A 57,671-nucleotide genomic window follows, 5' to 3' on the forward strand; every position below is an offset into this window, starting at 1 on the left:
GGCGCGCGGCGCGCGCCGCGCCAGCCGGCACGACACGCGGCACGCGTGCGCCGCGCGGGCGGAACCAGCCGCTCGCCCACACAGAACGGGACGGATTTCGCCCGCTCGGGCACCGCGCGCCCCCGCGCGAGCAGGCACGACACGCCACTCGCGTCCGCCGAGCGGGCGGAACCTGCCGCTGTCCCGCGTCGAACGGGACGTATTTCGCCCGCTCGGGCCGACGCGTCCGGTGAGCAACGGACGCCGGACTGGAGGCGAAGGGCGGGCTCGCGCCGTGCCTCCCGTCCGGCCGCGCCTGCCAGCTGAGCGGGCACGACATGCCGCTCGCGTCCGCCGAGCGGGCGGGACCTGCCGCTTGCCCGCGTCGAACGGGACGTATTTCGCCCGCTCGCGGAGGCGGGGGCGGGGCGGGGGCGGGGGCGGGGGCGCGGGGCGCGGGCGCGGGCACGGCGCGGGCGCGTCAGCGGTAGTTGCCGTCCTCGAGTCCGGCCTCGATCTCGAACCGGTTCCGCAGGGGGTCCCGCCCCGCCAGCGCGTACACGAGGGGCATGAGCATCCCGTAGCGCCGCCACTGGTCGACGTGCACCCGCTCGTGCCGGAGGACCCGTTCGCCGTCGTTGTCCCGCGTCAGGTACACCGACCCCACGCAGGTGCCACCACGGCGGAAGACCCACCGCGGCAGCCCGGTGCAGACGATCAGCCCGTCGACGACCCGCACCTCCCCGGTGGACAGCGGGACGCCGACGGCGAGGCCGACCGCGGTCGCGAACGCCCACCCCGCCCGGGACACGGGGGAGTCGAGCAGGGGGTTCCGCACCGCTACTCTGGGCGGCCGTAGGTCTCGAGCAGCCGCAGCCAGATCTCGTTCATGGTCGGGTAGGCGGGGACGGCGTGCCAGAGGCGGTCGACCGGGACCTCGCCCACGACGGCGATCGTCGCGGCGTGGAGCATCTCGGCGACGTCCTGTCCGACGAAGGTCACACCGACCACGACGCCACGGTCCTCGTCGACGACCATCTTCGCGCGCCCGGTGTACCCGTCGGCCTGCAGCGAGGCGCCCGCCACGTTGCCGAGCTCGTACTCGACCGCCCGGACGTTCAGGCCCTGCTCGCGGGCCTTCGCCTCGGTCAGGCCGACGCTCGCGACCTCCGGGTCGGTGAAGGTGACCTGGGGTACCGCCGCGTGGTCGGCGGTGGCGACGTGTGCGCCCCACGGCTCGGTGTGCAGCGGGGTGCCCTGGTGCCGGGCGGCGATCGCCTCGCCGGCGGCGCGGGCCTGGTACTTGCCCTGGTGGGTGAGGAGTGCCCGGTGGTTGGCGTCGCCGACCGCGTACAGCCAGTCGGTGCCCTGCACGAGCATGGTGTCGTCGACCTGCAGCCAGTCACCGGGGGTGAGGCCGACGGTCTCCAGCCCGAGGTCCTTCGTGTGGGCCGAACGACCGGTCGCGGCGAGCACCTCGCTCGTGACGACCGTCGTCCCGTCGTCGAGCGTGGTCGTCACGAGGCCGTGCTCGTCGCGGTCGACACGCGTGGGGTTCACACCGGTGCGGACGTCGACGCCGAGCTCGCGCAGGGCGTCGGTGACGAGCTCACCCGCGAACGGCTCCATCCCGCCGAGCAGTCCGTGCCGGGCGACGAGGGTGACCTTCGACCCGAGGGAGGCCCAGGCGGTCGCGAGCTCGGAGCCGGCCACACCGCCGCCGATGACGAGCAGGCTCTCCGGGACCTCCTTCGCGCTGGTGCCCTCGCGCGTGCCCCACGGCTTCGCGTCGGCGAGACCCGGCACGTCGGGGAGCGCGTGCAGCGAGCCCGTCACGAGCGCGATGGCCGCCGCTGCCGTGTAGGTCGTGCCGTCGACCTCGAGCGTCTTCTCGCCGGTGATCCGGGCGTGGCCGCGGATCAGGTCGATGCCCGCGGACTCGAGCCACGAGACCTGGCCGTCGTCCTTCCAGTCCGAGGTGAACGAGTTCCGTCGGGCGAGCACGTGCGCGGCGTCGAGATCGCCCGTGACCGCCTGCGCGGCACCGTCGAGTCGCTTCGCCGCAGCCAGGGCGTGCCCGCTCCGCAGGAGCGCCTTCGAGGGCATGCACGCCCAGTAGGAGCACTCACCGCCGACAAGCTCGGCCTCCACCACGGCGACGCTCAGGCCGCGCTTCTTGGCGTAGTCCGCCACGTTCTCGCCGACTGCGCCGGCGCCGATCACGATGAGGTCGTAGTCCGTCATGGGGCCGAGCGTACGCGCGACGGCATGGGTCACGCCGAGCGACGTGTGCCCCGGTGGCGTCCGTCAGGCCGTCCGGGAAGCGCTCGTCAGCGCGCCCACCGCACGGAGGATCACGCCGAGGTCGTCGACCGCGCGGTCGGGGTCCACCGGCGCGAACCCGGTGAGTGCCGCGCCCGCGAGTCGTCGCCCGCGCGTGGCGGCCTGGATCCGCTCGACGAGCCCGGCGCCGTCGAGGCCGAACGGCACGGGTTCGAGCAGTCCGTCGACCTCGGACGGGTCGAGCACGTCGAGGTCGACGTGCACGAAGACCGCCCCGGCGCCGGTTGCGTCGACCGCCGCCGCGATCGCGTCCGGCGTGGCGGCGTCGACGTCGAGGTGCACGATGCCGGCGCGGTCGAGGGCGTTCGTCTCGGCGTCCTCGACACCGCGGACCCCGGCGACGACGACGGACGTCGGTGCGAGGGTGGGCAGCGCGGGGAAGAGGTCGTCCGGACGGTCGACCAGGATCCGGAGCACCGCGGTCTCGGCGGCGAGCGGCTGGGCGCGGTTCAGGGCGCGGAACCCGCTCGACCCCGCGATGCGCACGAAGGCGGTGTCGGCGCCGAGGCCGACCGTCGCGCCGAGGACGCTCGCACCGTCACCGCCGACGACGAGGACCGGTTCGCTCGCGACGGTGGTCTCCTCGGCCACCCGCTCCGCGACCGCGAGCACCGAGGTGTACCGGGCGACGGCGGTCTCGAGCCGGTCGCCGGCTCCGGCGGGGACGTCGACCACGGTGGTGGATGCGCGGGGGAGGTCGGCCGCGATCGCGGCGGCACCGTCCCCGAGGCGCATCGCACGGGACGACGCCGAACCCTGCCACTGACCGACCACGAGGAAGTGCATCGTGCCAGTCTGTCAGGCGGGGTCCGGCGTCGTTCCGAACGGTGTGTCAGAGGCTCGACGAACCGCCGGACTTCAGGGCGGCGAGGCGCGCTTCGACCTCGGCGTCCTTGCCCACGTCCTCGAGGCTCTCGAACTGGGCGTCGAGGCTCGACGACTGCAGCTCCTGCTGGCCGAGGACCTTCGCCTCTTCGCGGCGGACCTTCTCCTCGAAGCGACCGAGGTCGCTCGTCGGGTCGAGGACGTCGATGTTCCCGAGCGCGTCGTTGACCTTGGACTGCGCCTCGGCCGTCTTCGAGCGTGCGACGAGGTTGTCGCGCTTCGAGCGGAGCTCCTCGAGCTTCTGCTCCATGCCGGCGAGCCCGGCCTTGAGCTTCTCCACCGCCTCGTTCTGCGACGCGAGGTTCGGCTCGGCGTCCTTGACCTCCTGCTCGGCGGCGATCTGCTTGCCGATCGCGATCTTGGCGAGGTTGTCGAACTTGTCCGCCTCGGCCGTCTTGCCCTCGGCGCGGTACTTGTCGGCCGCGGTGGAGGCGTTGGCGGCCTTCTGCCCCCACTCGACCGCGGCCTTCTTGTCCTCTTCGTGGTCCTGCTCGAGCAGTCGGACGTTGCCGATCGTCTGCGCGATCGCCGTCTTGGCGTCGGCGATGTTGTTCGTGTAGTCCCGCACGAGCTGGTCGAGCATCTTCTGCGGATCCTCGGCGTTGTCGATGAGCTGGTTGATGTTCGCCCGGACGAGGGTCGAGATGCGACCGAAGATCGTCTGCTTTGCCATTGCTGTTCCCTTTCCTGGAATGACTGGTGTGGTGCTGTTGGTCTGTGGGTGTCCGCTCTAGAAGCGACCGCCGCCGGAGAAGCCCCCGCCGCCTCCGCCGCCCCCGCCACCGCCGAAGCCGCCGCCGCCCCCGAAGCCGCCGCCGCCCCCGAAGCCGCCCCCGCCGCCGAAGCCCCCGCCCCCGAACGAACCGCCGCCGTAGCTGCCACCGCGACCGCCGAGGAGTCCGCCGAGCACGATGCCGGTGACGAGCCCGCCGAGCTGGGCGCCGTTGCCGCCGCCACCGCCGAAGCCGCCGCCACCGCCCCAGCCGCCCATGTCGTCGTTCGCGGCGTCCATCGCCGCTGCCGCGTACTGCTCGGCCGCGCGTGCCGCCTGGAGTGCCTGTCCGGGGTCGGTCGTCGCGAGGTCGACCGCGTCGTCGAGCGCGCGTTGCGCCTCGGACAGCCGGGTCCGCGCGGTCGTCCCGACGGCGCCGCGGTGCAGCGAGATGAACTCGCGCGCCTGGCTGATCCGGTTGCGGGCGTCGCGGAGGGCGTCGTCGAGGGCACGCGCGGCACGGCGCTGCTGTTCCTCGGCTCCGCGTGCGGCGGCGATGGCCTGGTCGATGTCGGTGTTCGCCTTGGTGAGGGCGTCGACCGCGGCGATCGGGTCCTTCGGGTCGAGGCCCTGCCGCAGCACGGTCTCGGCACGGGTGACGGCGGCAGCGAGCTCCGGCCCGCCGGCCGTGAGCGTCCGAGCCGCTGCGACGTCGCCCTCGATGTCGACCCGCATCGCTTCGGCGCGTGCGGTGGCCTCGGCGAAGGTGGACTCGGCCGCGCTCGCGCTCTGTGTCAGTTGCTGCACTTGCGCGAGGGCGTGCTGGGCGTCCCTGACGGCGACCACGGCCTCGCCCTTGTCGCCCGCGGCGATCGCGGCGGTGGCGGCCTCGGAGCGTTCGGTCGCGTACGCGAGGACCTGCTGCGCCTGATCGACGCTGTCGGACACGGTCGCGAGGGTCCGGCCGGTGTACGCCCGGCGGACGCGGTCGAGCGCCGCGCCGGCCTGCTGCACCGATGCCGGGGCAGCGGCGACGTCCTGCGCCAGCTGCGCGGCGGCGTCCTCGACGCCGTCCTCGAGCGAGCGGAGCCGGTCGAACGCCTCGGTCTGTTCCTCGATCGAGGCGTGCGCCTGCTCGCAGATCGCGATGATCTGGTTCGCCCAGTCGGCGCGCTGCTGCGGGGTGTCCGGCACCTCGTCGTCGAGCTGCTGCTGGAACGTGAACGCTGTGCGGACCGCGCGCTGCGCCTGGGCGACGGCCTCGGCGAAGGGCTTCGCGGCGTCGGCGCCGAACTGGGCGGTCGCGAACCCGACCTCTTGTTCGGCGGTGCGCAGCTCGTCGTCGATCGTCACGAGTGCGCCGCCGGCGGTGCGTTCGAGGCCGGCGAGCGAGGCTTCCTGCGCCTTCGTCGCGGCGGCGGTGCGGCGCTTGTTGCGCGTCCGGATGACGAGGACCGTGACGACACCCGCGACGACCACCACGGCGAGGAGGATCCACAGCCAGGTGAGGTCCGGCGGCGCCTGTGTCGCGGCGAGGCCGTTCGCGAACGCCACGGCCGCGCCCGACCAGTCGCTCTGCTTCAGGGCCGGCACCAGGTCGTCGTCCACCGCGCTCTCGACGTCGGACTCCGAGATGCTCGTCTCGTTGGTCTGCTGGACGTCGTAGTTCCGCTCGTCCACGGCGACGGACAGCAGGATCCCGTCCGAGTCGATCTGGTTCGCGGACAGCGTCGCGGTGCCCCACGCGGTGTGGTCGGAGGGGTCGGTGAACTCCGGCACGAACACGACGTAGAGCTGGGTCTTCGTGTCCGCGTAGAGCTTCTGGACGGCGTCCTCGACCTGCGACTGCTGTGAGGAGCTGAGCACGTCGGCCTCGTCGAGCACGTACGCGCCACCCAGGTCGACCGGTGCGGTCGCGTGTGCCGTGGCTGCCGGCGCGAGCACGAGGAACCCTGCCAGGAGCGCTGCGGCGATGCGTCCGATCCGTCCCGGCGTCCCCCTGTCGGTCCTCGTCCTGCCCGTGGCCGATCCGCCCTGGACCGCTCGCATCCGTCCTCCGTCCGTCGCCGTGGTCGCCGTCCGAGCAGCCCCGGAACCGCGCCCCGGAGCGCTGTTGCCCGGAGTCTATCCACGCGGCGCAGCCCTCGGACAGACTCCGGGCGAACCCTCGTGGAACGTCTGGTCTGTGGAAGTGTTGTACCCCGAGCCGGGGTATGCTCGTGGAGCGTTCGACGACGAACGAGACAGGGGAACTGCGATGGAGCGAACAACCAGCACCGAGGTCGTCCCACTCGAGGACGGCTACCACCGCGTGTCGACCCCCGCGAGCGGGGTCATCGGCTTCGTGCGGGAGCACGACGGCCGGTACGAGGTGCTCCGCGGACGCGTGCGACAGGCGACGCGGTCCGAGGGCCTCTACAGCACCATGAACGTCGCGCTCATCGCGCTCACCCACGCCTGAACCACCCACGTAGGCTCACCTGCGTGGGTCTGCCGCTCCTCCAGTCGGTCGTCGTGACGCTCCGTGCGTCCGGTCCGCACCGTGCTGCCGACCGGGAGGCGCTGCTCGCCGCCGTCGCGTCGGCAACGGGTGTCGACGTCGCGGCCGCGCGCGCGGGGCGCGTCTGCCCGCACTGCGCCGCGACGGACCACGGCCGTCCCTGGGCCGAGGTCGACGGCTCCGCCGTCGGCGTGAGCCTCGCGCGGACCACCGGCCTCGTCGCGCTGGCTGTCGGACCACCGGGGATCGGCGTCGACCTCGAGCGCGTGTCGCGGGTCGCGGCAGCCCCGCTCGACGCGTTCACGCCCGGGGAGCTCGCGCGGTCCGGCGACGCCACCGCGCGGGCTGCCTGCTGGGCGGTGAAGGAGGCGGTCCTCAAGCGCGACGGCCGCGGACTCCGGGTCGATCCGTCGCGTGTCGAGGTCGACCTCGTCCGGGGTGCGGCGACGCTCGACGGCGCCGAGCAGTCGGTCACGGTCGTGTTCCCCGGCGAGGACCTCGTGCTCGCCGTCGCGGCGGGCGGATGCCCGGTCAGCGTGCGCGGGTGAGGACCTCGGCGCCGTCCTCGGTGATCGCCACCGTGTGCTCGGTGTGCGCGGTGCGGGCCCCGGTGGCGCTGCGGAGCGTCCAGCCGTCCGGGTCGGTCACGAGCACGTCGGTGTCCGCCATCACCCACGGCTCGAGGGCGAGGAGCAGCCCCGGGCGGAGGGTGTAGCCGCGCCCGGGTCGCCCGGTGTTCGACACGTGCGGGTCCTGGTGCATCGTCGAGCCGATGCCGTGGCCGCCGAACTCGACGTTGACCGGGTAGCCGGCGCCTTCGAGCACCGTGCCGATGGCGTGCGACAGGTCGCCCGTCCGCACTCCGGGGCCGGCGATCGCGATCGCTGCCGCGAGGGCGCGTTCCGTCGCGTCGATCAGGGCGAGGTCGGCGGGGTCCGCGGTGCCCACGACGAAGCTGATCGCCGCGTCGGCCGCGATGCCGTCGAGCGACACGGCCAGGTCGAGCGTCAGCAGGTCGCCGTCCTCGAGCGTCCGGTCGTGCGGGAGTCCGTGCAGGACGGCGTCGTTGACCGCGGTGCAGACGTGGTGGCCGAAGTGCCCGCGGCCGAACGACGGGGCGTAGTCGACGTAGCAGGACCGGGCGCCGGCGTCCTCGATCATCGCCTTCGTCCACCGGTCGATCTCGAGCAGGTTCGTGCCCACGCGCGTGCGGTCGCGCAGGGTCTGCAGGATCGTGCCGACGAGGGCTCCGGTGGCGCGGGCACGGTCGACCTCGGCCGGGGTGAGGATCTCGATCACGGGATGATCATACCGGTACTCTCTGGCCGGTATTAGAGTAGGGGGATGGTCCGTCTCCCGCTCAGCCCCGACGAGGTCGCCCGTGGTCGGCGGCTCGGAGCCCTGCTCCGCCGTGCACGCGGGGAGCGCTCGATGCTCGAGACCGCGCTGCGGGCCGGGATCTCGCCGGAGACGCTGCGGAAGATCGAGACCGGCCGCATCGCGACGCCGGCGTTCTCGACGATCGCGTCCGTCGCCGGGGTCGTCGGGCTGTCCCTCGACGCGGTGTGGGCCGAGGCGAACCGTACCCCGGGGACGGCCGACGTCGGCGGCGCTCCGGACCTGGTCGAGACCGCGAGCTGACGCACGCGATGTCGCCGACCGATCCCTAGAGCGCGGGGACGGTGGGCTCCTCGAGCCAGGGTGCCGTCACGTCCCGGACCGCGTCGACGTCGGTCCCGGCCGCGTCGGCGAACGCGGCGTGCACGTCCGCCGGGGTGACCGAGCCGTGCCGGTGTCGCTCGGTGATCGTCCGGAGCCCGGCGAAGAAGGCGTCGTCGCCGACCGATCGCCGCACGGCGTGCAGGGCCAGCGCCCCGCGCTTGTAGACCCGGTCGTCGAACATGTCCTTCGGGCCCGGGTCGGCCACGACGAGGTCCTCGGGCTGCTCGAGGAGCCCGTCACGGTACGTCGACGCCAGGGTGTCCGCCGTCGCGCCGCCGCGGTGCTCCGACCAGAGCCACTCGGCGTAGCAGGCGAAGCCCTCGTGCAGCCAGATGTCCTGCCAGCGGGTGACCGTGACGGAGTTGCCGAACCACTGGTGCGCGAGCTCGTGCGCGATCAAGCGGTCGGTGCCGTGCTCGCCGTCGACGTGGTTCCGGCCGAAGACCGCCAGGCCGTGCGCCTCGAGCGGGATCTCGAGCTCGTCGTCGGTCACCACGACGCCGTACGACGCGAACGGGTACGGCCCGAACCGGTCGGTGTACAGGGCGAGCATGTCCGGCACCCGTCCGAAGTCGGTCTTCGCGGCAGTGGCGAGGTCGGCGGGGTGGTGCAGCGTGACGGGGGTGTCCGAGCCACGGAGCCTCGTCGTGCGGTAGCGCCCGATCTGCACCGTCGCCAGGTACGTCGCCATCGGCTCGGTCGTGGCGTACGTCCACGTCGTGCCGGCGCGGGCGCGCTCCTTGCCGAGCAGCTCCCCGTTCGCGACGACGTCGTAGGCGGCCTCGGCGGTGATCTCGAACCGGTAGGTGGCCTTGTCGTCCGGGCGGTCGTTGCACGGGAACCACGACGGGGCACCGGTCGGCTGCGCGGCGACGATGACGCCGTCGGTCAGCTCCTCCCAACCGATCTGGCCCCACGGGCTGCGGAGCGGGTGCGGTGTGCCGCGGTACCGCACGTGGACGGTGAACTCCGTGCCGGCGGCGGCGGGCTCGGCCGGGGTCACGGTGAGCTTGTGCGTCGCGGTCGTGTGCTTCTTCGCCCGTTTGCCGTCGACGTCCACCCGGTCGACCGTCATGCCGTGCAGGTCGAGGACGATGCGGTCGAGGTCCTCGTGCGCACGGCCGGTGATCGTCGCGGTGGCGTCGAGGCGGTTCGTCGCGACGCGGTACTCCAGTCGGAGCTCGTAGTGGTGGGCGCTCCACCGTCGGTCGCCGCTGTGCGGGGTGTACGGGTCGGCGTCTGGGTTCGTCGAGGCGGGCTTCACGGTGCCGTCGAGTCTGCCACGGCGACGTGCTCGACGGACGACCGCGCCGGCACCCGCGGCGCCGATGTCCACGGAGCGATCGGGTTCCCCGACCAGTGGGTCCCACCGGGCACCTGCTCCCCGCGCATCACGAGCGAGGCCGGCCCCACGGTCGCCCCCGGCCCGATGCCCGCCGCCGGCAGCACCACGCTGTGCGGACCGAGCGTCGCGCCCGGGTCGAGGCGGACCTCGTCGAGCTGCATCACCCGGTCGTGGAACAGGTGCGTCTGCACGACCGTGCCCCGCGCGACGGCCGCACCGGACCCGATCGTCACGAGGTCGGCCTCCGGCAACCAGTACGTCTCGATCCAGGTGCCGCGGCCGATGGTCGCTCCGAGACTGCGGAGCCACGCCGCGAGGGCCGGCGTCCCCGTGGCCTGCTCGGCGAACCACGGACGCGCCACCGTCTCGACGAACGTGTCCTGCACCTCGTTCCGCCACACGAACGACGACCACAGCGGGTGCTCGCGGGCGGCGATCCGGCCGACGAAGGACCACTTCGCGATCGTCGACACCACCGCCGCGACGGCACCGGCGACGATGAGCACCGGCCCGGCGAGCAGCACCGTCCACCCGATGCCCACGGCCGTCCAGAGCGCGAGGAGCGTGCCGACGACCCCGAGCGCGATCCCCGCGGACACCATCGGGGCGACCAGACGCAGGAGTTCCCAGCAGCCGCGCGCGACCTTGAGGGACCGCGGCGGCCGGAACGTGCGCTCCTCGTCGAACTCCGCCGTGGCGCGCCGGAGCCGCACCGGGGGAGAGCCGAGCCACGACGATCCGCGCTTCGCCTTCTTCGGGACGGCGGACAGCACCGCCACCAGCGCCTCGCGAGGCACCGACCGACCGGCACCCGTCATCCCGCTGTTGCCGAGGAACGCCCGACGCCCCACCTTCGACCGGCCGATCCGCACCCGACCACCACCGAGCTCGTACGTCGCCACCATCGTGTCGTCGGCGAGGAACGCCCCGGACGCGATCTGCGTGAGCGCCGGGATGAGCAGGACCGTCGAGATCTCGGTGTTCCGCCCCACCCGGGCCCCGAGCAGTCGGAGCCACAGCGGGGTCACGAGCGACGCGTACACCGGGAACAGCAGCGTCCGCGCGCCGTCGAGGATCCGTTCGGTCGTCCACACCTGCCACCCGATCCGGGAACGGACCGGGTGCCGACCCTCGTGCAGACCGATGCCGAGCAACCGCACCGCGGCCACCACCAGGCCCGCGTACACGACACCCGCGACCACGGTCCCGAGCGGCACCCACGCCAGCGCGCGCAGCACGGCGTCCCCGAGCGAGTCCGCGCGACCGACGAGCAGCCACACCAGCACCACCCCCGCGGCCGCACCGACCACCGGCAACCCGGCCACGGCCAGGGACCCGGCCCCGTACGCCAGCAGCCACCGGCGTCGCGACGGCGGCCGCGCCTCCCGGTCGTGCCGAGCCGACCCGACGCGCTCCGCCGGCGACCCCGCCCACCGTTCCCCGTCCGGCACCCGGTCCGCGACCGCGGACCCCGCCTCGACCTCGGCACCCACCCCGACGTGCGCACCCGGCAGCAGCGTCGTCCGGCTGTGCACCACCGCGTCCGCGTCGATCCGGACCCGGCCCAGCCGGAACACGTCTCCGTCGACCCAGTGCCCGGCCAGGTCCACCTCCGGCTCCACCGACGCACGCTTGCCGATCGTCAACATGCCGGTGACCGGCGGCAACGCGTGCAGGTCGACGTCCCGACCGATCGACGCACCCAGCGCCCGCGCGTAGTAACTGATCCACGGCGCACCCGCGGTCGACGGGCCGTCCACCGCCTCGGCGATCCGCTCCGCCAACCACACCCGCACGTGCACCTGACCACCCCGGGGATGGTCACCCGGTCGGACCCCCGCGAGCACCAGCCGGACCAGGACGACCGTCACGGCCATCTTCCCCGCCGGCGTCACGAACAGCACCAGGGCCACGACGAGCACCGGCCACGGCACCACCGGGACGAACGGCAGGGTCGTCGCGTGCAGCACCGCCGCGACCAACGCCGTCCACGTCAGCACCCGCAGCCCGCGGAGCACCTGCAGCGGCACCCCCAGCAGCGTCATCGCGAACCCCGTCACCGGAGGGACCGGTCGGACGTCACGCGGGACGGAGACCACCGGACCCGAATCGTCCAGCGCATCCGCCAACGCCCCGATCCTCGGGTGGTCGTACACGTCCGCCACCGTCGTCGTCGGGAAGCGCTCACGGATCGCCGACACCAGCTGCGCCGCCGTCAGGGACCCGCCGCCGTGCGCGAAGAAGTCGTCGTCGACGCTCCCCACCGGCACCCCCAGGATCGCCGACCACCGCTCGGCGATCCACGCCACCGTGTCCGGCAGCAGCGCCGCGTCCGACGACCCCGGCAACGGCCACGGGAGCGCAGCCCGGTCCACCTTGCCCGAGGTCCGCGTCGGCAACGAGTCCACCACCGCCAGCAGGGGGACCAGCGCCGCCGGGAGCTCCGCCCGCAACCGCGCGTTCGCCGCCGCCACGTCCACCGGGACACCCGCCGCCGGCGCCACGTACCCGACCAGCACCTGGTTGCCCGCGGGCGTCCGCTGCACCACCGCGGCACCACCGGCCACGTCCGGGAGCGCCTGCAACGCCGCATCGATCTCGCCCAGCTCGATCCGACGACCACCGAGCTTCACCTGGTCGTCCGCACGACCCTGGAACACCAGCCCCTCGGGCTCGTACCGCACCAGGTCACCGCTCCGGTACGCCCGCTCCCACCCGAGCTCCGGGAACGGCGCGTACTTCTCGGCGTCCTTCGCCGGGTCCAGGTACCGCCCCAACCCGACACCGCCGATCACGAGCTCCCCGACCTCGCCGGGCGCGACACGGGCCCCCGCCGCGTCCACCACCGCCAGGTCCCAGCCGTCGAGCGGCAACCCGATCCGGACCGGCGTGCTCCCGTCCAGCAACGACCCGCACGCCACCACCGTCGCCTCGGTCGGCCCGTACGTGTTCCAGACCTCCCGGTGGCGGCTCGCGATCCGCGCCGCGAGCTCCGGCGGACACGCCTCACCCCCGAAGATCACCAGCCGCACCTGCTCCAGCGCGTCGTCCGGCCACAGCGCCGCGAGCGTCGGCACCGTCGACACCACCGTGATCCCGTGCGCGATCAGCCACGGACCGAGGTCCACCCCCGTCCGCACCAGTGACCGGGGCGCCGGAACCAGAGCGGCACCGTGCCCCCACGCCAGCCACATCTCCTCGCACGACGCGTCGAACGCCACGCTCAGCCCCGCCAGCACCCGGTCGCCCGGACCGATCGGCGCCGCCTGCAGGAACATCCGCGCCTCGGCGTCCACGAACGCCGCAGCACTGCGGTGGGTGACTGCCACGCCCTTCGGCACACCCGTGGACCCGGACGTGAAGATGATCCACGCATCGTCGTCCTCGTGGGGGAGTGCGGCGCTCGCCGCGGGGTCCGTCACGGGCAGTTCGCCACCGTCGCGGTCGCGCAGGACGCCGCCGGCTCCGATGACGCCCACGACGTCGGCCTCGCCGAACACCAGGGTCGCGCGTTCCTCGGGATCGTCGGCGTCGACGGGCACGTACGCGGCGCCGGCGGCGAGCACCGCGAGGATCGACACGTACAGGTCGCGTCCACCGGAGGGGATCCGCACGCCGACCCGGTCACCCCGTCGGACCCCGCGTCGGGCGAGATCGTCGGCCTGCTCGTGCACCCGCCGGACGAGCGTCGCGTAGTCGAGGGTGCCGGCCGGGTCCTCGAGCGCGGTGGCGTCGGGGTGCTCGGCGGCGGTCGCGGTGAGGACGTCGAGCAACGTCCGTGGTGCCGGTGCACGGTCGCCGCGGGCGAGTTCGTGCTGCGGGTTCCCGGTGGCTGCGGTCATCGAGTCCTCTTCCCGGTCGCGTGCGGGGTCGACCGGCCCGTGATCCTAGGGGGTGGAGGTGTCGCGTCCGGAAACTCCCGGGGCTGCCGTGCCCGGACCGAGCGACGCCGGTGCGTCGGGCATCGCTCGCGCCGGACCGAGCGAGGCCGGTGCGTCGGGCATCGCTCGCGCCGGATCCAGCGACGCGGGTGCGTCGGGCATCGCTCGCGCCGGACCGAGCGACGCTCGCGCCGCGTCGAGCGTCGCGGCGAGCCCGATCGAGTCGTCGAGGGAGTGCAGCGGCGACTCGGTGCGCCCCTCGGCGACGGAGCGCGCCAGCGCCGCGGCCTGCCAGACGAGGCCCTCCCGTCCCCGCAGGCCGCTGGTGTCCGCCCAGTGCACCGCCTCGGCGCCGTGGTGCAGCGCGAACGACGCCGGGAACACGAAGTGGTCCGTGTAGCGCACGGTGGCGGTGCTGCCCGCGATGACCGCGAGTCCCGGCGTCCACGCCGTCATCGTCGTGGTCACGACCGTCTGCGCGCCGCCAGCGGCCGTCGACACGGTGACGGACTGGAGGTCCACCCCGCGTCCCGAGACCGCACCGGTCGTGCGCCGGGTCACCGGGGCGCCGGTGGCGAAGCGTGCGAACCAGTGTCCGTAGACACCGGCGTCGAGGAGGGCGCCGCCGCCGGCGGCCGGGTCGAACATGCGGTCGGCGGGGTCGGGCTCGTGCGGCCAGCCGACGTCGACGGACACGAGGTGGACGTCGCCGAGGACGCCGTCGGCGAGCAGCCTCGCGACGACCGTGGTGCCCGGCAGGTACCGGGTCCACATCGCCTCCATCGCGAACACCCCGGCGCGGCGGGCGGCGTCGGCGAGGGTCCGGGTGTCCGCCTCGGAGGTGGTCATCGGCTTCTCGACGAGGACGTGCTTGCCGGCGGCGATCGCGAGCAGGGCGTGGCCGAGGTGCTGCGGGTGCGGCGATGCGACGTACACGACGTCGACGGCGGGGTCGGCGACGAGCGCCTCGTACGAGCCGTGCACCCCGGGGATGCCGTGGCGGCGGGCGAAGGCGGCGGCGCGCTCGGGGGAGCGGGAGCCCACGGCGACGACGCGGTGGTCGGACGCGGCGTGGAGTGTGGCGGTGAAGTCGTTCGCGATGGTGCCGGGGCCGATCACGCCCCACCGGAGTGTCGGGCCGCCTCGGAGCGGAGCAACGTCAGGTTCCGGGAACACCATCGTCATGTGCCCGACGCTACCCGAGCGCGCACGCGCCGCGGTGTCCCCGCCCCGACGCCCGTGCTCCAGCCGCTCCCGGAGGAAAGGTCGGCGAAGCCGGCGTCGTGATGGCCCCGCCCCGACCGCCCCCGGAGTGAAGCTCGGCGAAGCCGGCATCGCGGGCAGTCGCCTGAGCGGAGCGAAGTCGTCTGCTTCCGCGGGAATGTGACTCTGACTGTGCCCCCAGGAGGATTCGAACCTCCGCCCCTGCCTCCGGAGGGCAGTGCTCTATCCCCTGAGCTATGGGGGCCCTGGGTGAGATCAACCGTAGCAGGTCCGCACGGCTGCCCGAGACCACGCGTGTCGCGATCGGTCCTTCCCAGAACGCGCGCGATGGAAGGTGGGAACGGGCGTACCCGGTCGAAAAAATGGACCAGGTACGCCCGTTTACGGCCGGCACGCCCGTCTCTGCCAGGTACGCCCGTCTCCGCCTGGTACGCCCGTCTCTGCCAGGTACGCCTATCTCCACCCGGTACGCCCGTTCCCGGCAGGCACGCCCGTTTACGACAGGCACGCCCCTTCGTGGCCGGTACGCCCGATCCCGCCGGGGACGCCCGGGGTCGCCGCGGACGCGGACGCGGCAGGTGGTCAGCCGGCCGGGGTCGCGGACGCGGTCGGCTGCAGGACGCCCCGCACCGCGTCGACGACGGGCTGCGCACCGCCGGGCTCGGTGAAGAGCGTCGAGGTCGCGGTGATCCAGTACGGGTCGGCGAAGGCGTCCGCACGGCCGACACCGTCGGTGAGCGAGAAGTACCCCTCGACCCGGTACGTCGGCACGGACCCGCCCCGTTCGTAGAGCGCGTCCTTGAGGTTCGTGAGCGACTTCTCAGGCAGGTCGGCGACGGCGAGCGTGATGGTCGTCGCGGCGTCGTCGGTCGCGCTCCAGTGGCACACGCGCCCCCGCTGCTCGGCGATCCGGGCGGCGGGTGTGCCCTTCTCCGGCGTGAAGTCGTCGTCGAGGGTGAAGGTCTTCCCGTACACGGCGAGGGACTCGGCGGGCAAGAGCTCGGCGCACGTCTGCGCGACCCGCTTGCCGATCGGACCCGTGGTCGCGCTCGGCGTGGCGCCGCCCGAGCCGCCGCCGGAGCAGCCGACGAGGACGACGGACGCGGACACGGTGAGGAGGGCGACGCTGATCGCCCGGACGCGGCTGCGGGTGGTCATCCCGACATGATGGTGCATCGACCGGGGAGGACCTGTGCGTCCCGGTAGACTCGACCCTCGTGACTCCTGCCGAACTCTCCGCCGCGTACCTGTCGATCCTGACCGGGATCGTCGAGCGACGAGGCGCGTCCGACACCGTGACCGTCGAGGGGTCGCACGCGGCCCTCGAACGTCCGAAGAACCGCGCGCACGGCGACTGGGCCTCGAACGCGGCGATGCAGCTCGCGAAGCGGCTCGGGACGAACCCGCGCGAGCTGGCGACCGAGATCGCCGGCGAGCTGACCGAGCTCGACGGCGTGGCCTCGGTCGACGTCGCCGGACCGGGGTTCATCAACATCACGCTCGAGGCCGCGGCCGCCGGCGAGATCGCGCGCACCATCGTCGAGGGCGGCCAGTCCTTCGGGCACGGCGACCTGTACGACGGCGTCCGCATCAACCTCGAGTTCGTGTCCGCGAACCCGACCGGCCCGATCCACATGGGCGGCGTGCGCTGGGCGGCGGTGGGCGACAGCCTCGCGCGGGTGTTCCAGGCGCAGGGCGGCCTCGTCACCCGTGAGTACTACTTCAACGACCACGGCGCGCAGATCGACCGCTTCGCGCGGTCCCTCGTCGCGAGCGCCCTCGGCGAGCCGACGCCCGAGGACGGGTACGGCGGCGCCTACATCGCCGAGATCGCGGCGCGCGTGATCGCGACGCTCGACCCGTCGGTCGACGTCAAGGACCTGCCGCGCGACGAGGCGCAGGAGCTCTTCCGGCGCGAGGGCGTCGACTTCATGTTCGCGGACATCAAGTCGTCGCTGCACGACTTCGGCGTCGACTTCGACGTGTACTTCCACGAGAACGCCCTGCACGAGTCGAAGGCCGTCGAGCGCGCCATCGACCGACTGCGGGCCTCGGGCGTCATGTACGAGGCCGAGGGTGCCGAGTGGCTCCGCACGACCGACTTCGGCGACGACCGCGACCGTGTGGTCATCAAGTCCGACGGCGAGCCCGCGTACATCGCCGGCGACCTGGCGTACTACCTCGACAAGCGCGAGCGCGGGTTCGAGCGGAACCTCATCATGCTCGGTGCCGACCACCACGGCTACGTCGGCCGGATGATGGCGATGTGCGCGGCGTTCGGTGACGAGCCGGGCAAGAACCTCGAGATCCTCATCGGGCAGATGGTGAACCTGCTCAAGGACGGCGAGCCGATGCGCATGTCGAAGCGCAACGGCACGATCGTCACGATGGAGGACCTCGTCGACGCCGTCGGTGTGGACGCCGGTCGGTACGCCCTCGTGCGGTTCGCCAGTGACACGTCGATCGACATCGACCTCGACCTGCTCACGAAGCGCACGAACGACAACCCGGTCTTCTACGTCCAGTACGCCCACGCCCGCACGCAGTCGGTCGCCCGCAACGCCGCGAACGCCGGGGTGGACCGGTCGGCCTTCGACGCCTCGCTCCTGACGCACGACACCGAGGGGGCCCTGCTCGGCGCCCTGGCGGAGTACCCGCGCGTGGTGCGCCAGGCGGCCGAGCTGCGCGAGCCGCACCGCATCGCGCGCTACATCGAGCAGCTCGCCGGCCTCTACCACCGCTGGTACGACGCCTGCCGGGTCACCCCGCTCGGGGACGAGGCCGTGACCGACCTGCACCGCACGCGCCTGTGGCTGAACGACGCCACCGGCCAGGTCGTCCGCAACGGCCTGGGCCTGCTCGGCGTGACGGCTCCCGAGCGCATGTAGGGTCGCCCCTTCCGAACCACGGATCCGACATCGAACCGGCCTCGCGGCCTGGTTCGATGTCGGATTCGTGGTTCGACTCCGCACCGCACCGCCGCGCCGCCGCGCCGGGCGCACGCCGCGCCTCCAGGCTCGCTGCCGGGGCCACCTGGCAAGGTGGGACGCATGTCCGCCGCCACCGTCACCCCCCGGAAGCGCCGTCGCTGGCCCGTCGTGCTCGTCGTCGTCGTGGTCGTGCTCGCCGCGCTGCTCGTGGTCGCCGAGTTCGTCCTCCGCGGAGTCGTCGACCGCATCATCGCGCAGCAGGTCGAGCAGTCGCTGCCGTCCGGCGCCACCGGCGAGGTCCAGGCACACGCGACGGGCATCGTCATCCCGCAGCTGCTCGGCGGCCGGCTCGACGAGGTCGAGATCTCCTCCGAGAAGCTCACGATCGACGGCATCCCGCTCGCGGCCGACGTCACGGCGCACGACGTGCCCGTGGACGGCAAGGGTGCCGTCCGCGACGTCGACGGCAACGTCCGCCTGGCGGCGTCGTCGGTGAAGGACCTGGCGAAGTACAGCCCGCTCTTCGACCGGCTCAGCCTGGTCGACGGCGGTGTCGAGCTCTCCGGCACGACCGCGGTGCTCGGTTACGACATCACCTACGCCGCCAAGGGCGACGTCGCCGCGCAGGACGACGGCAAGGGGATCACGATCACCCCGAAGACGGTGCGCATCACGAACTCGTCGCTCGGCCTCAAGGTCGACTCGATCCCGGGGGTCACGAACGTCCCCGTCGAGGTCTGCACCGCCCGGTTCCTGCCGTCGCAGCTCCGCGTGCGGTCGCTCGACGTCACGGCGTCCGAGGCGACCGTGCGCGTCACGGCGGACTCGCTGCCGCTCAACGAGGCGGGGCTGCAGACGGTCGGTTCGTGCGGTTGAGCGCCGTCCGGCGTCACACGGCCAGGAGGCGCGGCTCGGCTCGGTAGGATCGGGTCCCGTGAGCGAGAACCCCCTTGCCCCGCAGCACCTGCGGTTCCCGACGGACCCCTCCGCGCTGACCGCGCGGATCTGGCCCGCCTCCGCGACCCGGACCGACGACGGCGAGCTCGTCGTCGGCGGCGTCACGGCGTCGGACCTCGTCGCGGAGTTCGGCACGCCGCTCTACGTGGTCGACGAGCGCGACGTGCAGTCGCGGGCCGTGCGGGTGCGGAACGCCTTCACCGAGGCGTTCGAGCGCATCGGCACCCGGGCGCACGTCTACTACGCCGGCAAGGCCTTCCTGACGACCCAGGTCGCTGCGTGGATGGTCGCTGCCGACCTGCGCGTCGACGTGTGCACCGGCGGCGAGCTCGCGGTCGCACTGGCCGGGGGAGTCGACCCGGCGCTCCTCGGCTTCCACGGCAACGACAAGTCGGACGCCGAGATCGCCCGCGCGGTCGCGGTCGGCGTCGGCACGATCGTCCTCGACAGTCACGAGGAGATCGGGCGCGTCGCCCGTGCGGCGGCCGACGCCGGGGTCGTGCAGCGGGTGCGCATCCGGATCAACAGCGGGGTGCACGCATCGACGCACGAGTACCTCGCGACCGCGCGCGAGGACCAGAAGTTCGGCATCCCGCTGACCGAGGCCGTGACCGCCGCCGAGGCCGTCCGGGCCGAGCCGTCGCTCGTGTTCGTCGGCCTCCACTCGCACATCGGGTCGCAGATCTTCGACGAGTCCGGCTTCCGCGAGGCCGCGCGACGCCTGATGGACGTGCACGCCACGCTCGTCGCGACCGGCCCGGTGCCGGAGCTCAACCTCGGCGGCGGCTGGGGCATCGACTACACCGAGGCCGACTCGGCGTTCGAGCCGGAGGACGTCGCCGACGCGCTCGCGACCATCGTCGCCGAGGCCTGCGCGGAGCGGGACATCCCGGTCCCGGAGATCGCGGTCGAGCCCGGCCGCTACATCGTCGGGCCCGCCGGCGTCACGCTCTACCGCGTCGGCACGATCAAGCCGGTGACCCTCGCGGACGACGACCACGAGCCCGCCACCCGGACGTACGTGTCGGTCGACGGCGGCATGAGCGACAACGCCCGACCGGCCCTCTACGGCGCCGACTACACGGCCCGGCTCGCCCGGACCTCGGACGCCCCCGCGGTCCTGTCCCGGGTGGTCGGGAAGCACTGTGAGTCCGGCGACATCGTCGTGAACGACGAGTACCTGCCCGGCGACGTGCACCGCGGGGACCTCCTCGCCGTGGCCGCCACCGGTGCGTACTGCTGGAGCCTGGCGAGCAACTACAACCACGTCGGACGCCCGCCGGTCGTCGCGGTGGCCGACGGCGTACCCCGTATCCTCGTGCGTGGCGAGTCGATCGACGACCTCCTCGCCCGCGACACCGGGGTGGTCCCGGGGGCCTGAGCCCCTCGGACGACCCGACTCCCCACGAACAGGAACCGCACCAGATGATCGAATACCGCAACGTCCGCGTCGCGCTGCTCGGAGCCGGCTCGGTCGGTTCCCAGGTCGCGCGGCTGCTCCTCGAACACGGCGACGAGCTGGCCTCGCGCGCCGGGGCCGGCCTCGAGCTCGTCGGCATCGCGGTCCGCGACCTCGACGCCCCTCGTGACGTCGACCTGCCGAAGGAGCTCTTCACGACGGACGCTGCGTCGCTCATCCTCGGGGCGGACATCGTCGTCGAGCTGATCGGCGGCATCGAGCCGGCGCGGACCCTCGTGCTCCAGGCGCTGCAGTCCGGCGCCGACGTCGTCACCGGCAACAAGGCGCTCCTGGCGACCCACGGGCCGGAGCTCTTCGCGGTCGCCGAGCAGGTGGGCGCGCAGCTCTACTACGAGGCCGCCGTCGCCGGTGCGATCCCGATCATCCGGCCGCTGCACGACTCCCTCGCCGGGGACCGCATCGAGCGGATCATGGGCATCGTCAACGGCACGACGAACTTCATCCTCGACCTGATGGACCGCGAGGGCGCGACCTTCGAGGACGCCCTCGCGACGGCCACCGAGCTCGGCTACGCCGAGGCCGACCCGACCGCGGACATCGAGGGCTACGACGCCGCGCAGAAGGCCGCGATCCTCGCCTCGCTCGCGTTCCACACCTCGGTCCCGCTCGCCGCCGTGCACCGCGAGGGCATCACCTCGGTGACGATCGAGCAGGTCCGCGCGGCGCGGAAGGCCGGCTACGTCGTGAAGATCCTCGCCACGGCCGAGCGCCTCACCGACGAGCAGGGCACCGAGGGCGTGAGCGCCCGCGTCTACCCGGCGCTCGTGCCCGAGTCGCACCCGCTCGCGAGCGTCCACGGGGCGAAGAACGCCGTGTTCGTCGAGGCCGAGGCCGCCGGCGACCTCATGTTCTACGGCGCCGGTGCCGGCGGCGTCGAGACGGCCTCCGCGGTCCTCGGCGACCTGGTCTCCGCGGCGCGCCGCCACGTCATCGGCGGTCCCGGCATCGCCGAGTCGACCCAGTCGGCGTTGCCGGTGTTCCCGATCGGCACCGTCCGCACCCGCTACCAGATCACGCTGCACGTGACGGACGCACCCGGCGTGCTGTCCACCGTCGCCGGGGTGCTCGCGAAGCACGGCGTCAGCGTCGAGACCGTCGAGCAGACCGTCGCGACCGGGTCCGACGCGACCGCGACCCTCGTCATCGGCACCCACCTGGCGCGCGAGTCCGACCTCGCCGCGACCGTGGTCGCGCTCCGCAACGAGGACGTCGTCGTCGAGGTCACGAGCGTCCTCCGCGTCGTCGGCGCCTGAGCCCCGCCGACCCACGAACCCAAGAACCGACAAGAAGGGGAGCCTCATGGCCCACCAGTGGCAGGGTGTCCTGCGCGAGTACGCCGACCGTCTCGACGTCACCGGGGCGACGCCCGTCGTCACGCTCGGCGAGGGCGGGACCCCGCTCATCCCGGCGCGCCGGCTCTCCGAGCGCACGGGTGCCGAGGTCTACGTCAAGTACGAGGGCATGAACCCGACCGGGTCGTTCAAGGACCGCGGCATGACGATGGCGATCTCGAAGGCCGTCGAGCACGGTGCGAAGGCGGTCATCTGCGCCTCGACCGGCAACACGAGCGCCTCGGCCGCCGCGTACGCCACGCACGCCGGCATCACGGCCGCGGTGCTCGTCCCCGAGGGCAAGATCGCCATGGGCAAGCTCAGCCAGGCCGTCGCCCACGACGCCCAGCTGCTGCAGGTGCAGGGCAACTTCGACGACTGTCTCGACATCGCCCGCGACCTCGCCGCGAACTACCCGGTGCACCTGGTGAACTCGGTCAACAACGACCGCATCGAGGGCCAGAAGACCGCGGCGTTCGAGGTCGTCGACGTCCTCGGCGACGCCCCAGACTTCCACTTCCTGCCGGTCGGCAACGCCGGCAACTACACGGCGTACTCCCGCGGGTACCGCGAGGACGTCGCCGCCGGTCGCGCGTCGAAGCTCCCGCGCATGTTCGGCTTCCAGGCCGCGGGGTCCGCCCCGATCGTCCGCGGCGAGGTCGTCCGCCAGCCGGACACCATCGCCTCGGCGATCCGCATCGGCAACCCGGCGTCGTGGCAGTTCGCCCTCGAGGCCCGTGACGAGACCGACGGCTACTTCGGCGCGATCACCGACGAGGCCATCCTCGCCGCGCACCGCATCCTCTCGGCCGAGGTCGGCGTCTTCGTCGAGCCCGCATCGGCCATCGGCGTCGCCGGGCTCCTGGAGCGTGCCGACGCCGGGGTCGTCCCGAAGGGCGCCAAGGTCGTCATCACGGTGACCGGCCACGGCCTCAAGGACCCGCAGTGGGCCCTTCGCACACCGGACGGTGGCGAGGTCGCCCCGACGAGCGTCCCGGTCGACACCAAGTCGATCGCCGACGTGCTCGGACTGGTCGGCGCCGAGTGAGCCCCGACCGCTCGTCCGGACCGGGGGAGGGCGTGCGCGCCCAGATCGCTGTACCGGCCGGACGGGCGGTCCGCGTCCGGGTCCCGGCGACCTCGGCGAACCTCGGCCCGGGGTTCGACTCCCTCGGTCTCGCGCTCTCGCTCTACGACGAGGTCGTCGTGCGGGTGCGTCCCGGTTCGGGTGCGACCGTCACGGTCGACGGTGTCGGCGCCGGCGAGGTCGCGACCGACGACACGAACCTGGTCGTCCGTGCGCTCCGCCGCGGCCTCGAGCACGCCGGCGTGACGCAGCCCGGACTCGAGCTGCACGCGGTGAACGCGATCCCGCACGGCCGCGGGATGGGATCATCGGCTGCGGCGATCGTGGCCGGGCTGATGGCCGCGCGCGGGTTGCTCGACGGCGTCGTCGACCTCGACGCCTCGACCCTGCTCGCGCTCGCGACCGAGATGGAGGGGCACCCCGACAACGTCGCCCCGGCGCTCTTCGGCGGTCTGACGATCGCGTGGATGACGGCCGAGGGGCCGGCGTACAAGCGCCTGCTCGTCCACCGTGGTGTCGCGCCGGTGGTCTTCGTGCCGACCTCGACGCTCTCGACCAAGCTCGCGCGCTCCCTGCAGCCGGCGAGCGTCCCGCACGAGGACGCGGCGTTCAACGTGTCGCGCTCCGCCCTGCTGGTCGCGGCGCTCATCCAGAGCCCCGAGCTCCTGCTGGCGGCGACCGAGGACCGGTTGCACCAGGCGTACCGCGCCAGCGCCATGCCGGAGACCGACGCCCTGATCGGCCTGCTGCGGCAGCACGGACTCGCGGCGGTCGTCTCCGGAGCCGGCCCGAGCCTCCTGGTCCTCGGCAGCGATCCCGCTCAGCGACTCACCGCCGCCGACCTCGTGTCGCGACACGGGGAATCCGACTGGCGGGCGCTCATGCTGGCCGTCGACCTGGGTGGTGCTACAGTGGTGCCGCACTCGGCGCTCCAAGCCGAACCCGCGTAGGCAGCAGGACTTTCCTCGCCATGCAGGGTCCGGTGCGCGGGGGCAATCTCTTTCAGATCACCGAATCCCGGTCCGTCGTCTGAACGGCGGTCGATGCACACCCATGCATCCGGGACGGTGGAAACTCTCCGCGTTCTGCGGTTCGAAAGGAAACACCGACCTTGACGAACGTCAACGACTCCACCCAGGTGGAGATCCCCAGCGATCTGCGCGCCCTCCGGCTCCCGGAACTCCAGCGCATCGCCTCCTCCCTCGGCATCACGGGGCTCTCGAAGCTCCGCAAGGGCGACCTCATCGCCTCGATCGAGGACAAGCGTCCGGCGACGGACGACGCCACGACCGAGTCGGCCGCACCCGCGGTCGAGGCCCCCGTGGCCGAGCAGCCGACGCTGCCGGAGCCGACCGAGGCACCCGCTGCCGAGGCCGTCGCAGACGCACCGGCGACCACCGAGGCCCCGGCCGAGCAGCCCGCCTCCTCGCGTGCCCGCCGTTCGCGCCGTGCCTCCTCCGGCGGCACCGTGAACGCGGCGCCGACGTCGGCCGCCGAGCACACGAACGCCGGACACACCGGCACCGAGGACCTCCTCGCCGGGCTCGACCAGGTCCGCGCCGAGAAGGACGCGCAGGAAGCCGCGGAGACCGGCGGCCAGCGTCGCGGGCGCGGCCAGCGCGCGCAGCAGAACGGCCAGCAGGCCGAGCGTGCCGAGCGCACCGAGCAGCCGCGGGACCAGGCCGAGCAGCCGGCCCAGCAGGACGCCGCCGCGCAGCAGGACCAGTCCACCGACCAGGGCGACCAGAACGACCAGGGCGACCAGAACGACCAGCAGGGCGAGGGCGGTTCGCGTCGCGGTCGTCGCAGCCGCGGTCGGGGTCGTGGCCGTGGCCAGAACGCCGAGAACGGCGAGCAGGGCGGCGACCAGAACGGTCGCGACGCCGCGCCGAAGAACGACAACGGCCAGAAGAACGGCCAGAACGGTCAGAACGGCCAGCAGGGCGACCAGAAGAACGCCCAGCAGGACGACCGGAACGACGCGAACCGGCAGAACGGCCAGCAGAAGCAGCAGGGCCAGCAGAAGCAGCAGCCGGCCCAGCAGGTCGCCGACGAGACCGAGGGCGGCCGCAGCCGTCGTCAGCGTGACCGCAAGCGCGGCCGCGGCGGGCAGAACGACGAGTTCGAGCCGGAGATCACCGAGGACGACGTCCTCATCCCGATCGCGGGCATCCTCGACGTCCTCGACAACTACGCCTTCGTCCGCACCACCGGGTACCTGCCCGGGCCGAACGACGTCTACGTCTCGCTCGGCCAGGTGAAGAAGTACCACCTGCGCAAGGGCGACGCGGTCGTCGGCGCGATCAAGCAGCCGCGGGACAACGAGCAGCAGAGCCGCCAGAAGTACAACGCGCTCGTCAAGGTCGACTCGGTCAACGGGCAGACCGCCGACGAGGCCGCCGCGCGCGTCGACTTCCAGGACCTCACGCCGCTGTACCCGAACGAGCGCCTGCGTCTCGAGACCGAGCCGTCGAAGCTCAGCACCCGGATCATCGACCTCGTGTCGCCGATCGGCAAGGGCCAGCGCGGCCTGATCGTGTCCCCGCCGAAGGCCGGCAAGACCGTCGTGCTGCAGGCCATCGCGAACGCGATCGCCAAGAACAACCCCGAGGCGCACCTCATGGTCGTCCTGGTGGACGAGCGGCCCGAAGAGGTCACCGACATGCAGCGCACGGTGAAGGGCGAGGTCATCGCCTCGACCTTCGACCGTCCCGCCGAGGACCACACCACGGTCGCCGAGCTCGCCATCGAGCGTGCGAAGCGCCTCGTCGAGCTCGGGCACGACGTGGTCCTGCTCCTCGACTCGATCACCCGTCTGGGCCGCGCCTACAACCTGGCGACGCCGGCCTCCGGTCGCGTGCTCTCCGGTGGCGTCGACTCGTCGGCCCTGTACCCGCCGAAGCGCTTCTTCGGCGCCGCGCGCAACATCGAGGACGGCGGCTCGCTGACCATCCTCGCGACGGCGCTCGTCGAGACCGGGTCGAAGATGGACGAGGTGATCTTCGAGGAGTTCAAGGGCACCGGCAACATGGAGCTCCGCCTCAACCGGCACCTCGCCGACAAGCGGATCTTCCCGGCCGTGGACGTCAACGCCTCCGGCACCCGTCGCGAGGAGCAGCTGCTCTCCGCCGACGAGGTCAAGATCACGTGGCGACTGCGCCGTGCCCTCGCCGGGCTCGACCCGCAGCAGGCCCTCGAGATCGTGCTGCGGAACCTCAAGGAGACGCAGTCGAACGTCGAGTTCCTGGTCCAGGTGCAGAAGTCGGTCCCCACGACCGGTGGGCACCACAACGGCCACCAGGAGTAACGCGTGTTCGAGTCGGTGGCAGGGCTGCTGGCGGAACACGAGGACCTGACGCAGCAGCTGTCGGACCCCGCGCTCCACGCCGATGCGGCCCGCGCGAAGAAGGTGAACCGGCGGTACGCCGAGCTCAACCAGATCAAGTCCGCGTACGAGTCGTGGAAGGCGGCGGGGGACGACCTCGCCGCCGCCCAGGAGCTCGCGCGTGAGGACGAGGCGTTCGCGGACGAGGTCCCGGCGCTCGAGGAGCAGCTGACGGAGCGCCAGGAGCGTCTCCGCCGGCTGCTCATCCCGCGCGACCCCGACGACGGGCGCGACGTGATCATGGAGATCAAGGGCGGCGAGGGCGGCGAGGAGTCGGCGCTGTTCGCGGCCGATCTCCTGCGCATGTACTCGCACTACGCCGAGTCCAAGGGCTGGAAGATCGAGATGCTCGAGCGCACCGAGTCCGACCTCGGCGGCTACAAGGACGTCCAGGTCGCGATCAAGTCGAACGCGACCGACCCGTCCCAGGGTGTCTGGGCGCACCTGAAGTACGAGGGCGGCGTGCACCGCGTGCAGCGCGTGCCGGCGACCGAGTCGCAGGGGCGCATCCACACCTCGACGACCGGCGTCCTCGTCTTCCCCGAGGTCGACGAGCCCGAAGAGGTCCAGATCAACCAGAACGACCTCAAGATCGACGTGTACCGGTCGTCGGGCCCCGGCGGGCAGTCCGTCAACACGACCGACTCCGCGGTCCGCATCACCCACCTGCCCACGGGCATCACGGTGGCGATGCAGAACGAGAAGTCGCAGCTGCAGAACCGCGAGGCCGGCATGCGCGTGCTGCGCGCCCGCATCCTCGCGAAGCAGCAGGAGGAGCTCGACGCGATCGCCTCGGACGCGCGCAAGTCGCAGATCCGTGGCATGGACCGTTCGGAGCGCATCCGCACGTACAACTTCCCGGAGAACCGCATCGCGGACCACCGCACCGGGTACAAGGCGTACGACCTGGACCGCGTCATGAACGGCGCCCTCGAGCCCGTCATCCAGTCCGCCATCCAGGCGGACGAAGAAGCACGACTGGCCGCCATCGGCGACCAGGACGCGTAGCCCTGGAGGCACGGATCACCTCCGACACGCCCGTCGCGTTCGCCGCGGACCGCCTCCTGCGCGAGGCGGCCGCGGCGTTCGACGCGGCCGGCGTCCCGACCCCGCAGGTGGACGCCGAGCTGCTGCTCGCCTGGGCGACCGACACCTCGCGCGGCGCCGTGCAGGCCCGCGCGATGACCGGGGGTGCGATCGCTCCGGAGCACGTCGAGCGCTTCCGGCACGCCGTCGCCCGACGTGCCACCCGCGAGCCGCTCCAGCACATCACCGGCGAGGCGCACTTCCGCGCGCTCACGCTGGCCGTCGGACCCGGTGTGTTCGTCCCGCGGCCCGAGACCGAGGGTGTCGTGCAGTTCGGCATCGACGCACTCCGCGCGGTGGCCGTGCCGGCACCGGTCGCGGTCGACCTCGGTTCCGGCAGCGGCGCGATCGCGATCGCCATGGACACCGAGGTGCCGAACGCGGTCGTGTACGCGGTCGAACGCTCGACAGAGGCACTGCCGTGGACCCGGCGCAACGTCGCGGCCCACGGTGGGACGGTCCGCCTGGTGGAGGGCGACCTCGCCGACGCGCTGCCGGAGCTCGACGGCACGGTGTCGGTCGTCGTGTCGAACCCGCCCTACGTGCCGGACGACGCGGTGCCGATCGACCCAGAGGTCCGCGACCACGATCCCGCGATGGCGCTCTACGGCGGGCCGGACGGCCTCGACGCGGTGCGTGCCCTGGCGGACACCGCCTGGCGCCTCCTGGTGCCCGGGGGCGTGCTCGTCATCGAGCACGCCGAACCGCAGGGCGCCGGCGTGCGCGAGGTCCTGACGCGCCGTGGGTTCCGGTCCCCGGAGACGCACGTCGACCTGACCGGCCGCGACCGCACGACCACCGCGACCCGCTAGCCGGGGCCGAGCCGCGCCTCCTGGCCCGTGTCAGGCGGGCACGCGCTCCTGCTGTTCCGCGACGAAGGCGAGGACCGCCTGTCGGAGGTCCGTGTGCTCCTCGACGAGCACCGCGTGGATGCCCACGCTCCGGGCACCCTCGACGTTGATCGGCATGTCGTCCGCGAAGAACGTGCGCTCGGCGGGCACGCCGTGGTGCTCGAGGGCCCGGCGGTAGACCTCGGGCTCGGGCTTCCGCGCACCGAAGTTGCTCGTCGTGTCGAGGTGCTCGCCGAAGAGCGGCGCGAGCGACGGCGCCCAGCGGTGGATCCACCGGCCGGCCAGCGGCCCGTTGTTCGTCAGCAGCCCGACCCGTCCGTGCTCGCTCGCGACGCGCACCGCCTCGATGCGGTCGGGCAGCTCGGTCATCGCGGCGCCGCGGATCCGCGCCCACTCGGCCTCGGGGACGTCGCAGTCCATCGCCTCGGCGAAGGCGGCCAGGTACTCGTCGCCGTCGGCGTACCCGCCGGCCTCGGCGCGCTGCTCGTTGCCGCAGTCCCACCACCGCCGACGGAGCTCGTCGAAGTCGTGCCCGGTGAACTCGGCGAGGGCGGCCATCCGCACCTTCCAGTCGTACCGGACGAGGACCTCGTCCATGTCGAAGAGGAACAGGAGGCGGGGCGCAGGGGTCTCGTTCACGATGCCACCCATTGTGTCGCACTATCATCGTCGAGTCATGGCATCCCGATACGACTGCACCGACTCCGACGGGCTCCTGACCGGGATGCGGCTCGCACGTGCCGCTCTCGGACGCGGGGAGCTCGTCGTCGTCCCCACCGACACCGTCTACGGCGTGGCCGCGGACGCCTTCAGCGCGGCCGCCGTCCAGCGCCTGCTCGACGCGAAGGGCCGGACCCGGCAGTCGCCGCCGCCGGTCCTCATCCCCGGTCCGCCCACCCTCGACGCGCTCGCGAGCGACATCCCGCAGCAGGTGCGGGACCTCGTCGACGAGTTCTGGCCGGGTGGCCTCACCGTGATCCTCCGCGCCCAGCCGTCGCTCGACTGGGACCTCGGCGAGACCCGCGGCACCGTCGCGCTCCGCATGCCGGACTCCCGCATCGCCCTCGAGCTCCTGCAGGAGGTCGGGCCGCTCGCGGTGTCCTCCGCGAACTCGACGGGGGACCCGGCCGCGATGGACGCGGACCAGGCCGAGGCGATGCTCGGCGACAGCGTCGCCGTGTACCTCGACGGCGGTCCGATCACCGCGCACGAGGGCTTCGAGGCATCCACGGGCTCCACGATCGTCGACGCCACCGGGCTGTCCGACGGCGGGAAGCTCCGGATCGTGCGCCACGGTGTGATCCCCGACGACGAGATCACCAGGGTCGTCGGAGCCGACCTGGTCGGATGAAGTACTACCTGCTCGCCGGGGCCATCGCGGCCGTGGTGAGCTTCTGCGTCAGCTGGGTAGTCTGGAAGCTGGGGCTGAAGTACAAGTGGTACCCGAAGGTCCGCGAGCGTGACGTGCACCGCACGCCGACCCCGCGGCTCGGCGGCATCGCGATGTACCTCGGCGTCATCGTGGCGATGCTCGCGGCGTGGTTCCTGTTCCCGTCGATCGCCGGCACCGACTACTTCCGGCTGGTGTTCTCGGAGCCGGGGCGCGTGATCGCCGTCCTCGCGGGGGCGACCATCATCGTGGTCCTCGGCGTCGCCGACGACATCTGGGACCTCGACTGGATGACGAAGCTCGCCGGGCAGATCATCGCCGCGGGCATCCTCGCGTGGCAGGGCGTGGCGATCGTGTCGCTGCCGATCGGCAACACGCTCGGCGTCGGCTCGTCGTACATGAGCCTGATCTTCACGGTGCTCGCGGTCGTGCTCGTGATGAACGCCGTGAACTTCATCGACGGACTCGACGGGTTGGTCGCGGGCGTGGCGATCATCGCCGGTGGCGTGTTCTTCCTCTACACGTTCTTCATCAACCGCGTGGTCGTGCAGACCGAGTTCTTCTTCAACCTGCCCTCGCTGCTGACCGCGGTGCTCGTCGGCGCCTGCTTCGGCTTCCTGATCCTGAACTGGCACCCCGCGAAGCTCTTCATGGGGGACGCCGGTGCCCTCCTCGTGGGCTTCCTGATGGCCACGAGCGCGGTCTCCGTCACCGGGAACATCGACCCGGCCGCGGTGCAGACGCGCCAGGCGCTGCTGCCGGCGTTCATCCCGATCCTGCTGCCGTTCGCGATCCTCATCGTGCCGATCCTCGACTTCGGGCTCGCCGTCACGCGCCGGCTCAGCGCCGGGAAGTCACCGTTCTCGGCCGACCGGAAGCACCTGCACCACCGCCTGCTCGACATGGGGCACTCGCACTTCCACGCCGTGCTCATCTTCTACGCGTGGACGGCCACCGTGGCGGTCGGCTGCCTGCTGTTCCTCTTCGTGGACTGGTACTGGGTGGTCGTCTTCGTCGCCGTCGGCTTCGCCGTCTGCGCGGTGGCCACGTTCGCCCCGCTCGGCCGCAAGCGCGCCGAGTTCGCCGCACAGGTCGCCACCCGGTCCACCGCCGTGGTGGACGCCAGCCTCGACCCGCTCGACCGGGCCGCCAACGACCGATCGATCCCAGGAGACAACTCGTGACCGCACCGAACGCGCTCGACCACGTCCGGCCGGTGTTCCGCCGCATCATCACCTGGGGCGCGCTGCTGGCCGTCGGGCTCGCCGTCGTCGGGGGAGTCGTGGGCCTGCTCGTGGCCGGCGGCCCGGGGCTCGCCGGCGGGCTGCTCGGCGCCGTGCTCAGCGTGGTGTTCCTCGGCCTCACTGCCGTGAGCGTGCTCGTGGCGCTGCGCGTCTCGAAGGGACAGATGATCTCCGGGGCCTTCTTCGGCATCGTGATGGGCACGTGGCTGCTCAAGTTCGTCGTCTTCATCGTCGTGCTCGTGCTGCTGCGGGACCGCGACTGGGTGGACTTCCCGGTGCTCGCGGTCGCGATCATCGTCGGGGTCGTCGGCTCGCTCGTGATCGACGTCGTCGCGGTCGCCAAGGCCCGTATCCCGATCGGGGTCTCGCTCCCCGGAGACTCCGCGTCTCCTGAGAAGCGCGACCCCCGCAACTGAGAGCCCGGGAAGCCTCCAGCACCTGATAGGCTTCTCGGAGTCCGCGTCCGGAGCACAGCTCGGAGCGGACGAGCCTCCACAACGTCCACCATCGCGTGCCATGCGTGCGCGCGCCGACACAGGAGACAGCGCTGCTATCCCACGCTCTTCCCCTGTCCCTCACCGCTGCGGGTAACACCGTCGCGGCGGGGAGCAGCAAGGCCGCCGAGTTCCATGGTCCGTCGATCAACGAGTTCTTCCCGGAAGCGATCTTCTTCGCCGGGACGCCCTTCGAGATCGACCGACTCGTCATCATCCGGTTCATCGCCGTCGCGGTCCTGCTGCTGATCGGCATCATCGGGACCCGTTCGCTCAAGCTCGTCCCCGGCCGCGGCCAGGCGCTCATCGAGTACGCGTTCGACGTCGTCCGCCGGAACACCTTCGACAACCTGGGTGAGAAGGACGGCAAGCGGTTCCTCCCGCTGCTGGCGACGATCTTCTTCTCCGTGCTGTTCCTGAACCTCACGGGTCTGATCCCGGGGTTCAACCTCCAGGGCACCAGCCGCATCGCGTACCCGATGATCCTCGCGATCGTCGCCTACGTGGCCTTCATCTACGCGGGTCTGCGCAAGCACCCGGGCACCTTCCTCCGGAACTCGCTGTTCCCGCCGGGGGTCCCGTGGTACCTGTACATCATCGTGACGCCGATCGAGCTCGTCTCGACCTTCGTGCTCCGACCGGTGACGCTGACCCTGCGACTCCTGATGAACATGGTCGTCGGCCACCTGCTGCTCGTCCTGTTCTTCGCTGCCACGCAGTTCTTCTTCGTCGACGCCTCGCTCGGTTTCAAGGCCTTCGGAGTCGGGACGCTCGCGTTCGGCATCGCGTTCAGTTTCTTCGAGATCCTGGTCGCGCTGCTGCAGGCGTACGTCTTCATGCTGCTGACCGCTGTGTACATCCAGCTCGCGCTGGCTGACGAGCACTGACCAACGACCTGCACTGACCCCCAATACGGCACGGCATCCGTCGGGCCGCATCCTGAAAGGAAAACACGTGGACGCAACGACCGTTCTCGCGGCAATCTCCGGCAACATCGCGACCGTGGGCTACGGCCTCGCGGCGATCGGCCCGGCCATCGGCGTGGGCATCGTCGTCGGCAAGACGATCGAGTCCGTCGCTCGCCAGCCGGAGCTCCAGGGCCGTCTGACGACCCTCATGTACATCGGTATCGCCTTCACCGAGGCCCTCGCCTTCATCGGTATCGCGACGTACTTCATCTTCACCAACTAAGGCCTCTCGATGCAGAACGCACTGATCCTCGCGGCGGAGGAGACGCACAACCCGCTGATCCCTCCGCTGTACGACATCCTGTGGTCGGCGGTCGCGTTCGTCGTCATCTTGCTGGTCTTCTGGCGGGTCATCATCCCGCGGATCACGAAGATGCTCGACGAGCGCACCGAGGCCATCGAAGGTGGCATCAAGAAGGCGGAGGCTGCTCAGGAGCAGGCCGCTGCCGCGCTCGACGAGTACAACAAGCAGCTCGCCGAGGCTCGCGCCGAGGCGTCCCGCATCCGTGAGCAGGCTCGTTCCGACGCGAACGCGATCGGCAACGAGCTCCGTGAGCAGGCGCAGGCCGATGCAGCACGCATCACCGCCAACGCGCAGGCGCAGATCGAGGCCGAGCGTCAGAGCGCGCTCCAGTCGCTCCGTGCCGAGGTCGGCACGCTCGCGCTCGACCTCGCCTCCGGCGTGATCGGTGAGTCCCTCAAGGACGACGCGAAGTCGACCGCGGTCGTGGATCGCTTCCTCGCCGACCTCGAGGCCTCGCAGGGTTCGTCGGCATCGGCCGGGGAGCGCTGAGCATGCGCAGCGCCACCAGGGAAGCACTGGCGTCCACGAGGGCGGTGCTCGCCGACCTCGGCGGTGCAGCCGACCTCGCCGCCGGTGCCGAGATCCTCGCCGCAGGGCGTGCGATCGCCGGTGCGCCGCAGCTGCTCGGTCTGCTGTCCGACCCGACGGCCGACCCGGCCGGCAAGAAGGTCGTCATCGACCGCGTCTTCGCCGGCCAGTCGGTTGCGACGCGTGCGGTCCTGACCGCGGTGGCCGGCTCGCGCTGGTCCTCGCACCAGGACCTGCTCGTCGGCATCGAGGACGCGGGCATCCGCGCCGTCGCCGCCACCGCCCCCGCGGGCACGCCGATCGAAGCCGAGCTGTTCTCCTTCGAGACCGCCGTCCGCTCGGACGCCGACCTCGAACTGGCGCTGGGCACCAAGCTCGGCAGCCCGTCGGAGAAGAGCGCCCTCGTCGAGCGGCTGCTCGGCGGCAAGGCGACGGAGCAGACCATCGTGATCCTGTCGCACCTCGTGCAGCAGCCGCGCGGTCGGCGCATCGGTGAACTCGTCCGCGACGCCTCGCGCATCGTGGCCGAGCAGGCCGGCAAGCTCGTCGCGACGGTCATCACCGCGACGCCGCTCACCGACGGCCAGGCGGCTCGCGTCGCCCGGGCGCTCGCGCAGCAGCACGGCAAGGACATCAGCATCAACCACGTCGTCGACCCCTCGGTCGTCGGCGGGGTCCGGGTGCAGATCGGCGGCGACGTCATCGACGGCACCGTCTCCACGCGTCTCTCGGAGCTCCGGCTCCAGCTCGCCGGCTGAGCGTACGGTCGAAGCCGCCCCTCCCAAGTCCACAACGGGAACTGCCGAGTCAGGCAGCGTCACCCTCTCGGAGCCGTACGGCCCCGGAAATCAACAAGGAAAATCCCATGGCAGACATCACCATCAGCCCCGATGAGATCCGTGATGCCCTGAAGGACTTCGTCTCGAACTACGAGCCGACGAAGGCCTCCACGGCCGAGGTCGGGCACGTCATCGACGCCGGCGACGGCATCGCGCACGTCGAGGGCCTCCCCGGCGTCATGGCGAACGAGCTCATCCGCTTCGAGGACGGCACGCTCGGCCTCGCGCAGAACCTCGACGAGGACGAGATCGGCGCCATCGTGCTCGGCGAGTTCGCCGGTGTCGAAGAGGGCCAGGAAGTCACCCGCACCGGCGAGGTCCTCTCGGCTCCCGTCGGCGACGGCTTCCTCGGTCGCGTCGTCGACCCGCTCGGCGCCCCGATCGACGGTCTCGGCGAGATCCAGGCCGAGGGCCGCCGCGCTCTCGAGCTGCAGGCGCCCGGCGTCATGTCCCGAAAGTCGGTGCACGAGCCGCTCCAGACCGGCATCAAGGCCATCGACGCGATGATCCCCGTCGGCCGCGGTCAGCGTCAGCTGATCATCGGCGACCGCCAGACCGGCAAGACGGCCATCGCGATCGACACGATCATCAACCAGAAGGCCAACTGGGAGTCCGGCGACGAGGACAAGCAGGTCCGCTGCATCTACGTCGCCATCGGTCAGAAGGGCTCCACGATCGCCTCCGTCAAGGGTGCGCTCGAGGACGCCGGTGCGATGGAGTACACCACCATCGTCGCCGCCCCGGCCTCCGACCCGGCCGGCTTCAAGTACCTCGCCCCGTACACCGGCTCGGCCATCGGTCAGCACTGGATGTACCAGGGCAAGCACGTCCTGATCATCTTCGACGACCTGTCGAAGCAGGCCGAGGCCTACCGTGCCGTGTCGCTCCTCCTGCGTCGTCCGCCGGGCCGCGAGGCCTACCCGGGTGACGTCTTCTACCTGCACTCCCGTCTGCTGGAGCGTTGCGCGAAGCTGTCCGACGAGCTCGGCGCCGGTTCGATGACGGGTCTCCCGATCATCGAGACCAAGGCGAACGACGTCTCGGCGTACATCCCGACCAACGTGATCTCCATCACCGACGGCCAGATCTTCCTGCAGTCGGACCTGTTCAACGCGAACCAGCGTCCGGCCGTCGACGTGGGCATCTCGGTGTCGCGCGTCGGTGGTGACGCGCAGGTCAAGTCGATCAAGAAGGTCTCCGGCACGCTCAAGCTCGAGCTGGCGCAGTACCGCTCGCTCGAGGCGTTCGCGATGTTCGCGTCCGACCTCGACCAGGCGTCGCGTCGCCAGCTGGAGCGCGGTGCCCGTCTGACCGAGCTCCTCAAGCAGCCGCAGTACTCGCCGTACCCGGTCGAGGAGCAGGTCGTCTCGATCTGGGCCGGCACGAACGGCAAGCTCGACGAGGTCCCCGTGGCCGACGTCCTGCGCTTCGAGTCGGAGCTGCTCGACCACCTGCGCCGCAACTCGGACGTGCTAACCACCCTGCGTGAGACGAACCAGCTCAGCGACGACACCGTCGCCGAGATGACGAAGCAGATCGACGAGTTCTCCAAGAGCTTCCAGACGAGCGACGGCAAGACGCTCGGGTCCGAGCAGTTCGAGGCCGCTTCGGCCGAGGACGTCGACCAGGAGCAGATCGTCAAGGGTCGTCGCTAGATGGCAGCGCAGGTCCGGGTCTACCGCCAGCGAATCAAGTCCGCGAAGACCACGAAGAAGGTCACTCGCGCGATGGAACTGATCTCGGCGTCGCGGATCCAGAAGGCGCAGGCCCGCATGGCTGCGTCGGGTCCGTACTCGCGGGCCGTGACGCGTGCGGTGTCGGCCGTGGCGACGTTTTCGAACGTCGACCACGTGCTGACCACCGAGCCGGAGTCGTCGACGCGCGCAGCCGTCGTGCTGTTCACGTCGGACCGCGGTCTGAACGGCGCGTTCAGCACGAACGTCCTCAAGCAGGGCGAGGAGCTCGCCTCCCTGCTCCGCAGCGAGGGCAAGGACGTCGTGTTCTACCTGGTCGGCCGCAAGGCCGTCGGGTACTTCGCGTTCCGTGAGCGTTCGTCCGAGCAGCAGTGGGTCGGCAACACCGACCAGCCGGAGTTCTCGACCGCGAAGTCGATCGGCGACGCCGTCGTGGCGAAGTTCCTGCAGGACACGGCCGAGGGCGGCGTGGACGAGATCCACATCGTCTTCAACCGCTTCCTGAGCCTCGCCACGCAGGAGCCGCAGGTCGTCCGGCTGCTCCCGCTCGAGGTCGTCGAGGGGGTCGAGGCCCCGTCGAACGACGAGCCGCTCTACGAGTTCGAGCCGGACGCCGACGCGGTGCTCGACGCGCTGCTGCCGGTCTACATCGAGAGCCGCATCTTCAACGCCATGCTCCAGTCGGCTGCCTCCGAGCACGCCGCCCGGCAGAAGGCGATGAAGGCGGCGAGCGACAACGCCGACTCGCTCATCCGCGACTTCACGCGTCTCGCGAACAACGCCCGACAGGCCGAGATCACCCAGCAGATCTCCGAGATCGTCGGCGGCGCCGACGCCCTCTCGTCGAAGAAGAAGTAGTCCGCGTCGTTCGCGGACAGTTACCCACCCTCAGGAAGGCACCAGCCATGACCGACACCGCAACCACCGCGGTCGAGACGTCGTCGGCGCCCGGTGTCGGCCGGATCGCCCGTGTCACGGGCCCCGTCGTCGACATCGAGTTCCCGCACGACGCCATCCCCGAGATGTACAACCTCCTGTTCACGACCATCACCATCGGTGACTCGTCGCAGGAGATCGGCCTCGAGGTCGCGCAGCACCTCGGCGACGACCTCGTCCGCGCCATCTCCCTGAAGCCGACCGACGGTCTGGTCCGTGGCCAGGAGGTCCGTGACTCGGGCGCTCCGATCTCGGTCCCCGTCGGCGACGTCACCAAGGGCAAGGTCTTCGACGTGCTGGGCAACGTGCTCAACACCGACGAGAAGCTCGAGATCACCGAGCGCTGGCCGATCCACCGCAAGGCCCCGGCCTTCGACCAGCTCGAGTCGAAGACCTCCATGTTCGAGACCGGCATCAAGTCGATCGACCTCCTCACCCCGTACGTGCAGGGTGGCAAGATCGGCCTCTTCGGTGGTGCGGGCGTCGGCAAGACGGTCCTCATCCAGGAGATGATCCAGCGCGTCGCGCAGGACCACGGTGGTGTGTCGGTGTTCGCCGGTGTCGGCGAGCGCACCCGTGAGGGCAACGACCTCATCGGCGAGATGGAAGAGGCGGGCGTCTTCGACAAGACCGCCCTCGTGTTCGGCCAGATGGACGAGCCGCCGGGAACGCGTCTGCGCGTGGCCCTGTCGGCGCTGACGATGGCGGAGTACTTCCGCGATGTCCAGAAGCAGGACGTGCTCCTCTTCATCGACAACATCTTCCGCTTCACGCAGGCCGGCTCCGAGGTCTCCACGCTGCTCGGCCGCATGCCGTCCGCGGTGGGCTACCAGCCGAACCTCGCCGACGAGATGGGTGTGCTCCAGGAGCGCATCACCTCGACGCGTGGTCACTCGATCACCTCGCTGCAGGCGATCTACGTCCCGGCCGACGACTACACCGACCCGGCGCCGGCCACCACGTTCGCGCACCTGGACGCCACGACCGAGCTGTCGCGTGAGATCGCTTCGCAGGGTCTCTACCCGGCGATCGACCCGCTGACGTCGACCTCGCGGATCATGGACCCCCGGTACCTGGGTGCCGACCACTACGAGACGGCCACGCGCGTCAAGCAGATCCTCCAGAAGAACAAGGAACTGCAGGAGATCATCGCCATCCTCGGTGTCGACGAGCTCTCCGAAGAGGACAAGATCACGGTCGAGCGCGCTCGTCGGATCCAGCAGTTCCTCTCGCAGAACACGTACATGGCGAAGAAGTTCACGGGCGTCGAAGGTTCGACCGTTCCGCTGAAGGACACCATCGAGTCCTTCCGCGCCATCGCCGACGGCGAGTTCGACCACGTGGCCGTGCAGGCCTTCTTCAACGTCGGTGGCATCAACGACGTCGAAGAGAAGTGGGCGCAGATCCAGAAGGAGAACCGCTGACATGGCGGCACTCACCGTGAGCGTCGTCTCGGCCGACCGCGAGGTCTGGTCGGGCGACGCCACCATGGTCGTGGCACGCACGACGGAAGGCCAGATCGGTATCCTCGCGGGACACGAGCCGCTGCTCGCGACCCTCGCGCAGGGACAGGTCCGCATCACCCGGGCCGACGGCTCGACGGTGGCGGCGGACGCCGAGGATGGCTTCCTGTCGGTCGAGCACGACACGGTCACGATCGTGGCGCGGCAGGCCGCGCTGGCGTCCTGACCGGACTGACCGTCCTCCTCCCGCCTTCGGAGACGAAGCGGGAGGGTGGGGACACGGAGCACACGCTCGACCTGCGTGCGCTCTCCTTCCCGGAGCTGGCTGCTGAACGGGCCGCGGTGATCACCGCGGCCCGTTCCGTCAGTTCCGAGGAGTCCTCTGCCCGGACGGCCCTCAAGCTCGGCCCGAAGTCGATCGGGGAGCGCGTGCGCAACCTCGAACTCGAGACCTCGGGCACCATGCCGGCGATCGACCGGTACACGGGCGTGCTCTACGACCCGCTCGGCGCGCTCGACGCCGACCTCGCGACCCGGACGTGGTGGTTCGACCACGTCGTGGTGCAGTCCGCCATGTTCGGCCCGATCCGGGGCGGTGACCTCGTCCCTGCCTACCGCCTGTCCCACGACTCGCGGCTCGGTTCCGTGCGGCTCGCGTCGCTCTGGCCGGAGCCGGCCGCTCGGGCGCTGGCGGAGCACACGGCCGACGGTCTCGTGCTCGACCTGCGGTCCGAGGGGTACCGCCAGCTCGGTCCCGTTGCCGGTGCCGTGGTCCCGCGTGTGGTGAGCGTGGACGCGTCCGGCCGCCGCAAGGCCCTGAACCACTGGAACAAGACCGCCAAGGGACGGCTCGTCGCACTCCTCGCCCGGTCGGGCGCGGCGATCGCGACGTCGGACGACCTGCTCGACTGGGCCGCCGCGCACGGGGTCGTCCTCGAGCGCCACGACGGCGCCTGGGACCTCGTCGCCGAGAGCCTCGAACCCGCGACGGTCTGATCCGCTGCGCCGCCCCACTCGTCCTCCACAGCACGGGTGGGGCGGTTCCCGTTCCACAGGTGCTCCCGATCACGGGGCCTGGAGGCGCGGCATGCGTTTCGATGACGTGCATGATCCCCGTCACGACACGAAGCCGTCCCGATGCCGCAGTGCGCTACCCGCGCGAGATCGCGGCCGCCGTCACCCTCCCCGCCGCCTGCGCGGCGCTCGTCGCGCCGCCGGACGCGCCGACGTCACGCGCCGGGTCCATCGCGATCGTCATGGCCTGCGCCGCCCTGTCGACCCGGCTCGGGGTGATCCGGTTCCTGGCCGAACGGTCCCCGGTCGACCCGCGCGCGGCACGGCCGTTCGACCCCTTCCACGACCCGACGCCACCGGCGCTCCGCGGGTTCGGGCCCGCTCCGGAGAGCGGTCGACTCCGGACCGCCGGAGATCGGTGCGCCGACGCGTGGCGGCTCTGGCGCGCCGAGGACGCCGGTGCCGACTCAGCCGCCGGTGCCGCCGGGGCCTTGGCGGTGGCGGCGTGGTGCTCCTGGGCGCTCGGGTCGACCGCTCGGGCACAGACCCGTGCGCAGCACGCGCTCGACACCCGGGCGGACGACCCCCTGGCGGCACTCGTGCTCCGGTCGGTGCGGGCACGGAGCGGGCCCGCGTGGGACCGCGGATGACGGACGGCGGACAGGATCGTCTACGGTTGTCTCGACCACGCTTGGAGGGCTCGGGTGCGCGACGACGACATCGACGACACCGTCGTCCGTCGACCCCGTACCGAGCACTCCGTCGATCGTCTCGACGATGCACTCGGGGACACGGTGATCCGTCCGGTCCCGCCCCTCCCGGGCATGCCGAGCGTGCCGGACCCGGCGCACTACCCGCTCGGGGACACGGTGATCCGCCCGGTGCCGCCGATCCCGGGCACGAACGCCTCGCCGCCGTCGTCGGATGACGTCGACGACACGGTGATCCGTGCGGTGCGTTCGGTGCCCGCCGCGCCGGGAGCGTCCCATTCCGCGGCGTCGGACCAGGCCGACGACACCCTGGTGCGACCCGGTCGGGCGCCGCGCCCGGCGGACGACGCGGTCGACGACACCCTGGTGGGCGGCCGGACGCAACCGGGCGACCAGGCCGGCGTGCCCGCCCAGGGCGACCCGCGCCTCCCGTCCGAGCGTCCCGGACCCTCGACCAGGGTGCCGTCCGTGCGGATCGGCGGCCGTGTCATCCGACTCGACCACCCGGTGATCGTGGGCCGACGGCCCGCGCTGCCGCGGATCCTGCGCGGCCCGTCGCCGGAACTGGTGTCCGTCCCGTCGCCGAGCGGCCAGGTGTCGTCCTCGCACGTGCTCCTGCACGCCGAGGGCGAGGCGGCCGTGGTCGACGACCTCCGCTCCACCAACGGCACCGTCGTCCGGCCCGCCGGCTCGGCACCGTTCCGGATGCCGTCGGGTGCGTCGAACGTCGTGCTGACGGGTACGGTTGTCGAGATCGGTGACGGCAACGTGATCGAGGTCCTCTCGCCACACCTGCGGGTCGCACCGTCGTCGAGGGACCTCCCACCCCTTCCCACGTGGCCGACCGACCCACCCGCCGGCACGCCCCGAACCCCCAGAGAGCGATCCTGAAACGTGACCGAACTCGGCCGAGCAGCGACTGCGCACGCCATCGACGTCCCCGGTGCCGACGGCGCCACCCTGACGCTCTCGTGGGGAGCGGCGACCGACGTCGGTCGACGTCGTGACCACAACGAGGACAGCTACATCGTCGGCGCCCCCTTCTTCGTGGTCGCCGACGGCATGGGCGGCCACCTCGCCGGCGACCGTGCGAGCGATGCCGTGGTCCGTCGGCTCGAACAGGCGACGGAGAGCCCGTTCACGACGCGGCAGTCGATCCAGCGAGCGCTCCTGCTCGCCACCGCCGACATCGAGCGGGCCGCCGGCGGCAACGCCATCGGCGCCGGGACGACCGTGACCGGCATCGCGCTCGTCGCGGCCCAGGGACAGCCCGCCGCGCTGGTCTTCAACGTCGGCGACTCGCGCACCTACCGCATCGAGGGCGGGGTGCTCCGACGCGTCACCGTCGACCACTCGGTCGTCCAGGAGATGGTCGACGCCGGTCTGCTCCGCGCCGAGGACGCCGAACGCCACCCGGACAGCAACGTCATCACCCGGGCCGTGGGCTTCGGCGAGCCGCCGGAGCCGGACTGGTGGACCCTGCCGCTCCGTGCGGGGGACCGGTACATCGTCTGCTCAGACGGGCTCACCAAGGAGCTCGGCGACGCGGGCATCGCCCGGATCGCCGCACGCGTGCCGGCGGCACAGGACCTCGCTGAACGACTCGTCGGCGACGCGGTCGTCGCGGGCGGTCGTGACAACGTCACCGTCGTCGTAGTGCAAGTGGACGCGGCCCCCGACGACGGCGACGTCGAGGACACGTTGCCCCGACACTGAGTGGCCCCCGAACTGGGGGGCGGGTGGCCAGCGGCCGTGCGCGGAGTGCGGAATGTCGGTCACCCACGGTTCGTACAATGGCATGGCCGTGACGAGAGAGCTGGCCGCTCGGCCGGGGAGGAGTGACGATGGCGCGACGCCTGCCGTCCACCCCGCCCGTCATCGCGGGCTTCAGCCCCGTGCACGTCCTCGGTTCCGGCGGCTTCGCCGACGTCTTCCTCTACGAGCAGGACATGCCGCGCCGGCAGGTCGCGGTGAAGGTGCTGCTCGACGAGGTCGTCGACGACCGCGTCCGGCAGATGTTCCAGGCCGAGGCGAACCTGATGGCGCGCCTCAGCACGCACCCGTCGATCCTGACGGTGTTCCAGGCGAGCGTGGCCTCCGACGGTCGACCGTACCTGGTGATGGAACTCTGCTCGTCGTCGCTCAGCGAGCGGTACCGGCGCGAGCCGATCCCCGTGTCCGAGGTCCTCGCGATCGGCATCCGCATCGGCTCCGCGCTCGAGACGGCACACCGTGAAGGCGTGCTGCACCGCGACATCAAGCCGTCCAACATCCTGCTCACCGCCTACGGCAACCCCGTGCTCTCCGACTTCGGCATCGCGGCGACCATCGGGGAGGCCGACCCGGACGAGCCGATCGGCATGTCGATCCCGTGGTCCGCGCCCGAGGTGCTCATCGACGAGTCGCGCGGCACGATCCAGTCCGAGGTCTACTCGCTGGCCGCCACGGTCTTCTCCCTGCTCGCCGGTCGCAGCCCGTTCGAGGTCCGCGGTGGCAAGAACGGCGCGGCCGACCTCATGGGGCGGATCGACAAGGGCGGCGTGAAGCCGACCGGCCGGACCGACGTCCCGCCCTCCCTCGAACGCCTGCTCGCGGCCGCGATGTCCCGCAAGGTCGCCGGGCGCCCCACGACGGTGATGGAGCTCGTCCGCGGCTTCCAGCAGGTCGAGGCCGAGCTCGGCATCCCGCAGACGTCGGCGGACGTGGCGGTCGAGGCGTGGGCCGTCGCGACGCCCACCCCTGCCGGCGACCGGACGATGATCCGTGAACTCCAGCCCCCGACCCGGGTCGGGGCACGCCGTCGGACCCGCAAGGCGGTGCAGGGCGGGTCCGCTGTGTCGGCGGGGCAGAGCGTCGGCACGGTTCACCGCACCGGCTCCGTCACCCGCGCCCGTCGTCGGACGCGTTCGACCCTGGTCTGGGCGACCTCGATCGCGGTCGTCGTGGTCGCGGCCCTCGCCGTCGCCACCGTGCTCGTGATCGGGCGGCTCGGTTCGGGTGCGATCCCGGTCGTCGCCGACGTCCGAGCCGAGCCGTCGCCGTCGTCCGTCACGTTCACCTGGGCGGACCCCGGACTGCGCTCGGGCGACACCTACGTCATCTCGTCGAACGGCGCCGCCAGCCAGCAGACGGGCACCAGCTTCGTCGTCTCCGGGCAGGAGGGCGACGAGGAGTGCATCGCCGTCGCGGTCAACCGTGACGGCAAGACCGGGGTCGCGAGCGCACAGAAGTGCGCCACGATCGGGAGTGCCGGGTGATCCGGGCGTTCCTCGCGAAGCACCGGTCCGCAGCGGTGACGGTCGGCGCCTCGGTCGTCGTCGGTGCGGTCGTCGCGACCGCGGCCGTCGTCTCCAGCGGGTACCACACGCAGCGGGTCGACCTCGGCGACGGCACCGTCTGGGTGCCGTCGGCCGAGTACGGGGCGGTCGGTCGTGCGAACACCGGGGTGCTGCAGCTCAACACCGCGGTCGAGACCGCGAGCGACGACCTGTCCGTCCTGCAGCGCGGGTCGACGGTCTACAGCGTGGACGAGACCAAGGGCACCGTGGCGAAGGTCGACGTCGCCGACGCCACGGTCGCCGATCCCGTCACACTGCCGGCCGGGACCCCGCAGGTGTTCTTCGCCGGGTCCACGGCGGTGATCGGCAACGGGGACACCGGCGAGCTCTGGGCGACCCCCGCGAAGGACCTCGGCGAGTTCGACGCGTCCACCAAGGCCGACCTCACCCTCGGTGCCGATGCGGTCTTCGACGCCTCCGACGAGCACGTCGCCGTCTACTCGCCGCGGACCGGCTCCGCAGCGCTCGTCGACGTGGGCACCACGCCGACCGTCGCGAAGCGGTGGACCGTCAAGATGGACCGTGCCGACGACTTCCAGGTCGCGTCCTTCGGGGACCACCTCGCGGTCCTCGACCGCACCTCGGGACGGATGTCCGTGGACGGTCGCACGGTCGAGCTCGGTGACCGGGTCGGCAGCGCACCCGCCCTGCAGCACTCGGCCGACGACGCATCCGAGGTCGTCGTCGCCGGCACCGCCGGGCTCGTCCGGGTCTCGGCCTCCGGGGACGTCAGTTCCACCGCGCTCCAGGTGTCCGGCCGGGCCGCGCGACCCACCGTCGTGGGCACCTGCACGTACGCGGCGTGGGCCGGCGGGCAGGCCATGGACACCTGCAGGGGATCCGGGCTGCAGCGGCTCCAGAGCACCGCGGGCACGGGCGACCTGCAGATCCTGCACAACGGCGAGACGGTCGTCGCGAATGACCCGCAGAGCGGACGCTCCTGGGCGATCGACCGCAGCGGGCAGCTCATCGACAACTGGGCCGACCTCATCAAGAAGGACGAGGACCAGCAGCAGGAGCAGGTCTCCGACGACGACCCCGAGGTCGAGAAGGACCAGAAGCCGCCGGTGGCGGTCGACGACGACCTGGGCGCTCGTCCTGGACGCACCACGAGCCTCCCGGTCCTCCTGAACGACTACGACCCGAACGGTGACCCGATCATCGTGAGCGAGGTCGGCACCATCGACGACGCGATCGGCAAGGTGGCCATCGTCGGCGACGGACAGCGGCTGCAGATCACCCTGTCCGGGCGTGCAACGGGCACCGTGTCGTTCCCGTACACGATCACCGACGGCAACGGCGGGTCGGACACCGCCACGGTGCGGGTCACCGTCCGCCCCGAGTCCGAGAACGAGGCACCCCGTCAGGTCCGCGACACATCGGCCGACGTCGTGCAGAACGGCCACGTCGTCTCCGACGTGCTCGGCGACTGGGTCGACCCCGACGGCGACCCGGTGTACCTGAAGTCGGCGACCGCAGCGGACGGGGACCGGGTGTCGACGACGCCCGATGGCCTGCTCGACTACCGCAACACGAGCGCGCGCACCGGTGACCGTGCGGTCCAGCTGGTGGTGAGCGACGGACGTGCCGACGGACGGGGTTCGGTCACGATCCACGTCGCGAAGCAGGGGAGCGTGCCGCTGTACGCCGACCCGTTCCCCGTGCGCGGCTACGCGGGCAAGGCCTTCACGGTCGACCCGCTCGACCACGTCCGCGGCGGCAACGGCACGGTCACGCTCACGAGTGTGTCCTCGTCGACCGGCCTGACGGTCACCCCGAGCTACGACTCCGGGACGTTCCGGGTCCAGGGCGCCGGTGCGGGCGAGCACCAGCTCGAGTACACCGTGACCGACGGCACGAAGACGTCGAGCGGCATCGTGCGCGTGACGATCCTCGCCCCGCCGGACGCGTCGACCGCGCCGATCACGACGCCGAAGACCGTGTTCGTCAACACCCTGTCGACGAAGGACACCGACGTCACCGCCACCGACATCGACCCGGCCGGCGGCGTCCTGCTCGTGACCGCGCTCGACGGGCCCGAACGCGGCTCCGGCGTCGAGGCGAGCATCCTCGACCAGCACACCGTGCGGGTGACCCTCACCGCGCCGCTCGACGGTCCGGTCTCGTTCGGCTACACCGAGACGAACGGTCTGGCCTCGGCGACCGGAACGATCACCGTGGTCGAGATCCCGAAGCCGGACCGGATCCAGCCGCCCGTCGCGCAGCCGGACAGCGCGACCGTCCGCGTGGGCGACGTCGCGAACATCGACGTGCTCGACAACGACACGCAGCCCGAGGGGGAGCCCCTCACGCTGCAGCCCGACCTCGTGCAGAACGTGCCCGGTGACGGCGGCCTGTTGTTCGTCTCCGGCGACCACCTGCGGTACCTCGCGCCGACGACCCCGGGCAACTACACCGCGGTGTACCGGGTCGCCGGACCCGACGGGCAGTACGCCGACGCGACGGTGTCGATCTCGGTGCGCGAACGCGACGCCGCGACGAACAACCCGCCCGTCCCGCAGACCGTGACCGCGCGGGTCGTCGCCGGACAGTCCGTCCGCGTGTCGATCCCGTTGAACGGCATCGACCCCGACGGTGACTCCGTGCAACTCGTCGGCGTCGCGTCCAACCCCGACAAGGGCTCCGTCGCCGACGTCTCCACGGACGCGTTGACGTACGAGGCCGGCGACTACTCGGCGGGAACCGACGAGTTCACCTACACGGTCGTCGACGCCCTCGGCGCCCGCGCGACCGGCACCGTGCGCGTCGGCATCGCGCCGCGGGCAGAACAGGCGTCGAACCCCGTCGCCGAGGCCGACCACGTGACGATCCGTCCGGGTGGATCGGTGACCGTCAGGGTGCTGCAGAACGACTCCGACCCCGAGGGCGGCCAGCTGACCGTCACGAAGGCCGAGCCCACCGCCGACGGCGTCTCGGCGAAGATCCTGCAGAAGCAGCAGATCCGGGTGACGCCGCCCAAGTCGGCGAAGCGCGGCGACTACGCGGTCCTGTACACGGTGACGAACGAGAACGGCGGCGCGAGCACGGCCTTCCTCACCGTCACGGTCGACCCGGACGCTCTGCCGCTGCGCCCCGAGGTCGACGACACCACGCTCGACCTGCAGGACATCCTGCACCGGCAGAGCGTGACCGTCGACGTGCTCGAGAACGTCTTCTTCGCCGAGGGGACCACCGCCGACCTCAAGGTGGGCGTCGTCGACGGGTACGGCGACAACGCCCGCACCACCGACGACGGGCGGATCGTCGTCCGGCTGTCCGACGACTCGCAGGTCATCCCGTTCTCGGTCGCCCGCGTCGACCACCCGGACATCGTCTCCTACGGGTTCATCCACGTCCCCGGCTTCGACGACGCCCTGCCCCAGGTGAACCGCACCGCCGGCGCCATCACCGTGAAGAGCGAAGCCACCGTCCGGATCCCGCTGTCGAAGTACGTCGTCACCGCGAACGGGCAGACCGCGAAGATCACCGACCGCGGCACGGTGAAGGCGACGCACGCGAACGGCCAGGGGCTCGTCGTCGACTCCTCGACGCTGCAGTTCACCTCGTCGAAGCTCTACTACGGCAACGCGTCGATCTCGTTCGAGGTCACCGACGGGTCGAACGCGAACGGCGGCAAGGGCCGGGTCGCGACACTCGTGCTGCCGATCAAGGTGACGCCCCGGTCCAACCAGCCGCCCGCGTTCACCGGCTCCGCGGTCGACATGCAGCCGGGGGAGTCGCGCACCATCGACCTCGGCAAGCTCACCGACTACCCGTACCCGCAGGACCTGCCCGAGCTCAAGTACTCCGTCGTCAGCAAGCCGAGCGACGGGACCACCGCGACGATCAGCGGCCAGACCCTGACCATCACGGTCGCCGACACCGCGAAGAAGAACACCACCGCCTCGATCGGCATCGGGGTCGCCGACGACGCCAATGCCGGCCGGTCGGGCGTCATCACCGTGGACGTCGTCGCCTCGACGCGACCGCTCGTGCAGCCGGGAGCCGACACGTCCGTAACGAAGCGTGGCCAGACGACCACGATCGACGTCCTCGCCAACGACCAGCCGACGAACCCGTTCCCGGGCCAGCGGCTGCGCGTCGTGAACATCCGCGGGCTCGGTGGCGGGCTGCCCGGCGGCGTGACCGTCACGCCGAGCGCCGACAAGTCCCGCCTGCAGGTCAGCGTGTCGGACAACGCCAAGCCCGTCGACACGCACCTGCAGTACCAGGTGGCCGACGCGACGGACGACCCTGACCGCTACGTCTGGGGCGACGTCACCATCTCGGTGCAGGACGTGCCGGACGCACCGGGTGCCCCCACCCGCACCGGCTCCTACCAGGGCGGCCAGGCGACCCTGACGTGGTCGACCCCGCAGGCGAACAACTCGCCGATCACGGGCTACCGACTGCAGGGCACCAACGGGGTCGCGAAGGACTGCGGGACCGCGACGGTGTGCACGATCACGGGTCTCGACCCGAAGGGCTCGTACCAGTTCTCCGTCGTGGCGACGAACGCGGTCGGGGACTCGGACGCCTCGGCGAACTCCAGCCCGATCAGCGCGGACTTCGTCCCCGCCCCGCCGACGGGCATCGCCGTCACCCCGAGCACGAGCACGCCGAACCAACTCGACGTGCAGTGGAACCAGGTGGCCGCGCCGAACAACGGAAGCGCGGTGGACAACTACGTCGTGACGATCGAGGGCCCGGGTCTCTCCACCACGCGGAGCACCGGCACGGCGACGAACACGTCGTTCACCGGCGCACAGAGCGGGGCCAAGTACACCGTGACGATCTCGGCCCGGAACGGCGCCGACCGCAACGGCACGGTCGTGCAGTGGAACTCGGCGTCCGGGAGCGGCTCCGCCGTGGGGTCACCCGCGACGCCGAACCTCACCGCCACGGGCGACCGGAGCGGCTCGAGCACGGCGGTCTCCCTGAACGCCACCGAGTCCGACTGGGCCGGCGGAACGCCCTCGTGGAAGATCGCGAAGTACGCCGCGAGCACGCCGATCCCGTCCGGCTGCTCCACCGACGGCGCCGAGCGGGTGTGGAACACCAGCAGCGCATCGGACACGATCACGAGCCAGTACCGCTACGTCGCGTACGCCGACAACGGACTCTTCTGCTCGGCGTCCCAGCCCGCGAGCGTCGAGGGCTTCCAGACACCCGATGCCCCCACCGGCAGCGTGAGCGTCGACGCCGATGGTCGCAACCCACAGAACTTCGTGATCACCGCGACCGCGTCCGGATCGACCCGCTACCTGTACTACTCGGTCAACGGCGGAACGCCCGTCCGGTTCAACGGCACCGCGTCGCTCGGTGCCGGCGCGGGCAACGGCATCGCCACGAGCGTCGTGTTCACCTCGTGCGCGACGGACGGTGACTACTGCGCGTCGAGCGCCGCGTCCACCGGGACGGCCTACACGACGCACGCCAGCATCGTCAGCGCGGTCGAGGGCCAGCTCCCCGTCGTCAACCCGCCCGACAACAACGGCAACGCCAGCGACGTCTACAAGCCGTCGTACAAGGTGGAGTACTGCACGAGGCAGCTCCTCGGCACCTACAGCTGCACCGAGGACAAGCCGGACAACGGCGGCAAGTACTCGTTGAGCGACACCGTGCCGTCGGGGTTCGATGCGATCCGGGTGACCGCTACCGTCAACGGGAACACCGATCCGCGCCCGGACACCTTCGACATCACCCGCGCCTCCGGCACCTGAGTCCCGTCCCCGCCCTGCCCTACGCTGCCCCTACTGCCATCCCCGAGAACGAGGAACGACACCGCATGAGCATGACCCCGGAGCAGGCCACCTGGTTCGCCGACGTCGCAGGCCGCATCGTGACCAACGTCGAGCAGGTGCTCCTCGGGAAGACGTTCGTGATCCGTCTCGCGGTCACGGCGATGCTCAGCGAGGGGCACCTGCTGCTCGAGGACGTCCCCGGCACGGGCAAGACGAGCCTGGCGCGCGCGATGGCCCAGAGCGTGCAGGGGTCGACGAACCGCATCCAGTTCACGCCGGACCTGCTGCCGGGTGACATCACGGGCATCAGCGTCTACGACCAGAAGACCCAGGAGTTCGACTTCCACCGGGGCCCGATCTTCTCGAACATCGTGCTGGCTGACGAGATCAACCGTGCAAGCCCGAAGACGCAGTCGGCACTGCTCGAGGCGATGGAGGAGTCCGCGGTCACGGTCGACGGCGTCAACCACCGACTCGCTGCGCCGTTCATGGTGATCGCGACGCAGAACCCCGTGGAGCAGGCCGGCACGTACCGGCTGCCGGAGGCCCAGCTGGACCGCTTCCTGATGAAGGCGTCGATCGGCTACCCGGACCACGCGGCGACGGTGAAGATCCTCGAGACGTCGTCGGCGCCGTCGAGCTCGGTCCCGCTGGCGAGCGTGGTGCCGGCGGCGACCATCACCGAGATGGCGACGCTCGCGCGGTCGGTCCACGTCGACCCGACGATCGCGGACTACGTCGCCCGGCTGGTGGACGCGACGCGCTCGGCGAGCGAGGTCCGGCTCGGCGTCAGCGTCCGCGGCGCCATGGGGCTCATGCGCGCTTCCCGTGTCTTCGCCGCGCTGGCCGGCCGTCACTACGTGACACCGGACGACGTGAAGGCCCTCGCGGTACCGATCCTGGCGCACCGCCTGGTGCTCGACGCCGAGGCCGAGTTCGACGGCGTCAGCGCGACGAGCGTCGTCGCACAGCTGTTGGTCGAGACCCCGCCGCCGGCGGACCGGGCCGCGTCGTGACCGACCGCCGGCCCGTCTCGACGCGTTCGCGCCGTCCGTCCTCGACGCGGTCGCGTCGCGGTTCGACGGCGTACGAGCGCACCGGGACGGTCGCCGGCCTCACCAACGTCCGCACACGCCTGGTCGGGGACCGTGACGGCGTGGCAGCGGATGCGGTCGTCGGTCTCGCACGGGCCTGGTCGACGGCCTGGAGGCTCGTCAAGCGCGGGTGGGCAGAGGTCTCGTCCGTGGTCACCGGCCTGGGATGGACGGTCGCCGCGCTCACGCTGGTCGCCTTCGTCGTCGGGTACCGCTTCGGCCTGCGCGAGGTCGTGGTCGTCGGCTTCGCCGGGGCACTCCTCGTGGTGGTCGCCGCGGTCGCGCTGATCGGTCGGTCGCGACTCGTGATCCGGATGCGTCTGCCGCAGCACCGGGTGGCGGTGGGGGATGCAGCTGGCGTGGTGGTCACGGCGGAGAACCCCGTGCGGTTGCCGTCGGTACCGACGACGGTCGAGGTGCCGGTGGGCTCCGGTCTCGTGGACGTGGCGATCCCGTCGATCGGCCCTCGCGGCACGTTCGAGCGCGAGGTCCCCGTCCCGACCGTCCGGCGCGGCGTGCTGGACGTCGGTCCGGTGACGGGTGTCCGAGCGGACCCCGTCGGGCTGGTCCGGCGCGAGATCGTGTGGACGGCGCGGGAGCAGGTCATCGTGCACCCCCGGACGATCGCGATCCCGTCGACGAGCACCGGCCTCGTGCGGGACCTCGAGGGCCAGGCCACGACCGACCTGTCCCCGTCGGACATCGCCTTCCACGCCATCCGCGAGTACATGCCCGGGGACGACCCCCGCACGATCCACTGGAAGTCGACCGCGAAGTCCGGGGCGCTCATGGTGCGTCAGTTCGAGGACACGCGGCGCTCGCACCTCGTGGTCGCGCTCGGCCTGTCGCGCGCCGAGTTCGCCGACGACGAGGAGTTCGAGCTCGCGGTGAGCGCGGCGGCGTCGCTCGGGGCCCGGGCGATCCGCGACGGCCGCGAGGTCACGGTCGTGGTGTCGGAGCGGACGCCGGAGTTCGCCAAGCGCCCGGTGTACGCCGTGCACCCGCTGCCGACGGTGACCCCGACCCGCCTGCTCGACGAGTTCGCGTCCGTCGGGCTCGCCGACGCCTGCCTGCCGATCGCCGAGGTCGCACGCATCGTCGGGACGGACACCGCCGGGATCTCGGTCGCCTTCCTCGTGGTGGGCTCGACGGTCGAACTGCCCGCGCTGCGCCTCGCCGCGACGCGGTTCCCGATCGGGGTCGAGGTCGTCGCGGTGATCTGCGAGCCCGAGGCGCAGCCGCGGTTCCTCCGCGTCGCCGGCCTCACGGTGATGACGATCGGCTACCTGGACGACCTCCGCTACGCCCTGCACCGATCGGCGTCGGCGGCATGAGCGTCGCAGCGGGCCCGGAGACCCGGGCACGGAAGACGGTCCGACGGGACGCGCGCCGGGACGCCCGTCGCTTCGCACCCTCGCGGCTCGTGGGCGGGACGCTCGCGGTGTGGTTGGTCCTCGCCGTCGCGAGCGTGGCGTGGTGGCCGGTCTACCGGGACGACGCGATGGTCGTCGCCGCCGTCACCGCGGTCGTGTCCGGCACCCTCGTCGCGCTCGTCGGCACGGTGTTCCGCCTGCCGACCGCGGTCGTGGCGGTCGCGACCGTCGCGGTGTTCGCCCTCACGGGCGTGCCGGCCGCGGTGCCTGGTGGCGCGAACGGCGTCCTGCCCACGGGCCAGGGCCTGGTCGACCTCTTCGCCGGCGTGGCGCTCGGCTGGAAGCAGCTCGTCACCATCAGCCTGCCGGTCGGCTCCTACGAGTCGCTGCTCGTGCCGTACTTCGTGACGATGCTCGTCGCCACCGTGACCGGCGTGAGCGTGGCGACCCGCGCCTCCCGGCAGGAACTCGCCAGCATCCCGGCGCTGGTGGTCTTCGCGGCCGGTGTGGTGGTCGGACCCGCTCGCTTGGACACGTCGATCGCGACGGCCGTCGCGCTCACCGGGATCGCCCTGGTGTGGGCGTTGACGGTGCGGCACGCCCGGCGCGCGGTGGCCGTCGCGACGACCATCGGAACCCGTGTGCCGGTGGCGCGGTCGGTGCTGCGTCCGGCCCTCGTCGGGACGGGGACGATCGTCGCGGCGGCCGTCGTCGCCACGGGGCTCGGCCTCGTCGCGCCGCCTTCGGTCGGGCGGACCGTGGCCCGGACCGACGTCGTGAAGCCCTTCGACCCGCGCGATTACATCAGCCCGCTCAGCGGTTTCCGCGCCTACGAGGAGGACACGGCGTCGGACACGCCGCAGCTGACGGTGACGGGTCTGCCCGAGAACGGGTTCGTCCGGATCGCCACGCTCGACACGTACGACGGCGTCGTCTACCGCGTGGGCGGGTCCGCCGGCGCCGCGGCGTCCGGCACCTTCGAGCGAGTCCCGACCTCAGTGGACGTCCGCGGTGTCGACGGCAGGACGGTGCGCGTCGGGGTCCGGGTCGACGGGTACCGCGGGGTCTGGCTGCCGACGGTGGGCGACCTCGAGCGCGTCGAGTTCTCGGGCTCCGACGCCGAGCAGGAGCGCGGCGCGTTCTTCTACAACGGCTCGACCGGCACCGGCGCGGTGGTCGGGGGCGTGGGCGAGGGGACCCGCTACGACCTCACCGCGGTCCTGCCCGAGCAACCGACCGACGAGGAGCTCGCCTCGGCCCGTCCGGGCAGCGCCTCGGTACCGACGCCGCGATCGGTTCCCGATGCCATCCGGTCCACCGTCGAGGCGACCACGGCCGACGCGAGCACCGACGGGGCGAAGCTCGTCGCCGCGGTGGAGGCGCTGAAGCGCAACGGGTACGTGAGCCACGGCGTGGGGGACGACCGGGCGAGCCGCTCGGGGCACGGAGCCGACCGGATCCAGGAGCTCCTGACCTCGCCGCTGATGATCGGTGACCAGGAGCAGTACGCGGTCGCGGCTGCGCTGATGGCCGACCAGCTCGGCTTCCCGGCGCGCGTCGTGATGGGGTTCACCGCGGGCGGCGACGCCGGCGGCGGGACCGGAGCGAACGCGACCTCCGGCCGGACGACGACGTTCCGCGGGTCCGACGTGACCGCACGGATCGAGGTCGACACGGCGCAGTGGGGCTGGGTCATGATCGACCCGAACCCCGCGGTCCGCGAGATCCCGAACGAGCAGCAGCAGACGCCGCAGCCGGTGACGCGACCGGAGACGGTCGTCCCGCCGCCCCCGGCCGAGCAGCAGGACCAGTCGCAGCAGGCGCCGCCGCAGAGCGACCGCAACACGCCACCCGTGCAGCCGCTCTGGCTGCAGATCCTGCTCGCGGTGCTGCCGTGGCTGCTCGCCGTGCTGGGCCTCGCCGCGCTCGTGCTGCTGCCGTTCGGCGTCATCGTGCTGCTCAAGCGCATCCGTCGCCGACGTCGTCGTCGAGCCCCGACGCCCCGGGGGCGCATCGTCGGCGCGTGGGACGAGTACCGGGATGCCCTGGTCGACCGCGGGCACGACGTCGCGCGGTCGGCGACCCGCCGGGAAGCGGTCGTCGGAGCGCCGGGTGAGGGCGGCACGGGTCTCGCGGCCCTGGCCGACCGGTCGGTGTTCGGCCCGAGCGACGCCGACCGGACGGCGGCCGACCGGATGTGGTCGGCGACGGACGACGCGATCGCGAGCCTGCGTGCCGGGCGGACCCGCAGGGAGCGCTTCCGCGCGGCGGTGTCCCTGCGGTCACTCCGCGTCGTCGACGTCGCGCGGTCGCGGGGCGCGTCGGTCGCCTCCGCGGTGGTGGCCCGGGGGCGACGGTCCACCGGCGGACAGGGAGCCGGTGGGGGGCGCGGCTACGATGGCGTGCAGGCCGGCGAGCGTCGTGGACGGCCGAGTGAGGACAGGCGGAACACGTGATCAGATGCGAACACTGCGGATCGACGCTCCCGGACGGAGCCATCTTCTGCGGTGAGTGCGGACGTGCCGTGACCGCTGCGGCGAGTCGGCGCCCGGTGGCGACGACCCCGATCGAGCAGGCCCCGCCGCCGCCGCTGCAGCAGCCTGACCTGCACGGGCGACGTCAGGACCCGGCGGCCGAGGCGTGGCTCCCCGAGTCGACCCTCGACCCGGCGACGCGTGCGTGGCTGACCGGTGCCGAGCGCGGGAGCGCCCAGCAGCCGCCGGCCGTGCCGGTCCAACGCCCCGACGACCTCTCCCCGCGGACGGCTCCGAGCCACGTGCACGGTGCCGGGACCGGTCTGCCCGACTGGTCCGGACAGTCGACCCCGGGCGGCCACACCGCGCCGGCGAACCCGGTGGATCCGGAACGCTCCGGTGCGTCCGACGCCCCCGGTGCTGTCGGGGGGATCGTCCCTGAGCAGCCCGCCGGGTCCAGGGCGCCGCGCGCACCCGAGATGCCGGCAACTCCGCAGCCGCCCGAGCCGCCGCTCGACCCCAACGCGTACCCGTCGGTCCCGGCCGAGGGGGAGGACCCCGAGGTCACCCGTCTCGCCGAACGCTCCGCACAAGCGCCCGAGGCCGCGGCCCCGCGCTGGTCGCCGCCGACCGAACAGCCCGCTGCGCCCGCGCCGTCCGGCCCCTCGTGGTGGGTCGGCCGGTCGGGTGCGACCAACGACTCGACAGCGGCCACCGGGGGGTCCACCGGCGTCACCGCGGATCCGACGTCCGGTGCCGATCGAGCGACCGACGACCGTGCCGTTCCCGGTGCCGTCGTCTCGCCGCCGCAGCCCGGGGACACCGCGGTGGTCGAGCCGCTGGCCGACCGGCGTCCGCCCCGCCCCGCGCCCCTCGTGACCCCGGGGTCGCAGGCGACGACGTGCCACGTGTGCGGGAACCTCCTCGAGCCGGACGACATCTTCTGCGCCGAGTGCGGCGCCGTGCGACCGGCGGTGACCGCGGCGTTCACCGGTCCGATCGTGCCGCTCCCGATGGCCCGACCGGACTGGGCCGCCGACGATTCGCAGCCCGCGACCGGCGACGACGCCGGCCCGGACGCGGACGGCCCGGACAACACGCCGGACGTCGACACCCCGGTCGGCGACGCCCCGAGCGCTGGTGCGCTGGACGGTGCCGCCCCGGACGACGACGGCCCGAGCGGCGACGCCCCGGACGCCGCCGCCGTGGACAGCCTCGGCTCGACTGACCGTGGCGCGGACGGCCTCGGCTCGGCCGACCGTGGCGCGCACGGCCGCGCCCCGGAGACCGACGCGACGGACGTCCAGGAACCCGTCGGTGGCACCGGTGTGCTGCCGACTTGGGTGAACGGCGGGGACGCCGTCACCACGGACGACGCCGCACCCTCCGACGTCGATGCGGCCGAGCGCCCGCGTGGTCTGCACGCCGCCCCCGATGCCGAGACCCCGGTCCGAGGCGCGTCGTTCCTCCCGCCCGTTCCCGGATCCGCGACCGTCCCGTCGTCGGCACCGTCGGCGGCGGACACGGGCGCGATCGGTGTCCCGTCCGCAGCACCCCTGCCGCCCCTGCCCGGGGTCGACGCACCCGCGCTGCCGGACACCGTCGCGACCGACGCCCCGACGAGCGCCGACGGCGACCTCGAGGACGACGTCGACGAGACCCGCATCGTGTCCGCGACGCCGACGCACGCGCCCTTCGTGCTGCACTTCAGCACGGGCGAGCGCTTCGGCGTCCACGGTACCGGCCTGGTCGGTCGTCTCCCGCGCCCGCAGCCGGGGGAGCGGTTCGACGACCTCCTGACCGTGCACGACCCCGGCAAGTCGGTCTCGAAGACCCACCTCGAGCTCGGCCGCGACGGCGACGACCTGTGGGTGTCCGACCGGTTCTCCGGCAACGGCACGGTCGTCCGACACATCGACGGGTCGATCCGACGCTGTGAGCCGGGTCGCCGGTACCGGGTCGAGCGTGGCGCCCGTGTGGACATCGGGGAGCAGTTCTTCCTCGTGCAGTGACGTCGGGAGCGTCCTCGTCCACAGGGACGTGGCGCTCACTGCTGTCCACATTCGAGCCACGCCGACGTGGTCGGGTCGTCGCCGTGTGGTGACCTGGGGTCATGACCCCGCTCGTCGCCCGCACCGCACTGGTCGGGGTGGCGACCGTGCTGGTCGCGGCCGGGGTCCTCGCTCCGGTGGCGGGGACGACGCGGGCGGTGCTGCTCGGCGCTGCCGGGTGCTGTGCGGTGCTCGACGTCCTCGTGGTCCGGACGGACCGGGTGCGTCGCGATGACCGGGGAAACGCCGGGTCACCCGTCGCCGTGGTCCACCCACGGGAGCGCACCGCGGTCGGACGGACGGTGTTCGACCGGAACCCGGGGCACGCCCCTTCTGGGGCCCAGGGGCACGCCCCCGATCCGGACGCCCAGGTCCAGGGGCACGCCCCTGACCCGGACGACCGGGCGCCGGGTCTCACCAGGGACCCGGATCGCGCGCCGTCGGCTTCGCCCGGGGGCGACGCGCCGCCGACCGACCGACCGCCGATCCTGCTCGGGACGACACCGGGCGGTCGCGACGTCACGTTCGACGACCGCGCGCAGGCACACATCGTCGTCGTCGGCACCGGGGTCCTCGCGCTGGCCGTCTTCCGCGCCGTCGCGGCCCAGGTCCACGCCGCCGCCGGGCCCACGGCCGAGGCCCGGTCGGCGAGCAGTCCGGACCTCCGGTCTGTGGTTGCACCGGGCGACGTCCCGTGCCCTGCGCTGCCGACCGACACGGCGGTCGTGGTCGTCGATCACGGAGCCGGGTCGGACGGACCACCGCCGGGCCGGCCAGCACGGACGACCGTCGTGCTCGTCCCCGGGCTGAGCGTCCTGCCGCGCCGGTGGGACGTCGCCGTCGAGGTCACCCGACACGGCTGCACGGTCCGCGACCACGGCGAACGTCGAGGGATCCCCGTCTCGCCGACACTGCCGCGACTCGGGGGCGAGGGGCCGCAGCCCGGAACGCAGGCGCCGCAGTCCGGAACGCAGGCACCGCGGCCCGGAGCATCGGCACCGCAGCCCGGAACGCAGGCACCGCGGCCAGCAGCGCCGCGACCGCGACTCGGAGCGCCGCAGTGACCCCGGCGACCTCAGCGCAGGCCGGAGCCGACCCGGAGCGACCCCACCGGGACGCCGCCACCGAGCACCTGCTCGCCCGTCGCAGCCATGACGTCCGCGACACCGGCCGCGTCCACGATGCCGTTCCGCTCGAGCAGGGTGAGTGCCGCAAGCGTCCCGGACCGCTGTGCGCCGTCGAGGGTCTTGACCGCGACCGCTGCACCACCGGGGAGCCCCATCACCATCACACCCTCGGCACCGAGCTTCGCGAGCACCCGGAGCCGCTCGATCGTGACCGTGTTGGCGCGCCCGATGCCGTCGATCGCCCACGGGTGGTCGAGCACCGCGTCGGTGAGCGCCGCGGTGTCGGACTCGGCCCGTGCGACGACCCCGGCGAAGCCCCGGGCGAGTCCGACGAGCGTCAGGGGGAACACCGGAGCGCCGCACCCGTCCGTCCCCACGACGTCGACGGTCTCGTGGGTGAACTCCTCGACGGTGTCGCGGACCCGTTGCTGGAGCGGGTGCGTCATCTCGAGGTACGTCGCCTCGTCCCAACCGTTGACCCGGCAGGCCGCGAGCATGCCGGCGTGCTTGCCGGAGCAGTTCATCGCCAGGCGCCGCGGCTCGGCCATGGTGCGGGCGGTCGCGCGGTCGAACGGCATGTCGGGCGGGCAGCCGAGGTCGGCCTCGACGTGGTCGTACGACTCGAGCATGTGGCGTGCGAGGGCCTGGTGCGCGGGCGTGCCGGCGTGGCTGGCGGTCGTGAGCACGAGCTCCTCGTCGGAGAACACGGCTCCGGCCCGGCGGACGGCCACTGCCTGGAACGGCTTCATCGTCGAGCGCGGGTAGACGCTGGCGTGCACGTCACCGACCGCGTCGAGCACGGTGCCGTCCGCGGCGACGACCACGCCGGCCCCGACGTGGCGGCTCTCGTCGAACCCGTTGCGGTCGAGGACCGCCAGTTCGACCGACCCCTCGGCGGTGAGAGGATGGCGGTCAGTGTGGACGTCGGGGAGCACCGTCATGCCGCAATCGTACTGATCACCGAGGAGCACACCGTGTCCGACCACTCCTACGAGGTCTCCGTCCAGTGGACCGGCGACCGGGGCACCGGGACGAGCGGCTACCGCGACTACGGCCGCGACCACGACGTCCGGGCGGCGGGGAAGCACGTCGTGCAGGGGTCCGCCGATCCGACGTTCCGCGGTGACCGCGACCGCTGGAACCCCGAGGAGCTCGTCCTCGCCGCGCTCGCGCAGTGCCACATGCTGA

The 57,671-nt window shown here is 72.1% G+C and carries 47 protein-coding genes, 1 tRNA gene and 1 pseudogene (1 of these 49 running past the window's edge); 36 read left to right on the plus strand and 13 right to left on the minus strand.

Annotation, left to right across the window (positions count from 1 at the left end; genetic code table 11):
- Positions 1–460: 460 nt before the first annotated feature.
- From ACNQOV_RS02825 to ACNQOV_RS02845, 5 genes are all read right to left on the minus strand, one after another.
- Entirely contained in the window at positions 461–817 is a 357-nt protein-coding gene (locus ACNQOV_RS02825; RefSeq protein ID WP_031261316.1) for a hypothetical protein, read from the minus strand.
- 2 nt (positions 818–819) lie between these two features.
- A complete protein-coding gene (locus ACNQOV_RS02830) occupies positions 820–2,223 on the minus strand; it encodes a dihydrolipoyl dehydrogenase family protein (RefSeq protein ID WP_416393308.1) in 1,404 nt (467 codons plus the stop codon).
- Between the two features lie 63 nt (positions 2,224–2,286).
- On the minus strand, positions 2,287–3,108 hold the full coding sequence (locus ACNQOV_RS02835) for an arginase family protein (RefSeq protein ID WP_402263370.1): 822 nt from the start codon (positions 3,106–3,108) through the stop codon (positions 2,287–2,289).
- 46 nt (positions 3,109–3,154) lie between these two features.
- Positions 3,155–3,880, minus strand: a complete 726-nt coding sequence (locus ACNQOV_RS02840) for a PspA/IM30 family protein (protein WP_402263368.1) — start codon at positions 3,878–3,880, stop codon at positions 3,155–3,157.
- 57 nt (positions 3,881–3,937) lie between these two features.
- On the minus strand, positions 3,938–5,968 hold the full coding sequence (locus tag ACNQOV_RS02845) for a TPM domain-containing protein (protein ID WP_416393309.1): 2,031 nt from the start codon (positions 5,966–5,968) through the stop codon (positions 3,938–3,940).
- A gap of 208 nt (positions 5,969–6,176) precedes the next feature.
- On the opposite strand from ACNQOV_RS02845, the gene ACNQOV_RS02850 reads away from it, so the two are divergent.
- Together ACNQOV_RS02850 and ACNQOV_RS02855 are read left to right on the plus strand one after the other, a co-directional pair.
- Positions 6,177–6,380: a hypothetical protein gene (locus tag ACNQOV_RS02850; protein ID WP_022905704.1), complete on the plus strand. Its 204-nt coding sequence runs from the start codon at positions 6,177–6,179 to the stop codon at positions 6,378–6,380.
- A gap of 23 nt (positions 6,381–6,403) precedes the next feature.
- The gene (locus tag ACNQOV_RS02855; protein ID WP_416393311.1) at positions 6,404–6,967 is read left to right on the plus strand and encodes a 4'-phosphopantetheinyl transferase family protein; all 564 of its coding nucleotides are present in this window, start codon (positions 6,404–6,406) and stop codon (positions 6,965–6,967) included.
- On the opposite strand, the gene map is transcribed toward ACNQOV_RS02855, so the two are convergent.
- Positions 6,951–7,718 (minus strand): type I methionyl aminopeptidase, encoded by a 768-nt coding sequence (gene map / locus ACNQOV_RS02860; protein ID WP_416393313.1) that lies wholly within the window; start codon positions 7,716–7,718, stop codon positions 6,951–6,953. The two genes, ACNQOV_RS02855 and map, sit on opposite strands and share 17 nt — an antisense overlap.
- A 45-nt stretch (positions 7,719–7,763) precedes the next feature.
- On the opposite strand from map, the gene ACNQOV_RS02865 reads away from it, so the two are divergent.
- On the plus strand, positions 7,764–8,060 hold the full coding sequence (locus ACNQOV_RS02865) for a helix-turn-helix domain-containing protein (protein WP_416393314.1): 297 nt from the start codon (positions 7,764–7,766) through the stop codon (positions 8,058–8,060).
- A 25-nt stretch (positions 8,061–8,085) separates the two neighbouring features.
- Here the strand turns inward: ACNQOV_RS02865 and ACNQOV_RS02870 are convergent, their stop codons facing one another.
- From ACNQOV_RS02870 to ACNQOV_RS02890, 5 genes are all read right to left on the minus strand, one after another.
- Positions 8,086–9,405 (minus strand): M1 family metallopeptidase, encoded by a 1,320-nt coding sequence (locus ACNQOV_RS02870; protein WP_416393315.1) that lies wholly within the window; start codon positions 9,403–9,405, stop codon positions 8,086–8,088.
- Complete coding sequence (locus ACNQOV_RS02875) at positions 9,402–13,328, minus strand: Pls/PosA family non-ribosomal peptide synthetase (protein ID WP_416393316.1); 3,927 nt, start codon at positions 13,326–13,328, stop codon at positions 9,402–9,404. Before ACNQOV_RS02875 ends, ACNQOV_RS02870 begins: the two co-directional genes overlap by 4 nt.
- A gap of 45 nt (positions 13,329–13,373) precedes the next feature.
- The gene (locus tag ACNQOV_RS02880; RefSeq protein WP_416393317.1) at positions 13,374–14,552 is read right to left on the minus strand and encodes a Gfo/Idh/MocA family protein; all 1,179 of its coding nucleotides are present in this window, start codon (positions 14,550–14,552) and stop codon (positions 13,374–13,376) included.
- Positions 14,553–14,763: 211 nt separating this feature from the next.
- Positions 14,764–14,835: transfer RNA gene (locus ACNQOV_RS02885), tRNA-Arg, on the minus strand.
- A gap of 338 nt (positions 14,836–15,173) precedes the next feature.
- Positions 15,174–15,749 carry a hypothetical protein gene (locus ACNQOV_RS02890; protein WP_416393318.1) on the minus strand — a complete coding sequence of 192 codons (576 nt, stop codon included), beginning with the start codon at positions 15,747–15,749 and terminating at the stop codon, positions 15,174–15,176.
- A 59-nt stretch (positions 15,750–15,808) separates the two neighbouring features.
- On the opposite strand from ACNQOV_RS02890, the gene argS reads away from it, so the two are divergent.
- From argS to prmC, 9 genes are all read left to right on the plus strand, one after another.
- Positions 15,809–17,479, plus strand: coding sequence for an arginine--tRNA ligase (argS, locus tag ACNQOV_RS02895; RefSeq protein ID WP_416393319.1), 1,671 nt, complete (start codon positions 15,809–15,811; stop codon positions 17,477–17,479).
- A gap of 162 nt (positions 17,480–17,641) precedes the next feature.
- A complete protein-coding gene (locus ACNQOV_RS02900; protein ID WP_022908077.1) occupies positions 17,642–18,397 on the plus strand; it encodes a DUF2993 domain-containing protein in 756 nt (251 codons plus the stop codon).
- Between the two features lie 58 nt (positions 18,398–18,455).
- Positions 18,456–19,859, plus strand: coding sequence for a diaminopimelate decarboxylase (lysA, locus tag ACNQOV_RS02905; RefSeq protein ID WP_416393321.1), 1,404 nt, complete (start codon positions 18,456–18,458; stop codon positions 19,857–19,859).
- A 44-nt stretch (positions 19,860–19,903) separates the two neighbouring features.
- Positions 19,904–21,211: a homoserine dehydrogenase gene (locus tag ACNQOV_RS02910; protein WP_022908079.1), complete on the plus strand. Its 1,308-nt coding sequence runs from the start codon at positions 19,904–19,906 to the stop codon at positions 21,209–21,211.
- A gap of 46 nt (positions 21,212–21,257) precedes the next feature.
- A complete protein-coding gene (thrC, locus tag ACNQOV_RS02915; RefSeq protein ID WP_022908080.1) occupies positions 21,258–22,337 on the plus strand; it encodes a threonine synthase in 1,080 nt (359 codons plus the stop codon).
- A gap of 32 nt (positions 22,338–22,369) precedes the next feature.
- Positions 22,370–23,326 (plus strand): homoserine kinase, encoded by a 957-nt coding sequence (gene thrB / locus ACNQOV_RS02920; RefSeq protein ID WP_402263333.1) that lies wholly within the window; start codon positions 22,370–22,372, stop codon positions 23,324–23,326.
- 161 nt (positions 23,327–23,487) lie between these two features.
- Positions 23,488–25,683: a transcription termination factor Rho gene (rho, locus tag ACNQOV_RS02925; protein ID WP_022908083.1), complete on the plus strand. Its 2,196-nt coding sequence runs from the start codon at positions 23,488–23,490 to the stop codon at positions 25,681–25,683.
- Between the two features lie 3 nt (positions 25,684–25,686).
- On the plus strand, positions 25,687–26,769 hold the full coding sequence (prfA, locus tag ACNQOV_RS02930; protein ID WP_022908084.1) for a peptide chain release factor 1: 1,083 nt from the start codon (positions 25,687–25,689) through the stop codon (positions 26,767–26,769).
- A 14-nt stretch (positions 26,770–26,783) separates the two neighbouring features.
- A complete protein-coding gene (gene prmC, locus ACNQOV_RS02935) occupies positions 26,784–27,659 on the plus strand; it encodes a peptide chain release factor N(5)-glutamine methyltransferase (RefSeq protein WP_402263839.1) in 876 nt (291 codons plus the stop codon).
- A 30-nt stretch (positions 27,660–27,689) separates the two neighbouring features.
- Here the strand turns inward: prmC and ACNQOV_RS02940 are convergent, their stop codons facing one another.
- The gene (locus tag ACNQOV_RS02940; RefSeq protein WP_416393323.1) at positions 27,690–28,337 is read right to left on the minus strand and encodes an HAD family hydrolase; all 648 of its coding nucleotides are present in this window, start codon (positions 28,335–28,337) and stop codon (positions 27,690–27,692) included.
- A 37-nt stretch (positions 28,338–28,374) separates the two neighbouring features.
- Here ACNQOV_RS02940 and ACNQOV_RS02945 point away from each other — a divergent pair, with 37 nt between their 5' ends.
- From ACNQOV_RS02945 to ACNQOV_RS03055, 23 genes and pseudogenes are all read left to right on the plus strand, one after another.
- Positions 28,375–29,049, plus strand: a complete 675-nt coding sequence (locus tag ACNQOV_RS02945; protein WP_022908087.1) for an L-threonylcarbamoyladenylate synthase — start codon at positions 28,375–28,377, stop codon at positions 29,047–29,049.
- Positions 29,046–30,272 (plus strand): MraY family glycosyltransferase, encoded by a 1,227-nt coding sequence (locus tag ACNQOV_RS02950; RefSeq protein WP_402263324.1) that lies wholly within the window; start codon positions 29,046–29,048, stop codon positions 30,270–30,272. The genes ACNQOV_RS02945 and ACNQOV_RS02950 overlap by 4 nt, the downstream gene beginning before the upstream one ends.
- Positions 30,269–30,748, plus strand: coding sequence for a hypothetical protein (locus tag ACNQOV_RS02955; RefSeq protein ID WP_402263321.1), 480 nt, complete (start codon positions 30,269–30,271; stop codon positions 30,746–30,748). Before ACNQOV_RS02950 ends, ACNQOV_RS02955 begins: the two co-directional genes overlap by 4 nt.
- 104 nt (positions 30,749–30,852) lie before the next feature.
- On the plus strand, positions 30,853–31,713 hold the full coding sequence (gene atpB, locus ACNQOV_RS02960; protein WP_022907196.1) for a F0F1 ATP synthase subunit A: 861 nt from the start codon (positions 30,853–30,855) through the stop codon (positions 31,711–31,713).
- A 67-nt stretch (positions 31,714–31,780) separates the two neighbouring features.
- Positions 31,781–32,017 (plus strand): ATP synthase F0 subunit C, encoded by a 237-nt coding sequence (gene atpE / locus ACNQOV_RS02965; RefSeq protein WP_022907197.1) that lies wholly within the window; start codon positions 31,781–31,783, stop codon positions 32,015–32,017.
- Between the two features lie 9 nt (positions 32,018–32,026).
- Positions 32,027–32,587 (plus strand): F0F1 ATP synthase subunit B, encoded by a 561-nt coding sequence (locus ACNQOV_RS02970; RefSeq protein ID WP_402263317.1) that lies wholly within the window; start codon positions 32,027–32,029, stop codon positions 32,585–32,587.
- Between the two features lie 2 nt (positions 32,588–32,589).
- On the plus strand, positions 32,590–33,384 hold the full coding sequence (locus tag ACNQOV_RS02975) for a F0F1 ATP synthase subunit delta (protein ID WP_402263315.1): 795 nt from the start codon (positions 32,590–32,592) through the stop codon (positions 33,382–33,384).
- 107 nt (positions 33,385–33,491) lie between these two features.
- Entirely contained in the window at positions 33,492–35,120 is a 1,629-nt protein-coding gene (gene atpA / locus ACNQOV_RS02980) for a F0F1 ATP synthase subunit alpha (RefSeq protein ID WP_416393324.1), read from the plus strand.
- Positions 35,121–36,017, plus strand: a complete 897-nt coding sequence (locus ACNQOV_RS02985) for a F0F1 ATP synthase subunit gamma (protein WP_416393325.1) — start codon at positions 35,121–35,123, stop codon at positions 36,015–36,017.
- A gap of 47 nt (positions 36,018–36,064) precedes the next feature.
- On the plus strand, positions 36,065–37,519 hold the full coding sequence (gene atpD / locus ACNQOV_RS02990) for a F0F1 ATP synthase subunit beta (protein WP_022905457.1): 1,455 nt from the start codon (positions 36,065–36,067) through the stop codon (positions 37,517–37,519).
- A gap of 1 nt (position 37,520) precedes the next feature.
- Positions 37,521–37,784, plus strand: coding sequence for a F0F1 ATP synthase subunit epsilon (locus ACNQOV_RS02995; protein WP_022905458.1), 264 nt, complete (start codon positions 37,521–37,523; stop codon positions 37,782–37,784).
- A gap of 5 nt (positions 37,785–37,789) precedes the next feature.
- Positions 37,790–38,554 (plus strand): YaaA family protein, encoded by a 765-nt coding sequence (locus ACNQOV_RS03000; RefSeq protein ID WP_416393431.1) that lies wholly within the window; start codon positions 37,790–37,792, stop codon positions 38,552–38,554.
- Between the two features lie 110 nt (positions 38,555–38,664).
- Positions 38,665–39,222, plus strand: a complete 558-nt coding sequence (locus tag ACNQOV_RS03005; RefSeq protein WP_416393327.1) for a hypothetical protein — start codon at positions 38,665–38,667, stop codon at positions 39,220–39,222.
- Between the two features lie 54 nt (positions 39,223–39,276).
- Complete coding sequence (locus ACNQOV_RS03010; protein WP_416393329.1) at positions 39,277–40,173, plus strand: hypothetical protein; 897 nt, start codon at positions 39,277–39,279, stop codon at positions 40,171–40,173.
- Between the two features lie 3 nt (positions 40,174–40,176).
- Positions 40,177–40,998: a PP2C family protein-serine/threonine phosphatase gene (locus ACNQOV_RS03015; RefSeq protein ID WP_416393330.1), complete on the plus strand. Its 822-nt coding sequence runs from the start codon at positions 40,177–40,179 to the stop codon at positions 40,996–40,998.
- Positions 40,999–41,126: 128 nt separating this feature from the next.
- Positions 41,127–42,539: a serine/threonine-protein kinase gene (locus tag ACNQOV_RS03020; protein ID WP_402263300.1), complete on the plus strand. Its 1,413-nt coding sequence runs from the start codon at positions 41,127–41,129 to the stop codon at positions 42,537–42,539.
- The gene (locus ACNQOV_RS03025) at positions 42,536–48,343 is read left to right on the plus strand and encodes an Ig-like domain-containing protein (protein ID WP_416393332.1); all 5,808 of its coding nucleotides are present in this window, start codon (positions 42,536–42,538) and stop codon (positions 48,341–48,343) included. The genes ACNQOV_RS03020 and ACNQOV_RS03025 overlap by 4 nt, the downstream gene beginning before the upstream one ends.
- A 65-nt stretch (positions 48,344–48,408) precedes the next feature.
- The gene (locus ACNQOV_RS03030) at positions 48,409–49,380 is read left to right on the plus strand and encodes an AAA family ATPase (protein WP_416393334.1); all 972 of its coding nucleotides are present in this window, start codon (positions 48,409–48,411) and stop codon (positions 49,378–49,380) included.
- Between the two features lie 140 nt (positions 49,381–49,520).
- The gene (locus ACNQOV_RS03035; RefSeq protein WP_261974835.1) at positions 49,521–50,792 is read left to right on the plus strand and encodes a DUF58 domain-containing protein; all 1,272 of its coding nucleotides are present in this window, start codon (positions 49,521–49,523) and stop codon (positions 50,790–50,792) included.
- A complete protein-coding gene (locus ACNQOV_RS03040; RefSeq protein WP_416393335.1) occupies positions 50,789–53,287 on the plus strand; it encodes a transglutaminaseTgpA domain-containing protein in 2,499 nt (832 codons plus the stop codon). Before ACNQOV_RS03035 ends, ACNQOV_RS03040 begins: the two co-directional genes overlap by 4 nt.
- Positions 53,284–53,352: pseudogene (locus ACNQOV_RS03045) on the plus strand (zinc-ribbon domain-containing protein); the annotation flags it as partial. The gene ACNQOV_RS03040 and the pseudogene ACNQOV_RS03045, both read left to right, overlap by 4 nt.
- A 30-nt stretch (positions 53,353–53,382) precedes the next feature.
- Positions 53,383–55,317, plus strand: a complete 1,935-nt coding sequence (locus ACNQOV_RS03050; RefSeq protein WP_416393432.1) for an FHA domain-containing protein — start codon at positions 53,383–53,385, stop codon at positions 55,315–55,317.
- 101 nt (positions 55,318–55,418) lie between these two features.
- Positions 55,419–56,420, plus strand: a complete 1,002-nt coding sequence (locus ACNQOV_RS03055) for a hypothetical protein (protein ID WP_416393337.1) — start codon at positions 55,419–55,421, stop codon at positions 56,418–56,420.
- Between the two features lie 11 nt (positions 56,421–56,431).
- Here the strand turns inward: ACNQOV_RS03055 and ACNQOV_RS03060 are convergent, their stop codons facing one another.
- The gene (locus ACNQOV_RS03060; RefSeq protein WP_416393338.1) at positions 56,432–57,424 is read right to left on the minus strand and encodes an asparaginase; all 993 of its coding nucleotides are present in this window, start codon (positions 57,422–57,424) and stop codon (positions 56,432–56,434) included.
- A gap of 33 nt (positions 57,425–57,457) precedes the next feature.
- On the opposite strand from ACNQOV_RS03060, the gene ACNQOV_RS03065 reads away from it, so the two are divergent.
- Positions 57,458–57,671 carry the beginning of an OsmC family protein gene (locus tag ACNQOV_RS03065; RefSeq protein WP_416393339.1) on the plus strand. Its footprint extends 263 nt past the window's final position, so only the first 214 of its 477 coding nucleotides appear in the window; its start codon is at positions 57,458–57,460; the stop codon falls past the right edge of the window.

The sequence above is a fragment of the Curtobacterium sp. LFS084 genome, assembly GCF_047977705.1.
Lineage (GTDB): Bacteria > Actinomycetota > Actinomycetes > Actinomycetales > Microbacteriaceae > Curtobacterium.

What these genes read in the sequence shown, in the direction of transcription:
- ACNQOV_RS02830 (WP_416393308.1), bottom strand. Translation starts at nt 2,223, where the DNA reads ATGACGGACTACGACCTCATCGTGATCGGCGCCGGCGCAGTCGGCGAG.
- ACNQOV_RS02835 (WP_402263370.1), bottom strand. Translation starts at nt 3,108, where the DNA reads ATGCACTTCCTCGTGGTCGGTCAGTGGCAGGGTTCGGCGTCGTCCCGT.
- ACNQOV_RS02840 (WP_402263368.1), bottom strand. Translation starts at nt 3,880, where the DNA reads ATGGCAAAGCAGACGATCTTCGGTCGCATCTCGACCCTCGTCCGGGCG.
- ACNQOV_RS02845 (WP_416393309.1), bottom strand. Translation starts at nt 5,968, where the DNA reads ATGCGAGCGGTCCAGGGCGGATCGGCCACGGGCAGGACGAGGACCGAC.
- ACNQOV_RS02850 (WP_022905704.1), top strand. Translation starts at nt 6,177, where the DNA reads ATGGAGCGAACAACCAGCACCGAGGTCGTCCCACTCGAGGACGGCTAC.
- ACNQOV_RS02865 (WP_416393314.1), top strand. Translation starts at nt 7,764, where the DNA reads ATGGTCCGTCTCCCGCTCAGCCCCGACGAGGTCGCCCGTGGTCGGCGG.
- ACNQOV_RS02875 (WP_416393316.1), bottom strand. Translation starts at nt 13,328, where the DNA reads ATGACCGCAGCCACCGGGAACCCGCAGCACGAACTCGCCCGCGGCGAC.
- ACNQOV_RS02880 (WP_416393317.1), bottom strand. Translation starts at nt 14,552, where the DNA reads ATGACGATGGTGTTCCCGGAACCTGACGTTGCTCCGCTCCGAGGCGGC.
- ACNQOV_RS02890 (WP_416393318.1), bottom strand. Translation starts at nt 15,749, where the DNA reads ATGACCACCCGCAGCCGCGTCCGGGCGATCAGCGTCGCCCTCCTCACC.
- ACNQOV_RS02900 (WP_022908077.1), top strand. Translation starts at nt 17,642, where the DNA reads ATGTCCGCCGCCACCGTCACCCCCCGGAAGCGCCGTCGCTGGCCCGTC.
- ACNQOV_RS02910 (WP_022908079.1), top strand. Translation starts at nt 19,904, where the DNA reads ATGATCGAATACCGCAACGTCCGCGTCGCGCTGCTCGGAGCCGGCTCG.
- thrC (WP_022908080.1), top strand. Translation starts at nt 21,258, where the DNA reads ATGGCCCACCAGTGGCAGGGTGTCCTGCGCGAGTACGCCGACCGTCTC.
- ACNQOV_RS02945 (WP_022908087.1), top strand. Translation starts at nt 28,375, where the DNA reads ATGGCATCCCGATACGACTGCACCGACTCCGACGGGCTCCTGACCGGG.
- ACNQOV_RS02950 (WP_402263324.1), top strand. Translation starts at nt 29,046, where the DNA reads ATGAAGTACTACCTGCTCGCCGGGGCCATCGCGGCCGTGGTGAGCTTC.
- ACNQOV_RS02970 (WP_402263317.1), top strand. Translation starts at nt 32,027, where the DNA reads ATGCAGAACGCACTGATCCTCGCGGCGGAGGAGACGCACAACCCGCTG.
- ACNQOV_RS02975 (WP_402263315.1), top strand. Translation starts at nt 32,590, where the DNA reads ATGCGCAGCGCCACCAGGGAAGCACTGGCGTCCACGAGGGCGGTGCTC.
- atpA (WP_416393324.1), top strand. Translation starts at nt 33,492, where the DNA reads ATGGCAGACATCACCATCAGCCCCGATGAGATCCGTGATGCCCTGAAG.
- ACNQOV_RS02985 (WP_416393325.1), top strand. Translation starts at nt 35,121, where the DNA reads ATGGCAGCGCAGGTCCGGGTCTACCGCCAGCGAATCAAGTCCGCGAAG.
- atpD (WP_022905457.1), top strand. Translation starts at nt 36,065, where the DNA reads ATGACCGACACCGCAACCACCGCGGTCGAGACGTCGTCGGCGCCCGGT.
- ACNQOV_RS02995 (WP_022905458.1), top strand. Translation starts at nt 37,521, where the DNA reads ATGGCGGCACTCACCGTGAGCGTCGTCTCGGCCGACCGCGAGGTCTGG.
- ACNQOV_RS03005 (WP_416393327.1), top strand. Translation starts at nt 38,665, where the DNA reads ATGATCCCCGTCACGACACGAAGCCGTCCCGATGCCGCAGTGCGCTAC.
- ACNQOV_RS03020 (WP_402263300.1), top strand. Translation starts at nt 41,127, where the DNA reads ATGGCGCGACGCCTGCCGTCCACCCCGCCCGTCATCGCGGGCTTCAGC.
- ACNQOV_RS03030 (WP_416393334.1), top strand. Translation starts at nt 48,409, where the DNA reads ATGAGCATGACCCCGGAGCAGGCCACCTGGTTCGCCGACGTCGCAGGC.
- ACNQOV_RS03040 (WP_416393335.1), top strand. Translation starts at nt 50,789, where the DNA reads ATGAGCGTCGCAGCGGGCCCGGAGACCCGGGCACGGAAGACGGTCCGA.
- ACNQOV_RS03055 (WP_416393337.1), top strand. Translation starts at nt 55,419, where the DNA reads ATGACCCCGCTCGTCGCCCGCACCGCACTGGTCGGGGTGGCGACCGTG.
- ACNQOV_RS03060 (WP_416393338.1), bottom strand. Translation starts at nt 57,424, where the DNA reads ATGACGGTGCTCCCCGACGTCCACACTGACCGCCATCCTCTCACCGCC.